The 57671-nt window shown below is 71.3% G+C and carries 49 protein-coding genes (1 of these 49 cut by a window edge); 21 read left to right on the forward strand and 28 right to left on the reverse strand.

From position 1 onward, the window contains the following. Positions 1-678: 678 nt before the first annotated feature. Positions 679-2085, forward strand: coding sequence for a glycosyltransferase (locus O0S08_RS47395; RefSeq protein WP_269036167.1), 1407 nt, complete (start codon positions 679-681; stop codon positions 2083-2085). Between the two features lie 52 nt (positions 2086-2137). Here the strand turns inward: O0S08_RS47395 and O0S08_RS47400 are convergent, their stop codons facing one another. After that, complete coding sequence (locus O0S08_RS47400) at positions 2138-3484, reverse strand: ABC1 kinase family protein (RefSeq protein ID WP_269036168.1); 1347 nt, start codon at positions 3482-3484, stop codon at positions 2138-2140. A 466-nt stretch (positions 3485-3950) separates the two neighbouring features. On the opposite strand from O0S08_RS47400, the gene O0S08_RS47405 reads away from it, so the two are divergent. The 3 genes from O0S08_RS47405 to O0S08_RS47415 all read left to right on the forward strand — a co-directional run bounded on the left by O0S08_RS47405 (position 3951) and on the right by O0S08_RS47415 (position 6814). Continuing rightward, positions 3951-4967 carry a helix-turn-helix transcriptional regulator gene (locus O0S08_RS47405; RefSeq protein ID WP_269036169.1) on the forward strand — a complete coding sequence of 339 codons (1017 nt, stop codon included), beginning with the start codon at positions 3951-3953 and terminating at the stop codon, positions 4965-4967. Between the two features lie 209 nt (positions 4968-5176). Beyond that, on the forward strand, positions 5177-6235 hold the full coding sequence (gene ansA / locus O0S08_RS47410) for an asparaginase (protein ID WP_269036170.1): 1059 nt from the start codon (positions 5177-5179) through the stop codon (positions 6233-6235). A 9-nt stretch (positions 6236-6244) separates the two neighbouring features. After that, the gene (locus O0S08_RS47415; RefSeq protein ID WP_269036171.1) at positions 6245-6814 is read left to right on the forward strand and encodes a TlpA family protein disulfide reductase; all 570 of its coding nucleotides are present in this window, start codon (positions 6245-6247) and stop codon (positions 6812-6814) included. Between the two features lie 3 nt (positions 6815-6817). Here the strand turns inward: O0S08_RS47415 and O0S08_RS47420 are convergent, their stop codons facing one another. Continuing rightward, a complete protein-coding gene (locus tag O0S08_RS47420) occupies positions 6818-7189 on the reverse strand; it encodes a nuclear transport factor 2 family protein (RefSeq protein WP_269036172.1) in 372 nt (123 codons plus the stop codon). A gap of 128 nt (positions 7190-7317) precedes the next feature. Between O0S08_RS47420 and O0S08_RS47425 the strand changes: the two genes are divergently transcribed. Continuing rightward, on the forward strand, positions 7318-8268 hold the full coding sequence (locus O0S08_RS47425; protein WP_269036173.1) for an AraC family transcriptional regulator: 951 nt from the start codon (positions 7318-7320) through the stop codon (positions 8266-8268). Positions 8269-8485: 217 nt separating this feature from the next. On the opposite strand, the gene O0S08_RS47430 is transcribed toward O0S08_RS47425, so the two are convergent. The 3 genes from O0S08_RS47430 to O0S08_RS47440 all read right to left on the reverse strand — a co-directional run bounded on the left by O0S08_RS47430 (position 8486) and on the right by O0S08_RS47440 (position 10375). Then, on the reverse strand, positions 8486-9232 hold the full coding sequence (locus O0S08_RS47430; RefSeq protein WP_269036174.1) for an MYXO-CTERM sorting domain-containing protein: 747 nt from the start codon (positions 9230-9232) through the stop codon (positions 8486-8488). Between the two features lie 107 nt (positions 9233-9339). After that, positions 9340-9642: a glutaredoxin domain-containing protein gene (locus O0S08_RS47435; RefSeq protein WP_269036175.1), complete on the reverse strand. Its 303-nt coding sequence runs from the start codon at positions 9640-9642 to the stop codon at positions 9340-9342. 28 nt (positions 9643-9670) lie between these two features. Then, positions 9671-10375, reverse strand: coding sequence for a RomY N-terminal domain-containing regulatory protein (locus O0S08_RS47440; protein WP_269036176.1), 705 nt, complete (start codon positions 10373-10375; stop codon positions 9671-9673). Positions 10376-10540: 165 nt separating this feature from the next. Between O0S08_RS47440 and O0S08_RS47445 the strand changes: the two genes are divergently transcribed. Next, positions 10541-11488: an HDIG domain-containing metalloprotein gene (locus O0S08_RS47445; RefSeq protein WP_269036177.1), complete on the forward strand. Its 948-nt coding sequence runs from the start codon at positions 10541-10543 to the stop codon at positions 11486-11488. Positions 11489-12146: 658 nt separating this feature from the next. Here O0S08_RS47445 and O0S08_RS47450 read toward each other — a convergent pair. The 4 genes from O0S08_RS47450 to O0S08_RS47465 form a co-directional block, all read right to left on the reverse strand. Further along, on the reverse strand, positions 12147-12512 hold the full coding sequence (locus O0S08_RS47450; protein ID WP_269036178.1) for a hypothetical protein: 366 nt from the start codon (positions 12510-12512) through the stop codon (positions 12147-12149). A gap of 90 nt (positions 12513-12602) precedes the next feature. Next, positions 12603-13511 carry a pseudouridine synthase gene (locus O0S08_RS47455; RefSeq protein WP_269036179.1) on the reverse strand — a complete coding sequence of 303 codons (909 nt, stop codon included), beginning with the start codon at positions 13509-13511 and terminating at the stop codon, positions 12603-12605. 85 nt (positions 13512-13596) lie between these two features. Further along, positions 13597-14565 carry an Hsp33 family molecular chaperone HslO gene (locus O0S08_RS47460; RefSeq protein WP_269036180.1) on the reverse strand — a complete coding sequence of 323 codons (969 nt, stop codon included), beginning with the start codon at positions 14563-14565 and terminating at the stop codon, positions 13597-13599. A gap of 21 nt (positions 14566-14586) precedes the next feature. Beyond that, the gene (locus tag O0S08_RS47465) at positions 14587-15816 is read right to left on the reverse strand and encodes a S1C family serine protease (RefSeq protein ID WP_269036181.1); all 1230 of its coding nucleotides are present in this window, start codon (positions 15814-15816) and stop codon (positions 14587-14589) included. A 139-nt stretch (positions 15817-15955) separates the two neighbouring features. On the opposite strand from O0S08_RS47465, the gene O0S08_RS47470 reads away from it, so the two are divergent. The 3 genes from O0S08_RS47470 to ybaK are packed head-to-tail and all read left to right on the forward strand — an operon-like array spanning position 15956 to position 19891. After that, positions 15956-17872, forward strand: coding sequence for a serine/threonine protein kinase (locus O0S08_RS47470; protein ID WP_269036182.1), 1917 nt, complete (start codon positions 15956-15958; stop codon positions 17870-17872). Positions 17873-17916: 44 nt separating this feature from the next. Beyond that, on the forward strand, positions 17917-19410 hold the full coding sequence (locus O0S08_RS47475; RefSeq protein WP_269036183.1) for a PQQ-dependent sugar dehydrogenase: 1494 nt from the start codon (positions 17917-17919) through the stop codon (positions 19408-19410). A 7-nt stretch (positions 19411-19417) separates the two neighbouring features. Beyond that, positions 19418-19891, forward strand: a complete 474-nt coding sequence (gene ybaK, locus O0S08_RS47480) for a Cys-tRNA(Pro) deacylase (protein ID WP_269036184.1) — start codon at positions 19418-19420, stop codon at positions 19889-19891. Between the two features lie 49 nt (positions 19892-19940). Here the strand turns inward: ybaK and O0S08_RS47485 are convergent, their stop codons facing one another. From O0S08_RS47485 to O0S08_RS47495, 3 genes are all read right to left on the reverse strand, one after another. Beyond that, positions 19941-21530, reverse strand: a complete 1590-nt coding sequence (locus O0S08_RS47485; RefSeq protein ID WP_269036185.1) for a Rossmann-fold NAD(P)-binding domain-containing protein — start codon at positions 21528-21530, stop codon at positions 19941-19943. Between the two features lie 8 nt (positions 21531-21538). After that, on the reverse strand, positions 21539-23080 hold the full coding sequence (locus O0S08_RS47490) for a hypothetical protein (RefSeq protein ID WP_269036186.1): 1542 nt from the start codon (positions 23078-23080) through the stop codon (positions 21539-21541). Between the two features lie 61 nt (positions 23081-23141). Next, positions 23142-23570, reverse strand: a complete 429-nt coding sequence (locus O0S08_RS47495; RefSeq protein ID WP_269036187.1) for a ribonuclease III domain-containing protein — start codon at positions 23568-23570, stop codon at positions 23142-23144. A gap of 114 nt (positions 23571-23684) precedes the next feature. Between O0S08_RS47495 and O0S08_RS47500 the strand changes: the two genes are divergently transcribed. Continuing rightward, on the forward strand, positions 23685-24941 hold the full coding sequence (locus tag O0S08_RS47500) for a spinster family MFS transporter (RefSeq protein WP_269036188.1): 1257 nt from the start codon (positions 23685-23687) through the stop codon (positions 24939-24941). Between the two features lie 248 nt (positions 24942-25189). Here O0S08_RS47500 and O0S08_RS47505 read toward each other — a convergent pair whose 3' ends face one another. From O0S08_RS47505 to O0S08_RS47520, 4 genes are all read right to left on the reverse strand, one after another. Then, positions 25190-26497, reverse strand: coding sequence for an outer membrane protein assembly factor BamB family protein (locus tag O0S08_RS47505; RefSeq protein WP_269036189.1), 1308 nt, complete (start codon positions 26495-26497; stop codon positions 25190-25192). A gap of 16 nt (positions 26498-26513) precedes the next feature. Continuing rightward, positions 26514-28907 (reverse strand): excinuclease ABC subunit UvrC, encoded by a 2394-nt coding sequence (gene uvrC, locus O0S08_RS47510; RefSeq protein WP_269036190.1) that lies wholly within the window; start codon positions 28905-28907, stop codon positions 26514-26516. Between the two features lie 119 nt (positions 28908-29026). After that, entirely contained in the window at positions 29027-30115 is a 1089-nt protein-coding gene (locus O0S08_RS47515; RefSeq protein WP_269036191.1) for a M50 family metallopeptidase, read from the reverse strand. A 25-nt stretch (positions 30116-30140) separates the two neighbouring features. Further along, on the reverse strand, positions 30141-30728 hold the full coding sequence (locus tag O0S08_RS47520) for a glycosyltransferase family protein (protein WP_269036192.1): 588 nt from the start codon (positions 30726-30728) through the stop codon (positions 30141-30143). A gap of 412 nt (positions 30729-31140) precedes the next feature. On the opposite strand from O0S08_RS47520, the gene ssb reads away from it, so the two are divergent. After that, positions 31141-31785: a single-stranded DNA-binding protein gene (gene ssb / locus O0S08_RS47525; RefSeq protein ID WP_269036193.1), complete on the forward strand. Its 645-nt coding sequence runs from the start codon at positions 31141-31143 to the stop codon at positions 31783-31785. A 372-nt stretch (positions 31786-32157) separates the two neighbouring features. Here ssb and ttcA read toward each other — a convergent pair whose 3' ends face one another. The 8 genes from ttcA to O0S08_RS47565 all read right to left on the reverse strand — a co-directional run bounded on the left by ttcA (position 32158) and on the right by O0S08_RS47565 (position 37779). Next, the gene (ttcA, locus tag O0S08_RS47530; protein WP_269036194.1) at positions 32158-33054 is read right to left on the reverse strand and encodes a tRNA 2-thiocytidine(32) synthetase TtcA; all 897 of its coding nucleotides are present in this window, start codon (positions 33052-33054) and stop codon (positions 32158-32160) included. Beyond that, entirely contained in the window at positions 33051-33476 is a 426-nt protein-coding gene (locus O0S08_RS47535) for a secondary thiamine-phosphate synthase enzyme YjbQ (protein WP_269036195.1), read from the reverse strand. Before O0S08_RS47535 ends, ttcA begins: the two co-directional genes overlap by 4 nt. Continuing rightward, positions 33473-33733: a DUF1244 domain-containing protein gene (locus O0S08_RS47540; protein WP_269036196.1), complete on the reverse strand. Its 261-nt coding sequence runs from the start codon at positions 33731-33733 to the stop codon at positions 33473-33475. Before O0S08_RS47540 ends, O0S08_RS47535 begins: the two co-directional genes overlap by 4 nt. Before the next feature lie 89 nt (positions 33734-33822). Then, positions 33823-34410: a hypothetical protein gene (locus tag O0S08_RS47545; RefSeq protein ID WP_269036197.1), complete on the reverse strand. Its 588-nt coding sequence runs from the start codon at positions 34408-34410 to the stop codon at positions 33823-33825. Positions 34411-34529: 119 nt separating this feature from the next. Next, positions 34530-35213, reverse strand: coding sequence for a M14 family metallopeptidase (locus tag O0S08_RS47550; RefSeq protein ID WP_269036198.1), 684 nt, complete (start codon positions 35211-35213; stop codon positions 34530-34532). 67 nt (positions 35214-35280) lie between these two features. Next, the gene (locus tag O0S08_RS47555) at positions 35281-35979 is read right to left on the reverse strand and encodes a sterol desaturase family protein (protein WP_269036199.1); all 699 of its coding nucleotides are present in this window, start codon (positions 35977-35979) and stop codon (positions 35281-35283) included. Beyond that, positions 35966-36748: a FadR/GntR family transcriptional regulator gene (locus tag O0S08_RS47560; protein ID WP_269036200.1), complete on the reverse strand. Its 783-nt coding sequence runs from the start codon at positions 36746-36748 to the stop codon at positions 35966-35968. Before O0S08_RS47560 ends, O0S08_RS47555 begins: the two co-directional genes overlap by 14 nt. 260 nt (positions 36749-37008) lie before the next feature. Next, positions 37009-37779, reverse strand: a complete 771-nt coding sequence (locus O0S08_RS47565) for an arginyltransferase (protein ID WP_269036201.1) — start codon at positions 37777-37779, stop codon at positions 37009-37011. Between the two features lie 83 nt (positions 37780-37862). Here O0S08_RS47565 and O0S08_RS47570 point away from each other — a divergent pair, with 83 nt between their 5' ends. From O0S08_RS47570 to O0S08_RS47585, 4 genes are all read left to right on the forward strand, one after another. Further along, positions 37863-38693 carry an MBL fold metallo-hydrolase gene (locus O0S08_RS47570; RefSeq protein ID WP_269036202.1) on the forward strand — a complete coding sequence of 277 codons (831 nt, stop codon included), beginning with the start codon at positions 37863-37865 and terminating at the stop codon, positions 38691-38693. Between the two features lie 113 nt (positions 38694-38806). Further along, positions 38807-39214, forward strand: coding sequence for a response regulator (locus O0S08_RS47575; protein WP_269036203.1), 408 nt, complete (start codon positions 38807-38809; stop codon positions 39212-39214). 436 nt (positions 39215-39650) lie between these two features. After that, on the forward strand, positions 39651-42326 hold the full coding sequence (locus tag O0S08_RS47580; RefSeq protein ID WP_269036204.1) for a putative bifunctional diguanylate cyclase/phosphodiesterase: 2676 nt from the start codon (positions 39651-39653) through the stop codon (positions 42324-42326). 51 nt (positions 42327-42377) lie between these two features. Continuing rightward, on the forward strand, positions 42378-42788 hold the full coding sequence (locus tag O0S08_RS47585) for a hypothetical protein (protein ID WP_269036205.1): 411 nt from the start codon (positions 42378-42380) through the stop codon (positions 42786-42788). A gap of 6 nt (positions 42789-42794) precedes the next feature. Here the strand turns inward: O0S08_RS47585 and O0S08_RS47590 are convergent, their stop codons facing one another. Further along, a complete protein-coding gene (locus O0S08_RS47590; RefSeq protein ID WP_269036206.1) occupies positions 42795-43268 on the reverse strand; it encodes a VOC family protein in 474 nt (157 codons plus the stop codon). 8 nt (positions 43269-43276) lie between these two features. After that, positions 43277-43879, reverse strand: coding sequence for a MiaE family protein (locus O0S08_RS47595; RefSeq protein ID WP_269036207.1), 603 nt, complete (start codon positions 43877-43879; stop codon positions 43277-43279). A 29-nt stretch (positions 43880-43908) separates the two neighbouring features. Here O0S08_RS47595 and O0S08_RS47600 point away from each other — a divergent pair, with 29 nt between their 5' ends. The 4 genes from O0S08_RS47600 to O0S08_RS47615 all read left to right on the forward strand — a co-directional run bounded on the left by O0S08_RS47600 (position 43909) and on the right by O0S08_RS47615 (position 47569). After that, positions 43909-44757, forward strand: a complete 849-nt coding sequence (locus tag O0S08_RS47600) for a hypothetical protein (RefSeq protein WP_269036208.1) — start codon at positions 43909-43911, stop codon at positions 44755-44757. A 10-nt stretch (positions 44758-44767) separates the two neighbouring features. Then, positions 44768-45727, forward strand: coding sequence for a sensor histidine kinase (locus O0S08_RS47605; protein ID WP_269036209.1), 960 nt, complete (start codon positions 44768-44770; stop codon positions 45725-45727). A gap of 79 nt (positions 45728-45806) precedes the next feature. Next, complete coding sequence (locus tag O0S08_RS47610; protein ID WP_269036210.1) at positions 45807-46556, forward strand: response regulator transcription factor; 750 nt, start codon at positions 45807-45809, stop codon at positions 46554-46556. A 62-nt stretch (positions 46557-46618) separates the two neighbouring features. Next, complete coding sequence (locus tag O0S08_RS47615) at positions 46619-47569, forward strand: acyl-CoA desaturase (protein ID WP_269036211.1); 951 nt, start codon at positions 46619-46621, stop codon at positions 47567-47569. Positions 47570-47682: 113 nt separating this feature from the next. On the opposite strand, the gene O0S08_RS47620 is transcribed toward O0S08_RS47615, so the two are convergent. Then, on the reverse strand, positions 47683-50604 hold the full coding sequence (locus tag O0S08_RS47620) for a carboxypeptidase regulatory-like domain-containing protein (protein WP_269036212.1): 2922 nt from the start codon (positions 50602-50604) through the stop codon (positions 47683-47685). A gap of 129 nt (positions 50605-50733) precedes the next feature. Continuing rightward, a complete protein-coding gene (locus O0S08_RS47625; protein ID WP_269036213.1) occupies positions 50734-53712 on the reverse strand; it encodes a carboxypeptidase regulatory-like domain-containing protein in 2979 nt (992 codons plus the stop codon). 813 nt (positions 53713-54525) lie between these two features. Between O0S08_RS47625 and O0S08_RS47630 the strand changes: the two genes are divergently transcribed. After that, positions 54526-55833 (forward strand): metallophosphoesterase family protein, encoded by a 1308-nt coding sequence (locus O0S08_RS47630; protein ID WP_269036214.1) that lies wholly within the window; start codon positions 54526-54528, stop codon positions 55831-55833. Positions 55834-56436: 603 nt separating this feature from the next. Continuing rightward, positions 56437-57671, forward strand: partial view of an AAA family ATPase gene (locus tag O0S08_RS47635; RefSeq protein ID WP_269036215.1) — the 5' portion only. It continues 2317 nt past the right edge of the window; the window shows 1235 of its 3552 coding nt (coding positions 1-1235); the start codon lies at positions 56437-56439; its stop codon lies beyond the right edge, outside the window.

Consider the following 57671-nt stretch of genomic DNA (forward strand, 5'->3'; position numbering starts at 1 on the left):
ACTGCGCACCGGGCCGAGCCGTCGCGGAGGACGGCATCGTCTCACGAGCGAGATGTCCCGCGGGACAGGCGCATTCGGCGGGCGCGGAACGTGCGAGATGTCTCGAGGGACAGGCGACTTGGCGGGCGCGGAAATCAGATGTTCTCGAGCGAGATGTCCCACGGGACAGGCGACTCGGCGAGCGCGGAAATCAGATGTCTCTCGAGCGAGATGCCCCGCGGGACAGGCGACTCGGCGGGCACGAAAATTCGGTTGGCTCTCGCGCGAGACGTCCTGCGGGACCGGTGCATTCGTGGAACATTGACGTCAGATGTCTCTCGAGACAGCCGGCCCGCGAGGCTCTCGCCAAGCTCCTCGAGCTCCGCCGCGAAGATCTTCGTCTGCCGCACGCCCGACCTCGGGCCGATGGATGTCTCGAGACAACCGGCCCGCGAGGGCCACCGGCGAAGCTCCACGTCCGCCGCGCGCCCGACCTCGGGCCGATGCATCAGGTCGCTCGTCGTCGCCGTCGCTGCGAGCTTCGACCTCGGCACCGGTCACCCGGGTGCTCTCGGCTCGCAGCTTCGTCGAAGCAGTCGCCGGCCCACGCGCGCGGTCCCCGGCCTTTGCCGCCCCGCGCGAGGCCTCGCACACCGGCGCGCCTGGGCCCGCCGCGGCGCTTCGTTATACTCGGCGCACGTGACGAGCACCGAGGCAAGCACTCGCGCCACGCCGCCGCAGTGGCTGCGGCGCGTCGCCATTCTCAACGACTACGCGCGGGTCCCCTACGCCAACGGCTCCTCGTTCGCCTCGCAGATGTTGCGGCGGGAATTCGCCGCGCGCGGGCAGGAGGTCACGGTCATCGGCCCCAACGACCCGCACGCGCGGCCCGACCAGTTGCCGCCGCGGCGGATCTTGCTGCCCTCGTTGCCGCTGCGCAATCACCCGGGGGTGTACATGCCGTTCCCCTCGGCGCGCAGCTTTCGCGAGGCGGCGGCGCAGAAGTTCGACTTCGTGCTCAGCCAGAGCAACCACGACCTGTGCGACCTCGGCGTGTGGCTGCGCTTCAAGCACGACGTACCGCTGCTGTGCGTCAACACGCTGCACCTGCCGAGCGTCTACGGCGTGGTCCTGAGCGACCGCATGCGCAAGAACCGGACCATCAACGGCCTGTTCGAGGACCGGCTGATGCCCTGGCTCGAGCACCACTGCGCCGAGGTCTACAACCTCGGCGACGGCCTCATCGTCCTCGCCGAGGGCCTCGTCGACTACTGGCGCGAGCGCGGCGTGACCGTGCCGATCCACGTGATCCCGCGGGCCGTCGCCCCGCACATCTTCGACGCCCCCGCCGGCCCCGATCCCTTCCCGGCCGGCGCCGTCGCGGGCCAGCGCCTGCTCGTCGTCTGCCGTCACTCGCGCGAGAAGGGCATCGAGCGGCTCTTGCGGCTGTTCGCCCGCCACATCGCGCCCGCGCGCCCGCAGGCGTCGCTCACCCTCGTCGGCGACGGCCCCGACCACGACCACTTCCGCGCGCTCGCCGACCGCCTCGGCTTGCAGGAGCGGGTCCACTTCGTCGGCGAGGTGCCCGTCACCGAGGTGCCCAACTACTACCGGCACGCCGACCTGTTCGTCTACACCTCCCTGTCCGAGACCTACGGCCAGGTCGTCAGCGAGGCGATGTGGTGCGGCCTCGCGGCCGTCGCCTTCGCCGACGGCATGGGCGTGTCGCAGCAGATCCGCGACGGCCGCGACGGCTTCCTCGTCGACCCTGGCCCCGACCACGACGCCGCCGACGCCGAGTTCGGCGCCCGTGTGGTCGAGCTGCTCGGCGACGAGGCTGCTCTCGAGAACATGTCCGAAGAGGCATCTCGCCACGCCCGCGACCGCGCCGACCCGGGGCGCAGCATCGCCCGCTACTACGCCGCCTTCGAGGCCGCGCGCGAGCACTGCCGCAGCACCGCCGCCGAGCGCCGCGCCCAGGGCCTGAACACGCCCAGGCTGATCTCCCGCTGGCTCGCGGTCCACGGCGCCGTGGTCGGCCTCAGCGCCCTGCGGCCCCCCGCCCTGCTCAACCGCAACGGCGGCGAGCAACCCGCCTGGAGCTAGCTCGCTGTGTTCTAAAGGGCATGTCCCAACAGACATGACCCTCAGAACAGGCTCATCCCGACGCGTTGGCCAGGGCGATGTCGAGGAAGGGCTGGACCATGTCGAGCACGCGCCCGCGGGCGCGGACGCGGCGCAGGTTGCCGAAGTGGCCGGCGATCGCGCGGTCGATGAAGATGATCTGCTGCGACGGCTGGAACGAGGCCAGGCGCTTGATGGCCGCGGGGAGCAGCCGGATCACGTCGTCGTGCAGGGTCGCGCTCGCGTAGTCGAACGGCTCGCCGGTGAGGAACGGCAGCGCCAGCACGTCGCGCCACTGCTTGTAAAAGGCCGGCTCGACCGGCGGCCCGTCGGGGTTGCGCACGCCGAGCCCGCGCAGGCCCTCGTCGACGCCGCCCCAGTCCTCGGCGATCCCGCAGCGGATCGTCTTCGCGTAGGCCGCCGCGATCTCCGGCGGCACCTGCTTCACGCAGCCGAAGTCGTACAGGACGACGTCGCCGTTCGGGCGGAACGCCAGGTTGCCGGGGTTCGGGTCGGCGTGCAGAAGCCGGTGCTGGAACAGCTGGGCCGACAGCGCGCGGAACAGGTTGTCGCCGATCCGGTCGCGCAGCTGCTGCGAGTAGCCGCGGGCGTCGAGCTCGTCGATGCGGTCACCTGGCTCATAAGTCAGGGTGAGCACGCGCTGCGACGAGCGCTCGCCGACGACCTCGGGGACGATGACGTGGTCGTCGCCGCGGTGGATCTCGCGGAAGCGGCGGACGTTGTCGGCCTCGTTGCAGTAGTCGAGCTCCTCGACCAGGCGGGCGCGGATCTCCGCGAACACCTCGTCGAGGCTCTGCTGCTTGACGTCGACCAGGCCCGTCGCGCGCTTGACGAAGCCGCCGGCCTTGAGGGCGAACTTCAGCTGCGCCAGGTCGGAGTCGACGGCGCCGTCGACGCCCGGGTACTGCACCTTGACCACGACCTCGCGGCCGTCGTCGGTGGTCGCGCGGTGGACCTGGCCGATCGACGCCGCCGCGAACGGCTCGACCTCGAAGCGTTTGAACAGCACCTCCGGCGGGGCGCCGAGCTCGGCCTCGAGCTGGCGGGCGATCACCGCGAAGTCGACCGGCGGCGCCTGCCGCTGCAGCGAGCGCAGCGCCTCCGACAGCTCCTTCGGCAGCAGGTCGCTGGCGATCGACGCCATCTGCCCGACCTTCATCACCGCGCCCTTGAGCTCGCCGAGCGTCCGCGCGATGCGCCCGCCGTTGAGCTCGTGGGCCGCGTTGCGCTCGCGCTCGGCGTCCTCCTCCGACTGGAACAGCCCCTTGATCCGCGTCTTCGCGTAGCTGCCCGCGACCTGCGCGGTCATGCCGGCGAGCTTGAAGAAGCGCCTCCCCTTCGTGACCGGGCCCTCGTTCATCGCCGCTCGCCCCGGCTCTTACTCTGCCCGCCCGCAACGGCCCGCGCAAGCCCGCGCGCTCGCGCGTCGCAGGCCCGCGCTCGCGGGCCGGGCCGTCGCCGGAACGTGACCCGACCGACGTCGGCGGATCCTCCGCAAGCTGTCCTTCGGGACAGTTCCTCCGCCGCGGAATAAATGTCCTCACGGACATGTTCCAACGGGCAACTTCGGCCCGTCCCCGCCGCCGCGGTCGAGGGGAGTGATTACCTCCGTCCCGGTGTGCGCTGGCTCGCGGGCGGGGTCCCGCGGGCGCCCCCTCGCCGGCGCCCGCAACGCCGCAGATCGACCGCCTGCGCCGGAGCCGGGCGGAACGGCCGCCGGGGCCGGGGAGCGGGCGCTCGCGGGGGCTGTGCCCCGCCGGACCCGCCGGGCGAGGAGCCCGCGCCGCCGGCCCCGCGAGCCTGTAGGATGAGCCACGGAGCCGACCGTGACCCGCGAAGCGAAGCCAGACTCGTCGAGGACCGTCCAGGAGACCGCGCGCTTCATCCTCCGCTACTTGCGAGAGAACGCCGACGGCGCGACCAAGGAGACGCTCTCCACCAAGGCCGGCGTCGCCGGCGTGACGGTGCAGCGGGCGCTCAAGTACATGCGCGAGGAGTGGGACGCGCCGCTCGAGTTCGTGCACGCGAGCAAGGTGTGGAAGCTGCTCGACGACAAGTTCACGCTGCCGCTGACCGACCCGGACCCGGAGGACCTCGCGGCGGTGGTGTTCGCGTCGGCGCTGCTGCAGCCGGTCGCCGACGCCGAGCTCAACGCCCGCGTCAAGCGGTTGGTCGAGCAGATGGACGCCGCCGTCGAGGAGACGCAGAAGAACGCGGCCAAGGTGCGGCCGAAGAGCGTGACCGCGACGCTGACCACCGGCACGCGGGTCGACTCGCGGCTGGTGTCGAAGCTGTTGCAGGCGGTCGGCTCGGGCGTGGTGCGCATCGAGTACGACAGCCCGTGGTCGGGCTCGCGCAAGACCCACGACGTCGAGCCGTGGCAGCTGCGGCTGCACGACGGCGTGATGTACATGCGCGCGTTCTCGCGGACGACCGGCGACGCGCGCAGCTTCCGGGTCGCGCAGATCGTCCACGCGCGCGTGCTGCCGGGCCAGACCCCGCGCGAGGCCGTGCCGACCAAGAACAACCTGTGGGGCGGTTCGGAGCCGGGCTACGGCATCGACAGCGACCGCCCCGGCGTCGCCACCCTGCGCGTGCGCGGCGGCGTGGCCCGGTGGATCGCCAACCTCGTGTGGGACCCCGGCCAGGAGGACAGGTGGATCGAGCCGGGCGAGCTGCTCGAGCGCAAGGTGCCGTACCACTCGTGTCGCGAGTTCGCGCGGCGGCTGTTCACGATCGTCGACGGCCTCGAGTCGATCGAGCCGACCGAGCTGCGCGAGGAGGTCGTCAGCGACGCGCGCGCCTTCCTCGACCGCCTCGATCGCCACGCCGCGCAGGCGTGAGCGCCGCGTTGTCTCCCGCGGATCAAGCGCCCGTGGCAAGCTCCCGTTCGAGGTCGACGGGGGATTGACTTAGGGCGGGTGACTCCATCGCCCCGGGGCCCATGGTGGCCTTTCGGGCTTGGAGTCGTGGTGACCTCAGGCCCCGGCGGGGGACCCACGCGACGCAGGTCGTAGCGTGGGCTCCCGCCTCCTTTTGCTATCATCCGCGCGTGAGCACGCGCCCGCGAGTCTGCGTCCTTCACGTCGGCGGCACCATCGGCATGGTCCGCACCGAGACGGGCTACGCGCCGCAGCCGGGATTCCTCGGCGAGTACATGGCCGCCATGCCCGAGCTGCGCCGCTCCGAGCTGCCGGCCTTCGACGTCGTCTCGCTCGAGCCGCTGCTCGACTCGGCCGACATGGCGCCCGAGGACTGGGTGCGGATCGCCGAGGCCATCGCCGCCCGCTACGCCGACTACACCGGCTTCGTCGTCGTCCACGGCACCGACACGATGGCCTACACCGCCTCGGCCCTGAGCTTCCTGCTGCCCGGCCTGGCCAAGCCCGTCATCCTCACCGGCTCGCAGCTCAGCCTCACCCACGTCCGCAGCGACGGCCGCGAGCACATCATCACCGCCTTGCTGCTCGCCGGGACCTGCGAGATCCCCGAAGTCTGCATCTACTTCGCCTCTCGCCTCCTGCGCGGCAACCGGGCCCAGAAGGTCCACAACCTCGACTTCGTCGCCTTCGACAGCGGCAACCTCCCGCCGCTCGCCCACGTCGGGGTCGGCATCGAGGTCGCGCGCCACCTGGTCCGAAAGCCAGGTCAGGCCGGGCGAGCCGGCCTCACCATGATCCCGCTGGTGCGCCGGCCCGAGGTCGCCTCGGTCCGCCTGTTCCCCGGCATCGGCGCGGCGATGATGTCGAAGCTGCTCGAGCCGCCGCTCGAGGCCCTCGTGCTCGAGACCTACGGCGTCGGCAACGCGCCCAGCCGCGACCAGGCGCTGCTGTCGGCGATCGCCCGCAGCGCCGCGCCCCCGCGTGAGGTCGTGATCGTCAACTGCTCGCAGTGCCACGGCGGTTCGGTCCGCCAGACCACCTACAGCACCGGCGCCGCGCTCGCCCGCGCCGGCGTCCTGTCCGGCTTCGACATGACCCCCGAGGCCGCCCTCACCAAGCTCTACTGCCTGCTCGCCTCCGGCCTGTCGCCGGCCGAGGTCCGCTCGCGCATGCAGCAGGACCTCGCCGGCGAGCTGACGCCGGACCCCGCGAGCGCCACCGTCTCCTGAGGTGCGACGATGCGTGACCTCCTCGTGAGCCTGTCTTTTGGTGCATGTCTTTGTGCACATGTCTCCGGGTGCAGCTCGCCCCCGCCCGCCCCGGCTCCCGCCGCCGCCCCGCCCAAGCCCGCCGCCAAGCCCGCCGGCGAGGCGCTGGTCGGCTACGACCTGCGGCGCCTGCGGCCGCGCGACGAGGAGACCCTGGCCGCGATGTTCGACCGGCTGCGGGCGCAGGCCCTGGCCGACGGCAAGCGCGTGGCGGTGCTGTTCAGCGCCGACTGGTGCGAGCCCTGCCGCGAGCTCGAAGAGGAGCTCGGCAACCGCCACCCGGCGGCGGAGATCGGCGACGTCCGGTTCCTCGAGCTCAAGGAAGAGGACTGGAGCGCCGCCGCCCGCATGGACGAGTTCAACGAGCTGCGCCAGCGCTGGGTCGGCCAGACCGGCTCGTACCCGCTGCTGATGTTGCTCGACGCCGACGGCAAGGTCCGCGAAGAGATGAAGCAGGCGATCGAGCGCCTCGAGGCGGCGAAGATCCAGCCGACCCTCGCGCACTGGCTGGCCGACACGCGGCCGAACAGCGCGACCTAGGCTTCACGAGCGAACGCCGGGCGACGGTGCGGCGATGGCCGCGAAGGGCCGCGCGTCGAACACGACCCTGGCCTGGCGGATCTTCCCGCCCTCGACGGTGTACCAGCGGGCGACGAAGGAGGTCGGCAGCGGCGCCTTCATCGCCAGGTCGCAGAAGACGGCCACGTCGTCGCCGTCGGCGAAGATCTTTCTGATCTCCATCCGCTCCAGCCGCTCTCCGGCCCGCGCCAGCGAGGCGACGTAGGCGTCGGCGGTGCGGAGCGTCTCGAACGGGCCGGTGAAGATCACGTCGTCGGCCAGCCATCGCCGCACCGTCGCGTAGTCACCGCGCTGCCACGCGGCCTCGAATTCGATCACGATCTCTCGAGCGTCCATCGGTTCCTCCTGGTCGTCTTCGACCGGGCGAAAGAGTGCCGCCGCCGCCGTCCCCGGGCCATGCCCGAACGTCCGCGATCCCTGTCCGTTTGTCGCCCGTCTCGGGCAAGATCGCAGCGCGAGCGCTCATGACGAACGATCCCCTCAGCGACGTCTTGAAGACAGTGCGCCTGCGCAGCCGCGTCTTCTGTCAGTCGACGATGCGCGCGCCGTGGGGCTTCCGCGTCGAGGGTCGCAGCCCTGCGAGCTTCAATCTCGTGATCGACGGCAGCCTGCTGCTCGAGGTGAAGGGCCTCGCGGCCCCGCTGGCGCTGGGCCCCGGCGATCTGGCGATCGTCCCCGGCGGCAACGTCTACTCCGTGCGCGACGCCCCGGACTCGCCGACGCCGACGCTCGAGGAGCTGCTCGCGGTGTCGCCGGTGGACGCCGAGGGTCGGCTGTCGCACGGCGGCGACGGGCCGGTCACGACGCTCCTGTGCGGGGCGTTCTTCTTCGACGACGAGAGCGCGCGGGCCCTCCTCGACGCGCTGCCGCCGGTGCTGCTGGTGCGGGCCGACGACGCAGAGCTCGCCGACACCCACGCGGCCTGGCTGCGCTCGACGCTGGCGCTGCTCGACCACGAGGTCCGCACCACGGGCCCCGGTCGCAAGCTGCTGCTCGATCGCCTGCTCGACATCCTGTTCGTGCAGGCGGTCCGCGCCCACTTCGAGGTGCCGACGAACGCCCCGCCCGGCTGGCTCGACGCCCTCCGCGACCCGCAGATCGGCGCCGCGGTCGCGCTCCTCCACCGCGACTTCGCGGCTCCGTGGACCGTGACGAGCGTCGCCGCCCGCGTCGGCCTGTCGCGCACCGCGTTCACCGAGCGCTTCGGCGTGCTGGTCGGCGAGTCACCCGCGCGCTACCTGACCCGCCGCCGCGTCGCCCGGGCGATGACGCTGCTCCACGGCGCGGAGCTGTCGCTGGCGCAGATCGCCGAGCAGGTCGGCTACACCTCGGAGGCCGCCTTCAGCAAGGCCTTCAAGCGCCACGTCGGCGTCGGCCCCGGCGCGTTCCGGCGCGCCGGCGAATCGGGGCCGTGAGGCCCGCACCTGTCCTCCGAGCCATGTCATCCTGCACTTCAGGACATGGCGCAACGTACATGTCCTGAAGCACGAGCGATGGCCCTGGCCCCGATGACCAGAGTGCCGCCTCGAACCTGGCCCGGAGGCCAGGTTCACTCTTCACATCGCGCCGGCGTGGAGCCGCGACCTGTCCCGAGGGCCAGGGTGCCCTCGGACCGGCCTGCGGTCGCGCTGCTCAGCGGCGGCGGCGGAGGATGAAGCCGGCGCCGAGGGCGAGGAGGACCATCGCGCCGTTCCAGGCCTGGCCGTCGGCGTCGACGGAGCAGCCCTTCTTCTTCTCGACCGGGGGCGGGCCCTCCTTGCCGGCGTCGGGGTTGGCCGCGCCGCTGTCGCCGCCGCCGTCGTTGCCGTCACCGCCGCCGAGGGAGTCGTGCGCGTCCTGCTCGGCCGCGGCCTTGTCCTCAGTGTCCGACTCCTCTTCCTTCGGCGCCTCGGGCTTCTTGCCGCTCTTGATCAGCTTGATCTTGCCGCTGGCGAGGGTGAGCTCCTTGCCCTTGGCGTTGACCTGCGTGACCTTGATGTCGTAGGTGCGGTTCTTGTTGAAGCCCTTGCGACCGTCGAGCTCGAGCTCGCCGTAGAACCACTTGTCACCGGCGAAGTCGTTTTCGTCGTGGCGCCAGACCGACGACTTGTTGCCGTCGAGCTCCTGGAAGAACTCGATGTAGAGCGGGCCGGGCGCCGGGTTCTCGAGCTTGGCGTGGACGTAGGCGATCCAGCGGTCTTCGCCGGGCACTTCGTCGAGCGTGTCGACGACGGCCGACTTACCCTTGGCGGTGATCTTGCCGGCGTCGTCGATCTCGATCGGAGTGGCGCCGACCTTCACCTCGCCCGCGTAAGCCGCGGCGCTGCTGAGCGCGGCCAGCGCGAACGCCGAGGAGAGCGTCAAGCGTCGAAGGAGGTTGTTGCGCGGTGTGATAGTCATGGCGGTCGGGCCGGAGGGTAGCACAGCCCGCGCCGGGGACTGTGAACCCCAGGAAACCTGTCGCTGCACCGCGCAGCGGAGCGAAGGCACGTGCAAACCGCGCGGGCTCAGCCCGCGAGGGCTGCGGCGAGCGCTCCGTTGCGGTCCATCGCCGCCAGCTCCGTGAAGCCGCCGATGCTCTGATTCTTGACGAAGATCTGCGGCACCGTGCGGCGGCCGGTGCTCTCGATCAGCCAGCTGCGCGCCTCGGGCAAGTCCGTCACGTCGACGGCGACGAACGCGATTTCGCGCCGCCGCAGCAGCGACTCGGCCATGCGGCAGTACCCGCACGTATCGGTCACGTACAAGACGACGTCGGCGCCGACCTGGTCCGGCGTCTTGAATTCAGTGATGGCCCCGGCGACACCCATGGCTGCTCCGCCGAGGTGTAGCAGAGAATCAGTCCTCGGCGAGCAGGGCGAGGATCTCGTCGTCGAGCTTGTGCTGGTGCTCGCTGGCAAACTTGCCGACGATGACGTCGCGGCGCTGGGCGATGGGAGTGCCGGCGGTGACGCCCTGCCCGCCGATGCCGCCGATCGGGCGCCGACCGACGCGGCTCGGCCCGCGGCTCGGACGCGGCGGGCCCTGACCCGCGGCCGAGGCGGCCACCTGCGCCTGCGCCTCGGGGGCGGTGAACACGACGTGACCGAGCGTGGGATCGAGGGTCGGGCCGGGCTCACCCGCGGCCAGCGGCGGACCCTGCGGGACGACCTCGCGCGGCTCGGGCGGCGGCCGCCGATCGGGCCGCTTCGCCGGCGCCTTCTCCTGCACCACCGGCGCGGGGACCTCGGGCTTGTTCGAGGCCTCGGGGTGGGCGCCGATGTATTTGACGATCCGCTCGTCGAACGACCCGCTGCGCAGCTGGCGGATCATCGACTTGTGCGAGTCCTGCATCGCCGCGACGATCACCGCGTCGAGGTTCTCGCTCTCCAACCGGTCGCGATAGTCGACCTTGTTGGTGGAGATGATCGTACCGTCGTAAAACACGTGCGTGAAGATGTGGGCCTTCTGGATGCCCGAATCCTCGGTTTGCACGTGATAGAGCCGCCCCCGGTGCGGGATGTTGTGGTTGTAGCCGAGCTGGGGGGACTGGTTGGCCGCCATGGTGCTGCTCGCGGGAGCGTGCCTGTCTAGGTTGCCGGCGTTTTACGCGCACCGCAAGCCCAACTGTACTTCGCAGGCGGTCTGTTCGCATAAATGTCTCGCAACTACGGCGGCGAGGGCTCCTGCTATGCTGCGGCACCCGACATCGTCGGGCCGCGAAGTCCCGTGTCCGCAGCCGTCGTCCAGCTCACCCCCTCCCCCGCCGATTTGCTCGCACCGGCCGTCCAGGCCGGTCAAACGGGGGAGATCCCCGATTCCGCGCTCACCGCGCAGGTCGCTGCGTGCGCCGAAAGGGTGGCGGCCATCGACCCACGCGAGGCCTTCGAACGGCTCAGCGAGGCGTTCTGCGGCCGTCACCCGGAGGTCGCGATGCAGTGGCTCCGCGACGCCGGCCTGCTGGTCCACCTCTTGCCCGAGCTCGACGCGACCGTGGCGTTCTCGCAGGAGGGCGGGCGGCGGCACAAGGACGTCTGGGAGCACACGAAGGCGGTGGTGCGCCAGTCGGTCCCCCGCCCGGCCGTCCGCTGGGCGGCGGTGCTGCACGACATCGGCAAGGTCACGACGCGCCGCTTCGTCGGCCCGGGCAAGGTGACTTTCCACGGCCACGCGGAGGAGGGCGTTCGCATGTACCGGCGCGGCCCGGCCCGCCGGATCGGCTTCCCGCTCGAGCTGCGCGAGCAGGTCGAGCTGCTCATCCTCCATCACCTGCGGCCGGGGCAGTACGACGGCACCTGGACCGACTCTGCAGTGCGGCGCTTCGCCCACGAGATGGGCCCGCTGCTCACCGACCTGCTCGACCTCTCGCGCGCCGACGTCACCAGCAAGCGGCCGGGCAAGCGCCAGCGCTGCCTGTTCATGATCAGCGAGCTGGGCCGGCGGATCCGCGAGATCGCGACGCTCGACGCCCGCGTGCCGCCGCTGCCCTCGGGCATCGGCGACGTGCTGATCCGCGAGCTCGGCCTGGCCCCCGGCAAGATCATCGGCCTCCTCCGCAACCGCCTGACCGCCATGTGCGAGGCCGGCGAGATCGAGGCCGGACAGCCGGCGGAGTACTACGTCGAGGTCGTGCGCGAGCGCGGGATCTTGAACGAGCTCGCCGGGCCCGCGGCATGAGCTGGCTTTCGGGACAGGCAACATATCCGGCTGTCCTTCGAGACAGCCGCGAAATTCGGGCCGCCAGCGAGCCTGGCGCTTGAGCCTACCCGAGCCGCCTGCGCGGGGCCGACCTCGTCGAGTGGCTCCCGCTGGCGGCACTCGACCTGCTGATGGCGGGCGCGCTCGGTTGCCGAAGCTGCGCTTCCGGTCGCGCGACCTGCCCTCGCTCGGACCGATCGCGCCGCCCGAAGGCCCTCCCTCGATTCGCGCTCCGCTGCCGCGCCCGGCCAGGCCGCGTCCGCCTCGCGGGAGCCATCGTGCCCGCGGTCCTTCGCGCACCCGAACGCGACAGGATTCGCGATCCCTCGCACACCGACCTCGACGGGATGGCCGACGCTCGAAATGAGCTGCCCCGAAGGACACCTCTCTCCGCGACCGCTCAGGTCTTCGTGCTCGCGTCCTCCTGCGCGAGTCCCCGTGCCCGCGGTCCGTCACACCGACCGCGACGGAGTACCCGGCACTTGAAGCGAGCTGTCCTGAAAGACAGATCGCAAGCGAGGCCCACCGCAGCATGATCGCCAGAGGCTGTCCTGAAGGACAGCTCGCAAGTCGAAGCACCGCGCGGCCTGCTCGCATTGAACAGAGCTGTCCCGAAGGACAGCTCTCCGCGACGACCTCAGGTCTTCTTGCCGTCGGCCGGCTTCGCGTCGGCCGGGGCGGTGCCGCCTGCCGCAGGCGCGCCGTCGACCGGGATCGCCTTGCCGTCGGCCGCCTTGTCGCCGCCGTGCTTGGCGCCGCCGCAGCTGCCCTCGCCGCACTTGCCCTCACCGCACTTCATCTCGCCGGACTTGGCGTCCGCGGGCTTGGCGTCGACCGGCTTGGCATCAGCGGGCTTCGCGTCGGCCGGCTTCGCGTCGGCCGGCTTCGCGTCGGCGGCCTTGGCGGGGGCGGCTTCCTTGGCGTCCTTCTTGGCCTCGCCGCCGCACGCGCCCGCGCCGAGTCCGAGAAGAGCGAGGGTGGCGGTGATCGTCTTGAGATCCATCAGTCTTTTCGTCCTTGCGCCCGAGAGTACCAGCGCGCCCGCGCGAAGGCGACGGCGCCGGGTGGCGACGCCGAGCGCGCGCTCGCGGGATCAATTCGCGCCCGGCTCGGCCCACTCGGGCAGTGCGGCGCGCACGTCGACGGCCGCGCCGGTGATCGGGTGGGTGAAGGCGAGGCGCACGCAGGCCAGCTCGAGCAGTTCGCCCGCGCCGGTGCGGCCGCAGATGGGCCGCTGCAGCGCCTCCGCGTGCAGCGAGATCTGCTCGGTCGGCCCCCGGCGCAGCTCGACCTCGACCAACGACCCGCCGTCGCCCACCGCCAGCGGCCGGAACTCGGTGCGCGCCGCCACGACCTCGCTCTCGCCGGGGCGCGCCAGACGGACCCCTGCGGGGGTCTTGACCAGGGGTGTCTCGCAGGACATGTCCAAATCGACATGTCCCGAGAGCCTGGCCCGGTAGACGCGGAGGATGTCGAGCTCGCTGAACCTGGCCAGGAAGCTCGAGGTGTCCTGGCCGCGGATGGTGAACAGCGCCAGGCCGGCGGCCGCCGGGTCGAGCGCGTGGACGAGGCCGACGTAGGGCCGCAGGACGCCCTCGCGCGCTAGCATCTGGACCAGCGCGTGGCTGACGGCCCCGCGGCTGCCCTCGCGGGTGGCCGCCGCCGGGACCCCGTGCGGCTTGTCGACGACGACGCAGTGGGCGTCGCGGTGGACGACGACCAGGCTGCCCGGGTCGATGGGCGGGACGCTGGCGGCGCTGCAGTAGATGGTGACCCGCTCGCCCTCGCGCACGCGCAGGGTCGGGATGCAGGTGCGGACGCTGCCGATGTACACGCCGCCGGCGCGGATCAGGTCGGACGCCGGCCCGACCGCCATCCCGAGGCGGCGGCCCAGCAGCTGGCGCAGGGTCATGCCGTCCTCCATCGAGATCACCCGCACCCGCACCCGCCCCGCCGCGTGCACGGCCGGGCCTGGTTGCGTCGGTTCGTCGGACCTGTTCATGTGGACCTGCTCGTCAAGGCATGCTCATCCGGACATGAGCGTATGGACCTGGCGTAAAAGACATGACTCGTGGGACATGGCCGACCTAGGATCGGCGGAGGCGCAGCTCGGCGGCCAGCTCGCGCAGGTCGGCCGCGGTGAGCGGGTAGCCCTCGCCGCAGTACGAGCAGCGGACCTCGGTGACGTCGCGCTCGCCGGCGAGGGCGTCGACGTCGTCGGCACCGAGCATGGCGACGATGTCGCGGGCCACTGAGGGGCCGCAGTTGCAGCGGAACGCCAGCGGGGTCTCGCCCACGGCCTCGAACGGGCCGCCGCCGAGGGCGAAGCGGAGCAGGTCGGCCGGCTCGCGCGGGAGCAGCAGCAGCGAGGCCAGCGCCTCGCCGGCCAGCCGCTCGCGCAGCGGCGCCAGCAGCTCGCCCTCGCCACCCGGCAGCGTCTGGCACAGGAGGCCCGCCGCTCGCAGCACCCCGCCGCCGGCGTCGAGCAGCACCTCGCAGCGCAAGAGCGACGGCACCTGCTCGCTGGCGTTGAGGTAGTGCTCGAGGTCGAGGTCGACCTCGCCGGCGACCAGCTCGACCGTGCCCTGATAGCGCGAGTCTGTCCCCGAGGACAGGTCGAAGTCGCGAGTGACCGTGAGCGCGCCGCGCCGGCCGAGGAACGGCGACAGCGGCAGGCGGCCCGACGCGTGCTCGAGCGTGGCTCGCAGCGGCGAGTCGCCGAAGCCGCGGCGGAGGCAGCCGCGCACGGTGCCGTCGCCGTGAGCGTCGAGCAGGAAGCCGCCGGGCTCGCCGTCGGCGCCGGCGACACCGGGCAGGTCGGAGAAGCTGCGCGCGTCGACCCGCAGGCGCTCGGCCGGCGACTTCGTCAACGTGGTCAGCAGGCAGCCGGCCGTCAGCGCCCGGCCGAGCGCGATCGCCTCGAGCCCGTGCAGGCGGTGGCGTCGGCACGACTCCTGGACCAGAGCGGTGGTGACTGCCGCGAGCGCGCGCATCGCCGGAAGCTCGGGCGAGGCGGAGTCGGGCGCAGCGGCGATCGCGCGGAGGAGCACGTCCACGGCGAGAGGGTAGCGCGCCGCTCAGGGCAGGTCGATCAAGTTGAGGCGCACGCTGGCGGCCGCGCCCTCGCGGAGCAGCTTGACCTCGACCTCGTCGCCGACCTTGTAGCGGTCGAGGGCGTTGTACAGGTCGTCGTAGTTGCGGACCTTGTGCTCGTTGATGCCGACGATGATGTCGCCGAGCAAGATCTCGCCGGTGCGGTCCTGCGACAGCCCGCGGATGCCCGCCTTGGCGGCGGGGCCGCCGGCGACCGTGCGGGTGATGACGACGCCCTTGACGCCGACGCGCGCGGCGTAGGCGTCGGGCAGCGGCTCGATGCCGAGGCCGGGGTGCTCGACGCGGCCCTTGTCGATGATCTGCGGGACCACGCGCCGCACCGTGGCCACCGGCACCGCGAAGCCGATGCCGGCGCTGCTGCCGGTCTTGCTGAAGATCATCGTGTTCATGCCGATGAGGTGGGCGCCGCTGTCGAGCAGCGGACCGCCGGAGTTGCCGGGGTTGATCGAGGCGTCGGTCTGGATCATGTCGCGGATCGTCACGCCGCCGTAGCCCTGGACCTCGCGGCCGATCGCCGACACCACGCCGGTGGTGAGCGTGTGGTCGAGGCCGAACGGGTTGCCGATGGCGATCGCGGTCTGACCGACCTCGAGCGGGCCGCCCTGCGGGAGCACGCGGATCGGCGTCAGCGGCTCGTCGCAGTCGATCAGCTTGAGCACGGCGATGTCCTTGTTGGGGTCGCCGCCGAGCAGCTGCGCGTCGTAGGTCTTCTGGCTGTAGAGCGTGACGCTGTACGTGCCGCGCGAGCGGCCGGCGTCGACGACGTGGTAGTTGGTGACGATGTGGCCCTGCGTGTCCCAGACGAAGCCGGTGCCCGAACCGGCGGGGACCTCGAGCGCGCGCATCGAGTAGTCGCGGACCACCCGCTTCTGCGTGACGAACACGGTGGCGGGCGCGGCGGCGCGGAACACGTCGATGACGTTTTGTTCAGCTTCGAGGCGCGCGGCCGGCGACGGGGCCTTGACCTCCGGCGTCGCGTGCGGCTGCGCCGGTGCGGCCGCGAGCCCCGTCAGCGTGGCGTGCGCGCCCACGTCCGGGGCGATCTCTCGCGGCGCGGTGGCGGTCACGGTCTCGGTCTGGACCCGGGGCGACGACGGCGCTGCGGCCTGGCATTCGGTCATGCCGGGCAACACCGTGAGGCAGGCGAGGAGGACCAGGGACGACGACAGCAAAGTACGGCGTGAGGCGGCCATGGATGGGCTCTGTTTTAGGCGCCCGTCCGCCGTCCGCAAGGGCCCGCTGCACCGGCTGACGGCCGCGAGGCTGCATTTATGTGCAGGCCGAAGCCGCGCAGGCGGGGTTTCGCCCGCTCCGTGATATACCTTGCCGACCATGAACGGTGCCGCCGCGCCAGCCCCATGCCCCTTCTGCCAGCAGTCGCACCCGGAAGACGTGTTCGTGTGCCCGACCGCCGGGAAGGTCCTGCCGCTCGAGGGGAGGCTTTTGGACGGCAAATTCAGGTTCACCAAGCTGCTGGGGGCCGGCGGCATGGGGGCCGTGTGGCGGGCGCAGAACATCCGCGTGCGCAAGGCGGTCGCCATCAAGCTGATGCACCCCGAGTTCGCCGGCAACCCGGGCATCCTCGACCGCTTCAAGAACGAGGCCACCGCGGCCGGGCAGATCGGCAACCCGCACATCTGCGACATCTATGACTTCGGCCAGAGCGTCCTCGGGCCCTACATCGTGCTCGAGATGCTCAACGGGCGCTCGCTCGGTGAGCTGGTCCAACAGACAGGTCAAGTCGACCCCGGCCTCGCGGTGCTCATCCTCCGCCAGGCGCTCATCGGCCTCGACGCCGCGCACGCGGTCGGCATCGTCCACCGCGACCTCAAGCCCGAGAACATCTTCCTCCACGAGCCCTCGCCCGGGCACCTGCTGGTCAAGCTCATGGACTTCGGCATCTCGAAGTTCTCGCAGGGCGGGACCGAGGGCGGCGGGCGCACCAGCGCCGGGGTGCTCATGGGCACGCCCGAGTACATGTCGCCCGAGCAGACCGAGGGCGCGGCCGGGGTCGACCACCGCACCGACATCTGGGCGATGGGCGCCATCCTGTACAAGGCGCTGACCGGCGCCGACGCCTTCGGCGGCGCGACGATGGCGGCGATCCTCGTCGCGGTCTCGACCAAGCAGCCGGCGCCGATCGCCCAGCTCGCGCCGCACGTGCCGCCCGGCCTCATCGCCGTGGTCGAGCGCTGCCTCGCCAAGGACGCGGGCGACCGCTTCGCCTCGTGCTCCGAGCTGTCGGCCGCGCTCGCGCCGTTCGAGCAGCTCGGCGCGCCGCTGCCGGTGATGGCCTCGCACACCCACGCGCCGCCGATGACCTCCGCGCCGATGACGGGCGCGCCGTCGTCCGTGCCGCCGCCGCAGGTCTCGACCGTGATCACCGGCGGCCCGCCGCCGACGTCGAACCCCGGCTTCCCGCCGGTAGCGACTGTCATTACCGGCGGCCCGCCGATCTCCCAGCCGCCGTTCCCCCAGCCCACGAGCAACAAACCGACGTGGAGCGGCGAGCTCGGCAAGTCGCATCCCGCCGAGGAGTCGTGGTCGCTCGGCCGCGCCGAGGCGACCAGCACCCAGCCGCCGATGCCGACCAACAGCGGCGGTGGCAAGGGCGTCCTCATCCTCGTCGTGTTGCTCGTCCTCGGCGGCGCCGGGGTCGGGGCGTACTTCATGATGAAGCCGAAGGAGAGCGTCACCCCGCCGCCTCCGCCCGAGGTCGTCAGCGCCGCCACGGCCGGCTCCGAGACCAAGACCACGCCGCCGCCCGACACCAAGGTCGACACGCCGCCGCAGCCCGACACCAAGGTCGACGCGCCGCCCGATACCAAGGTCGATACACCGCCCGATACCAAGGTCGACACGCCGCCCGACACCAAGGTCGACACGCCGCCCGACACGAAAGAAGACAAGGAAGACAAGAAAGAGGACACCAAGAAGCCGACGCCCAAGCCGAAGGAGCTGATCAGCGACGCCGACATCCCCGGCCTGCGTCTGCCCGGCAAGATGCTGTGGGAGAAGGCCAAGGAGCACTGCGACAGCTCGACCGAGGCCGGCCTCAAGACCTGGCGTCTGCCCAAGAGCGGCGAGGTGCTGAAGTTCCGCAAGAACCCCAAGCTCGCCAATCGCAAGGTGTGGACCAGCGAGATGAGCGCGGGTCGAGTCAAGGTCGTCGACACCAACACCGGCGCAGTCGAGGAGGTCGCTCCCAACACGCCGAAGATCGACGTCACCTGCGTCGCGCTGAAGTGAGAGCGGCGCGCAGGCGCGCGTAGGCGTGTGTTAGGCTGCCCGCCATGTCTTGGCAGAACTTCGCCCGCCTCACCCTTCTCCCTTGCGTCACGCTGCTCGCGTGCGGTGACGACGGCAACGCCACCGACGCCAACACCTCGACCGGCGGTCCCACCACCGACAGCACGATGGGGACCACCGACAACCCGCCGCCCACGGGGACCAGCACCGACGGCACCTCGACCACCACCGTCGACCCGACCACCGCCGGGCCCACCACCGAGACGCCGCCCACGGGTACCACCACCGTCGACCCGACCACCGACGGCACCTCGACCACCACCGGCGAGCCCGCGTGCCCCTACACCCCGGTGCCCGGCAGCCCCGGCTTCGCCCTCGAGGTCCTCGCCACCGGCTTCGACCGCCCGGTCCTGGTGCGCGCCGATCCCAGCGACCCCGAGCGCCTCTTCGTCGTCGAGCAGGGCGGGCGGATCAAGATCCTCGAGCCCGGCCAGAACACCGCGCCGGACGAGAACTTCCTCGACATCGACGTCAAGAACAAGGTGCCGATGCAGATCGGCCCCGAGCAGGGTCTGCTCGGCTTCGACTTCCACCCCAACTTCCCCGACGACCCGCGGATCTTCGTCAACTACAACCCGGGCATGTGGCAGGGCCCCGGGCCGACCTACGTGGCCGAGTTCAAGCTCGACCCCAACGACCCCAACAAGGTCGACCCGACGTCCGAGCGGCTCGTCATCGCCATCTCGCAGCCGGCCAGCAACCACAACGGCGGCATGATCGAGTTCGGGCCCGACGGCATGCTTTACATCGGCATGGGCGACGGCGGCGGCGCCGACGACCAGTTCGACACCGGCCGCGACAAGCAGTCGCTGCACGCCAAGATCCTTCGCATCGACGTCGAGCCCGACGGCACGCCCGACATGAACGAGCCGTGCAATCAGTGCGAGCTGCTGGACGGCTTCGACTACACGGTCCCGGCCGACAACCCGTTCGTAGACGACCCCGAGTTCGCGCCGGAGATCTACGCGTGGGGCTTCCGCAACCCGTGGCGCTTCACCTTCGACCAGGACGGCACGCTGTACGCCGCCGACGTCGGCCAGAACCAGTGGGAGGAGGTCAGCGTGGTCGTGGGCGGCGCCGACTACGGCTGGAGCCTGATGGAGGGCAACCACTGCTTCAACGGCGGCTGCGACGACACCAAAGGCGTCAACGAGGTCAACGACCAGGGCATCACCACCCCGATCGCCGAGTACGACCACGGTGAGGGCTGCTCGATCACCGGCGGCACCGTCTATCGCAGCTGCGAGGTGCCCGAGTGGAACGGCACCTACTTCTACGGCGACTACTGCTCCGGCGGCGTCTTCGCCCTCAGCTGGGACGGCAGCGCCGTCGAGCTGCTCGGCACCGTCGCCACCCAGGAGGACCGCATCATGGGCTCCGGCAGCAACGGCTTCGGCGACGTCCTGTTCACCGTCGTCCAGCTCGACGCCTTCAACGCCCCCGTCGACGGCAAGATCCTGCGGGTCGTCCCGCAGTGACGCGAACGTGAAGACCAACGCCGCCAGGATCCTCGACAACCTCGGCATCGACTACGAGCTGCGGCCCTACCCCGTCGACGCCGAGCACCTCAAGGCGGCGGAGGTCGCAGCCCTGGTCGGCCTGCCGCCCGAGCAGGTGTTTAAAACGCTCATCGCCCGCGGCGACCGCAACGGGGTGTGCCTCGCCGTCGTCCCGGGCGACGGCCACCTCGACCTCAAGGCCCTCGCGCGCGCCAGCGGCGACCGCCGCGTCGAGCTGGTCGCCCTGCGCGAGGTGACGCCGCTGACCGGCTACGTCCGCGGCGGCGTCACGGCCCTGGCCGGCAAGAAGGATTATCCCGTGTACCTCGACGAGACCGCGATCCTCTATGAGCAGATCGCGGTGTCGGCGGGCACGCGCGGGCTGCAGATCGTCCTGCACCCCGACGACTACGTGCGCGCGAGCCGGGCGGCCCTCTGTCCGCTCGTACAGGTCGCTTGAGACATGCTCGAAAGGACATGGCCTCTCGGGCATGTCCATCTCGAGAAACTCAGTCGTCGAGCGCGCCGGCCTCGATCCACGCGCGCAGCTTGGCGACCAGCGGGTCGGGCAGCAGGGTCGGGGCGTTGAAGGGCATGTGGCGGACGACCGCGCCGTTGCCGTTCTGCGGCTCGCACTCGGCCACCAGCCGGTACAGCCAGCTGGCCTGCGGGTCGCCGGGGGTGACGAGCGGGTCGGGCGTATCGGCGACGACCTCGTGGTCGAGCAGGCGCGCGCCGAGGCCGGCGGCGGTCTGCAGGTCGAGGCCGGCCGCGGGGGCCGAGGAGTCGTGGCACGACGAGAAGGTGCAGCTCGGGGTGAAGATCGAGTCGCGCACGCTGGTGAGGGTGGTCGGCGTGTCGGGCGCGGCCGTCGCAGCGCTGTCGACACAGCTCTTGGTCGGCTCGAGGTCGACGTCGCCCGGGTCGGCCGGCGGCACGTAGAGCGGCCGACCGAGCTCCTCGGGCGTCGGCGGGCCCTGGGCCGGGTTCTTGAACACGGCATAGTTGGCGCACTCGCCCTCGAGCAGCACTACCTCGCCGTCGACGCCGACCAGCTGCGAGCCCTGGCTGACGCGCGACTCGATCATCACCCGCGCGTCGACGAGGCCCAGCATCATGCACATCTCCTGGTCGCCGATGCCGTAGCCGATGTCCTTGTTGAGCCAATTATTGAAACCGCAGGCGAAGCGCAGGCCGTCGGCGTCGGACAGGTCGACCGGCGGGTCGAACGCGGCCCCGTTGGCGCCGCCGTTGAAGCCGTCGAGCTTGAACAGCTGCTCGCCGTCGCGCGGACCCCCGAGGATCTCCAGGCCGAAGTACTCCCCGAGGTAGTGGTAGTGCGGGAGCACGTAGTAGAGCTTCATGTCGAACGGGTGACCGGTCGACTCCTCGAAGGTCGACTTGAACGAGCAGTTGCCGGTGAAGCGGCTGTGCTTGTTCGCGGGGATCGCCAGGTCGCGGTAGTCGAGGTGCATCGCCGCCAGCACCGCGCCGATGTCGCGCGGATGGAGGATGTCGAGCGCCATCCGCAGCTCGGAGTCGAGGTCGGTGCTGCCGAGGTTGAGCAGGTGGACGCCGGCGATGATCTTGTGCCGCGGGGGGATCTTGATGACCGCGCCCGCGGGCAGCTGCATGACCTCCTGGCGCGACTGGGTCGACTGGGCGAACAGCACCGTGCCCTCGACCGCGGCGGTGATCTCGTTGTACTCGCGCGAGGCGCAGTCCCAGAAGCCGTCCTCGCCCGCGAACACCTCCTCGGGCACCGCGAACCAGTTGCTGTGGTGAAACCCGCCGTCGTTGACCAGCGTCACCGCGTTGACGTAGATCGCCTCCTCGTTGTGCAGCGTCCACTGCACGCACGGCTCGATCTCGAGGTACGGCGTCATCAAGTAGTTGCCGAAGCTGTGCACCACAGTGGCAGTCTCGGGCTCGCTGGGCTCGCCGGTGGTCGGCGGGGCGGTCGTCGTCGGGCCGCCGGTCGTGCCGGTCGTGGGCTCGGCGGTGGTTCCGCTGCCGGCGCCCTCGCTGTCCGAAGAGCCAGGTGCGGGCGGACAGGCGCACGCGAGGACGAGGACGACGGCGAGCGGGCGGCGGGTCATGGCGATACTCAATTATTCTCGGCGCCGGCGTTGATCCACGCGCGGATCAGCGCGACGGCGCCGTCGGTGAGGAGGGTGGGCGCGTTGTAGGGCATGTGCCGGACGACCTGGCCCTCGCTGTCGGTCGGGTCACAGCGCGAGACGATCCGGTACAGCCAGCTGCCCTCGGCGTCGCCGGGAGCGACCAGCGGGACGTCGACCCGGGCTGCGACCTTGTGGGCCAGCAGGCGCTCGTGAAGGCCCGGCGACTGCAAGTCGAGGCCGGCGGCCGGCTGCTTGGCGTCGTGGCACGACGAGAACACGCAGCCCGGTGCGAAGATGGCGCCGTAGATCCCCTGCAGGCTCGGCGCGCCCTTGGACGGCACCGTCGCGTCGGCGTCGACGCACTGCTTCAGCGGCTCGAGGTCGACGTCGCCGGGGTCGCCGGGCGGGACGTACAGCGGCGCGGCCTTCTCCTCCTCGGTCGGCTCGGTCTGGGAGCCGTTCTCGGGGAAGGCGAGCACCTGGCACGGGCCCTCGTTGAGCAGCACGTCGCCCTCGACGCCGGTCGGCTTGGAGTTGACGAGGACGCTGACGTCCATGATCGCGCGGCTGTCGGCGAGGCCGAGCATGACGCACATCTCCTGGTCGCCGATGCCCCAGCCGATCGACACGTCGCGCCAGTTGTCGAAGCCGCACGAGAAGCGCAGGCCCTCGCGGCCCCTCAGGTCGAGCGGCGGGTCGAAGGCCCTGCCGCCGGCGTCGGCGTTGAAGCCGGTCTTCTCGAACACGACCTCGCTGTTGCCCTCGGCGTCGAGCGTCTCGAGGCGGAAGAAGTCGCCGAGGTAGTGCGTGTGCGGGAGGACGTGGTAGAGCTTGAGGTCGAACTCGCCGCCGACGGCGCCGACGTAGGGCCCGCGGATCTTGCAGGTGCCGGTGAAGCGGCTGCGCCGCTCGGGCGGGATGTCGAGGTCGTAGTAGGTCAGGCGGAACGGGGCGACCAGGACCTCGACGTCGCGCGGGTGGATGATGTCGAGCGCCATCCGCAGCTCGGTCTCGATGGCGACGCTGGCGAGGTTGAGCAGGTGGACGCCGGCGATGATCTTGTGCCGCGGGGGGATCTTGATGACCACGCCCGGGGGGAGCTGCTGGACCTCGCTGCGCGACTGGGTCGACTGGGCGAACACCACGGTGCCCGAGAGCGCGGCGTCGAGCTCGCTGTAGCCGCGGTCGGAGCAGCGGAAGAAGCCGTCCTCGCCGGTGAACTTGTCCTCCGGGACAGTCAGCCAATTGCTGTGATGGAAGCCGCCGTCGTTGACCAGAGTGACCGCGTTGACGTACAGCGGCTCCTCGTTGTGCAGCGTCCACTGCACGCACGGCTCGGTCTCCTCGAAGGCCGCGAGCGTGGTGAGGCCGTAGGTGTGGACCAGCGTCGCCCGCGAGCCGTCGTCGGGCTGGCCGGTGCTCTCGGCCGCGCCAGTGGTCTCGGTCGCGGCCGGGTTCTCGGATGTCCGACAGGACAGGCTCACCGCGACGAGGCTCGCCGCGGCGGTGCGCGCCAGCGCGTGCATGTACATGCCTCCGGGACGAAGAACCGTCCCGAATCAAGTTATCATCCCACCCCCCCGCTCGCTACGACGACCTGCGAGCCGGCGCCTGCGTGGCCGCCAGGACCGCGTCGATCGCTGCCTCCAGGCGCGGGACCACCAGCGCCTCGAAGCGGGACCGGGCCGCCGGGTCGCCGAAGCACCAATAAGCCACCAGCGCCTCGAGGCCAGTCGCCGCGCGGTAAGCCCGCACGTCCCGTACGCCGCGACCCGAGGCCTTGAGATTGACGTTGCGGCCGCGCCGCACGACCCCGGCCTCGTCCTCGTCGAGCTCGGGCTCGATGGCGGCGAGCAGCTCGGCCTGCGCCTCGGCGCAGACGATCCGGGCCTTCATGCCGTGAAGCCGGTCGGTCGGGTAGTCGCCCCGCCGCGCGAGCCGAAGCCGGACCTCGCGCTCGAACTCGGCGTCGCCGAGCCAGGCGAGGGTGCGGATCGATCTCCCTTTCAGGTCCATGGGCGCGGCGCAGGATAGTCCAGCAGCGCGCACGCCCGCGCGTGAGCCCTTGCACGTGCGAACGGCGAGTCGGCGTCGGTGACGCTGCCGACCAGCGCTATGCTCCGGCCGCTTATGGCCGAGCGCCCCCGCTTTTCCTCCCGGTATCTCGCGTACGCGCTCGCGGTCGTGTTCTTCGCCAACTTCCTCAACTACGCCGACCGGCAGGTGGTGAGCGCGCTCGAGGTCGAGATCAAGGGCGCCTTCGCCATGAACAAGGCGGAGTTCGGCATGCTGTGGTCGGCGTTCACGCTCGGCTACATGGTGTTCGCGCCGCTGATCGGCTACTGGGCCGGCCGCTACCGGCGCACCATGATCTTCGCCGTCTGCGTGTTCATCTGGTCGCTGGCGACGATCGGCTCCGGCCTGGCGACCGGCAAGACCGGGCTGTTCATGTCGCGCTTCCTGATCGGCGTCGGCGAGGCCGGCTGCCTGGTCATCGGCCCGACGCTGGTGGCCGACTACTTCTCCGACCGGGTCCGCGGCCGCGCGCTGGCGCTGTTCTTCCTCGGCATGCCGCTCGGCGGCACCGCCGGCTACCTGATCGGCGGCCTCGTCACCCACTACTCCGGCAGCTGGCAGAACGCGTTCTACGTCGCCGGCGCGCCCGGCCTCCTGATCGCGGTCCTGATCGCCATGCTGGCCGAGCCGGCGCGCGCCGGGTCCTCGGGGACAGGTTCTCACGAACATGTCCATGGGGTCAGGTCGTACCTCGAGCTGCTGCGCAACAAGACGCTGATGCTGATCATCCTCGCGCAGGCGTTCGCGGTGATGATCCTGGTGCCGATCCTCCACTACAGCATCGAGTTCTTCCAGAAGGAGCGCGGCATGACCAAGGTCGAGGCGTCGCTGGCGCTCGGGGTCATCGGCCTGGTCGGCGGCCTCATCGGCTCGGGCCTGGCCGGCCTGCTGGGCGACCGCCTGGCCCGCCGCACCCGCGGCGCCTACGCGCTGCTGGCGGGCATCGCCTACGCGCTGGCGCTGCCGGCCTTCTTCATCGGCTTCTCGGCCGAGAGCCGGGCGATCTTCCTGCCCGCGCTCGGCGTCGGCGCGACCTGCCTGTTCCTGTGCATGCCGGCGGTCAACACCCAGATCGCCAACGTCGTGCCCGGCGCCCAGCGAGCGATGGCCTACGCGCTCGCGGTGTTCATCCTCCACTTCCTCGGCGACATGGCCGCCCCGCCGCTGTTCGGTCAGGTCGCCGAGGTCTACGGCTCGCAGCAGACGTTCCTCGTGACGTCGTCGACGCTGATCCTCGCGGCGACCTGCTGCTTCATCGCGGTGCGCACGGCCGAAAAAGACATCAAGAAGTTCGTCGAGGGCCAGCCCTAGCGAGCGCCGCGCCACGGCGGGACCCAAGCTTCGCTGCCCACAAGGACATGTCCTTATGTCCTTGTGGGCCGCAGGCCGGGCGCGACCGACTGACTTTCGTCCGGCGCCCGCGCGGGCCCTCGCAGTGTCCGTCCCTCAGCTATCTACTTTGCGCTCTGCTGCGCGACCTCGAGGCTAGCAACCGCGCGCGGCAGCGACAAGGTGCGCGCGGGCCTCACGTGTCCTTTGCGACAGGCGTCCCACCTGCGTCAACCATCGTAGCTCTCGTCGCCGATGGTGGCCTTGAGCGCACCGGTTGCGGCGTCGTACACCTCGACGGAGCTCATGCGCACCAGGAAGACATGGTTCGCGGTGGCCTCGATGCCGCGCAACCAGTCGACCGCGAAAATGCTGCGCAGCTTGTCGTCCCACAGGCGATCGCCGGTCTTCGCGTCGAGGGCCACGAGGTGCCAGTGTTCCGAGCCCTCGCCGTAGGTGGCGAAGTAGCGACCGCCGGCCAGAATGTCCTGTTCGTTGTCGCGCTCGCGCACGGAGGCGAGGTCGACCGCGGGCACCGGGCTCTTCCAGCGGACCTCGCGCGACGCGGGGTCGAAGCCGAAGGCCATCGGGTACGCGGTGCCCGGCGCCTTCACGCCGCGCGCCACCGCCAGGTCGCCGTCGAGGTGGACCCCCGAGACCTCGATGCCCTCGACCTTCGGCGCGCGACGCAGCCGCTCGCTCGTCGACAGCGCCGGGTCGCCGCCGCGCGGGCTCCACACGTTCTGCGCCTCGCAGGCGCGCGGCAGCTTCTCTTCCTTGAGCGCCGGGCCGGCGGCGTCGACCAGGAACTGCCGCCGGTCGACCAGCGCGAGGTACAGGCGCGGGTTGTCACCTGTCCCATCGAGCAGGCAGAAGCGCTCGGCGCGATCGGTGAGGGCGATGTCCTGCACCGGCTTGCCGTCGGCCAGCCCGAACACCTTGAGCTTGCCGCGGAAGTCGGTCACGAACAGGCGCTCGCCGACCACGCTGAAGTACGTCGAGCGGTAGGCCTCGCCGTAGCTGCCGAACGGGCCGACGCGGTAGCGCTCGGCGCCGTCGTCGGCCGCGAACACTGCGACGTGGAGCTGGTCGTCCGGGCGCACGCGCAGGCGGCCGAGCACGTGCTCCTTGCCGTCGATGGTGACGATGAGCGGCGGGCCGCCGACCTCGTCCCACATGAAGTTGGCCTCGTTGCGCATCGGGTCGGCCTTGACCGGCGGGCCGCCGATCGTCGACGCCTGCGCGGGAGCACCCGGGGTCGTCGGCACCAGCGCCGGCGGGATCGAGGTCGAGGTGGCCGGCGACATCGCGAGGAACGCGGTCAAGGCCCCGATCACGCCCATCGCCACCACGCCGCCGAGCACGATGAAGAGGGCCTTGGGAGCCGCGCTCGTGCCGGGGACGTGCTGCGGCTGCACCGCGGTGGTGCGCGGCAGGTCGAAGTTGGCGCCGCAGTACTGACAGCGCGCGCGTCGCTTGCTGTCGTCGGGCTGGAGCTTGGCGCCGCAGTTGGGGCAGTCGAAGCTGATGACGGCCATCGCGGCGACGACGGTACTACGACTCGCCGCGCGGGGGCGCACTCGCGTCGGCCCCGCCCTCGCGCAGGGCCTCGTGGATCCGCTGCGCCAGCGCTGCGCCCACGCCTTTCACCTCTGTCAGCCGCGCCGGTTCCGCGTTGCGGATCTCCGCGACCGTGCCGAAGTGGTGGATCAGCGCCTTCTTCAGCGCCGGGCCGACGCCGGGGATGTCGTCGAGGGCGCTGTGGAGGGCCCGCTTGCCGCGGCGCTTGCGGTGGTGGGTGATGGCGAAGCGGTGCGCCTCGTCGCGGATCTGCGTCATCAGGTACAGCTCGGAGCTGCCGGGTCGCAGGCGGATCGCATCCTTGGCGCCGGGCACGAACACGCGTTCGGGCTTGACCTCCCACTCCTCCGGGCCGTCGTCGGGCGTGCGCACGACGTAGTCCTGGTAGCTCTGGCCCGGGCGCTGCGGCGCGTCGGGGTCGGGCTCGACGGGCGCGGGCGCGTCCTCCGCCTTGAGCGAGCTGGCGGCCTCGAGCGCCTCCGCGGCGTCGGCGTAGGTCTTGAAGGTGCGCAGCCGCTGCAGCGCCGCCTTGCCGCGGCCGAGGCCCTGGCGCCGCTCCTTGGCCAGCGAGACGACGTCGACCCCGCCCTCGCCGATCGGCACCCCGAGGTCGCGCAGCGCGGCGATCACCCGCCCGAGCTGGCCCTTGCCGCCGTCGATGACCATCAGGTCGGGCAGCGCCCAGGTGTTCTCGAGCACCTCGTCGACGGCGTCGAGCGTCGCCTCGACCTCGGCCTCGGCCTCGGCGGACTCATCTGTCTCTTCGGACACGTCCTCGCCGACGTTCGCGCGCTTGAGCCGGCGGCCGAGCACCTCGTACATGCTGCGGAAGTCGTCGTTCTGGCGGTCGCCCTGGGCCAGGCCGCCGAGGCCCTTGATCTTGAAGCTGCGGTAGCGCTTCTTGGCCGGGGCGCCGTCGACGAACACGACCATCGAGGCGACCGTGTCCTGGCCCTGGATGTGGCTGATGTCGTAGCACTCGATCACCCGCGGCAGGCGGGTGAGGCCCAGGCGCTGCTGCAGGGTGCGCAGCGCCTGCTCGCTGTCCTCGGCGCGGTTGCGGCGCGAGGTGAAGTTGGACGCGGCGTTGCGCTGGGCCAGGAGCAGCAGCTTCTTGCGGTCGCCGCGCTCGGGCACCAGGAGCGCGACCTTGCGGCCGCTGTGCTCGCGCAGCCACGCCTTGAGCGGCGCTTCGTCGTCGTCGAGCAGCTCGGAGGGCAGGAGGACCTCGTCGGGGATCGTCGGCGCGTCGTCGTAGTAGGCGACGAGGAAGCTGCCGAGCACGTCGGGGTCGGGCAGCTCCATGCCGCGGGCCGAAAAGGTGCGCGTGCCGAGCAGCTTGCCCTGGCGCACGTGCATGACCACGAACTCGACCTGGCCGCCCTCGCGGTACATGCCGACGACGTCCTGGTCGAGCGTGGCCGAGCCGACCACCTGCTGGCGCTCGAGGCTGGTGCTGATCGCCGAGAGTTGGTCGCGCAGGCGCGCGGCCGTCTCGAACTCGAGCGCGCCGGCGGCGTCCTCCATCTGCGTGGTGAGGCCGGCGACCAGCTCCTTGTGCCGGCCCTCGAGGAACAGGCCGACGCCCTTGACCTGCTGGGCGTACGCCTCGGTGTTCACCGGGTAGACGCAGGGCGCCGGGCAACGGCCGATCTGGTGCTGCAGGCACGGGCGCTTGCGGTGCGTCAGGGTGTAGTCGGTGCAGGTGCGCAGCTTGAAGTAGCGGTTGACGACGCGAAGGGTGTGGCGCGCGCTCTGGGCCGAGTGGTACGGGCCGAAGTAGCGGGCGCCGTCCTGGCGCATGCGCCGGACCAGCTCGAGCCGCGGCCACTTGGCCTTGGGGTCGAGGCGGAGGACCAGGAACTGCTTGTCATCGCGCAGCTTGACGTTGAAGCGCGGCTTGTACTTCTTGATCAGGTTGTTCTCGAGCAGCAGCGCCTCCTTGTCGTTGGAGGTGACCACCGTCTCGATGTCGCCGAGCGTGTGTGCCAGGTAGGGCACGAACAACCGCGGGTCGGTGCCGTTGAAGTACTGCCGCACGCGCGCGCGCAGCCGCTTGGCCTTGCCGACGTAGACGACGTCGCCCTTGCGGTCGCGCATGATGTAGACGCCGGGCAGGTCGGGCAGGCGCTCGACGATCTCCGCCAGCTCCTCGGCCGTGCTCGCGCGCGGCTGCCACTCCGCGTCGGCCTGGATCGCCGCCAGCGCCTCCGTCCGCGCCGAGCCGCCGAACCGCCCCGGCGCGTCGAGGTCGCCCGCGCCGCCGTCGGCGACCTCGAAGCTCTCGAGCACGTCCTCGGTCTCCGGCGTGAACGCCTCCGAGGACGGCGGCTTCGGGGCGTCGTCAGGGTATGGCTTTTGGGCCATGCCCGAAGGGCCCTGTCCTGAAGGACCGGTCACCGGAGGAGCAGCGGGCGTCGGTTCGTCGGCGGGGGGTGAGGCGGGGTTGTGCGGGGGTCGTCCTTGACGCGCGGCCATGGGCCATCTCAGCCGAAGAGGTGCGAGAACAGGTCGTTGCGGATGGTGACCCAGAGGATGAGGCCGAGCAGGGCCAGCATGCCGATGCCGTGGACGGTCTCCTCGATGCGGGGGGTCACGCGCCGGCGGGTGACTGCCTCCCACAGGAGGAAGACGAAGCGGCCGCCGTCGAGGGCGGGCAGCGGGAGCAGGTTGAACAGGCCGAGCAGGGTGCTCATCTTGATGGCGATCTCCAGGAAGGCCTCGACGCCGCGCTCGGCCGACTTGGCGATCTCGCGGACGATGCCGACGGGGCCGCTCATCTTGCCCTCGATGCGGCCGGTGACCCACTTGCCGAGCGCGTCGAGCTGGAAGGCGCTGAACTTGATCGGGAACAGGACGGCGGTCTTGGCGGCGATGCCGACCGGATGGGTCTCGCGCGTGACGTCGCCGGGCGACATCTGGATGCCGATCTTGCCCTCGGCGGTCAGCGGCAGCTGGAGCTCGACCTCCTGGCCCTCGCGGCGGACCACCATCGCCACGGTCTCGCCCTTGTGGGCGCCGGTGGTGGCGAGGATCTTGTCCTGCGTGCCGCGGCCGGTGACGTCGTCGCCGGCGATCTTCACCAGCTCGTCGCCGGGCAGAAGACCCGCGGTCTGGGCCGCCGGCTCGATCACGTTGTCGACGCGCATCGACAGCGGGACCTCGTTACCGACAATAGTGAGGGCGACGAAGCCGAGCACCATCGCGGTGAGGTAGTTGGCCAGCGGACCGCCGAGGATGGCCAGCATGCGGGCCCAGATCGGGCGGTTGCGATAGAGAGTGGGGTCGTTGGGGTCGTGCTGGGGGACCTCGCCGGGCCGCCCGCCCTCGGCCACCGCGAGCGAGGGCGCGTCGTCGGCCTCCATGCCGACGATGTGGACGTAGGCGCCGAAGGGGATGGCGCTGATGACGAACTCGGTGCCGCGCCACACCCCCAGCCGCGCGATCACCGGACCGATGCCGAACACGCTGAAGCGGTCGACCTTCATGCCGGTGGCGACCGCGCAGATGTAGTGCCCGAACTCGTGAACGATGATTAAAAGCGAGAGCGCGACGATGGCGAGGAGAGTGGCCACCGCGGGACTATAGCAGCGAGCGAGCTCAGGTCCCGAGCGGGCGGTCGAGCTGACTCAAACCGACCCAACCCAGGCGCTGGCGGAGGAACAGCGCGGCGCGTTCGGCGACGCCGCGGTCGGGCGCGGGGCTCCACGCCGGCCTCTGGCCCCGCGCGGCGAGCTCGTGTTCGACGGCCTGCTGGGCTGAAACGAGCCCGCCGGTGAGGTTGCCGAGCACCTGCGCGCCGAGCTTGGCCTCGACCGCGAGGATCTCCCCCGGCACGATCGCGGCTCGCTTGCCGTTCTCGAGCTGATTCAAACCCCAGGTCATGAGCTGGGGGTCGACGAGGCGGTCGACCAGCAACCAGCGTTCGCCGCGGGCCGCCCGCGCCGCCTCGATGACCGCCATGCCTTGACGCACGTCTTGCAGGATCCGCAGCTCGGGGAGCCGCGCGTGCAGGACGCTCAGCAAGCTGAGCGTGTTGTCGACCGAGGTCTGGTCGACGGCCAGCAGCTCGAACGGCCGCCCCTTGGCCCCGACGCTCCGCACCACGTCGACGGCCCGCCGCACCATCCGGGTCACGGCCGGTTCACGATTCCGCAGCAAGAGGATGACGCTGAGCGACAATTGCATGGCGGCGTGCGTGGGGGAGTACTCCCTCACTATGCCCGGTAATAGTTCCGAACGCCGCTCATCGTCAACAAATCACCGATTGGCGGCCAGGTAGACGCGGATGAATCAGGCAACACCTGGGTCTTCACTTGCAGCGTGCGGCCCATCTCGGACCTCGGTCACGTCCTGGTCGCGACGATCTCGGCAGCCTCGAGCGACGCACTGGGCAGTGCGCAAACGCAAGGACCCGGGTCCCTCGCCCGGCGGCCGCGCCTGACGGGCACGGCGGGCTCGACTTTTTTCGTCGGGCCTGCAAACAGACAGCCGCACGGAGCGACCTCCCCGCAGGGGCAGTTTCGCGTATCATCCGCGCGCCGCTCGTGATTGCCCCTCAGGGGCCCCGCGCGACCACAGGAAGAACCAGAGCAATCTCATGGCTGGCGTCAACAAAGCCATCGTCCTCGGCCGCCTCGGCCGCGACCCGGAGCTTCGGTACATGCAGAACGGGCAGCCGGTCTGCAAGCTCAACGTCGCGACCTCGCGCAAGTACCAGAACAAGAACAACGAGATGGTCGAGGAGACCGAGTGGCACCGGATCACGGTGTGGGGCAAGCAGGCCGAGCACTGCAACAACTTCCTCACCAAGGGCCGCGAGGTCTACGTCGAGGGCCGCCTGCGCACCTCTTCGTACGAGAAAGAGGGCCAGAAGCACTACACGACCGAGATCGTGGCCGACACGGTGCAGTTCCTCGGCGGCCGCGGTGAAGGCGGCGGCGGTGGTGGCGAGGGTGGCGGCGGCGGTGGTGGTGGTTTCGGCGGCGGCGGCGGTGGCGGTGGTAGCCGCGGCGGCGGCGGCGGCGGGAACTACGGCAACCGCGGCGGCGGCGGTGGTGGCAACCGCGGCGGCGGCGGTGGTGGGTACAACCGCGGCGGCGGCGGCGGTGGTGGCGGCGGCGGCTTCGGTGGTGGTGGCGGCGGCGGCTTCGAGGACGACGGCGGCGGCGCCGGACCGGGCAACGAGCCGTACGACAACAACTACATGCCGTCCGACCCGGGCGACGACGACATCCCGTTCTGAGCCGCGGCGGGCCTGCCGGGCCCAGAATGAGGATCTGGCCGCGGGGCCTGGCGCGAGGGGCATGTCTCGGGTGCCAGGTCTCCGAGGACATGTCTACAAAGACCGCTGGTGCCCGACGGGCACGGCTCCCGCGAGGCGGCTGGCGCGGTCGATCGGAGCTCCAGCTCGAGGTCCCCGCGGATGCCTCGCGGGGCTCTCATGCAGCCGCGGGTAGCGGGCACTCCGCGACCTGTCCCGAGGGACATCTCGAAGTGAGACCAGCGCGGTTCCGCGCGTCTCGTGACCGCGTGCCCGGAGGGACGCCCTATCCGCGCGCCTCCGCGCCCAGGCTCGCGCGAAGATCAGGTCGGGGGAGACATCACTCGGGTCGGCTCAGGGCAGCACGGTGAGGCGGCGCGGGCCTGGCTTCGCGGGCTGGGGCAGGTCGGGCACTGCGACCTCGTCGGCCTCGGCGCGCGCGAGCAGGCGGGGGTCGAGCAGGTGCGAGGGCGCGACGTTCTTGAGCGCGCTGAGCATCACGGAGCGGACGTCGGGGTTGTCCTGCTCGAGCTGGGCGATGAGGGCGGACATCTTGTCGCGGCGGAGGTTGTCCTGCGAACCGCACAGGTTGCACGGGAGGATCGGGTAGCGAGCCTCGGCGGCGTGGGCGGCGATGTCGGCCTCGGCGCACTCGATGAGCGGGCGGATCACGCGGAAGCGGCCGTCGTCGGTGGTGTAACCGGCGGGCATCGCCTGCAGGCGGCCGGCGTAGAACAGGTTGAGCAGCAGCGTCTCGAGGCTGTCGTCGCGGTGGTGGCCGAGGGCGATCTTGTTGCAGCCGAGCCGCTCCGCCGCGGTGTAGAGGATCCCCCGCCGCAGCCGCGAGCACATCGAGCAGTACGCCTTGCCCGCGGGCGTGTGGGCCACCACCGGCGTGTACGTGTCCTCGCGCAAGATCTCGAACGGCGCCCCGAAGCGCTCGAGCCAGCGGCGCAGCGGCGCCCCGTCGTAGCCGGGCTGGACCTGGTCGAGGTGCACCGCCACCAGCTCGAAGCGGAACGGCGCGCGCGCCTTCGCCTCCCACAGCAGGTCGAGCAGCGTGTAGCTGTCCTTGCCGCCGGAGACGGCCACCATCACGCGATCGCCGGCGCCGACCAGGTCGTACGCGGCGATCGTCTTGACCATCGCGCGCGCGAGCAGGCGCCGCTGCGCGGACCGGCCGCTCGGCGGTGGTTCATGGGATTCGGGCGCGCGCGGGGCGGCGGCGGTGGGGTCGATCGAGTCGGTCACGAGCCGATGAGGGTGAGGGTGAGGCGGCGGCGGTGGGCGGCGTGGCGGTGCTCCCACAAGTAGACGCCCTGCCAGGTGCCGAGGGCGCAGCGACCGGCCTGCACGGGGATCGACAGCGACGTCTGGGTGAGGGCGCTGCGGACGTGGGCGGGCATGTCGTCGGGGCCCTCGGCGTCGTGGCGGAACAGCGGGTCGCCGTCGGGCGCGATTCGGTGGAACAGGCGCTCGAGGTCGCGGTGGACCTCGGGGTCGGCGTTCTCGGTGATCAGCAGCGAGGCGCTGGTGTGGTGGATGAAGACGGTGCAGAGGCCGTGGCGCAGCTTGGTGTCGCGCACGAACGCTTGCACCTCGGAGGTGACGTCGACGAGGCCGCGGCCGCGCGTGGCGACCTCGAGCTCGCGTGATTCGAGCGACAGGGTCATTTCTGGTGCTTCGCCTTCCACTCGCTGTACGGCATGCCGTAGACGAGCTCTCGCGCCTCGTCCTGGGTCAGCGGGATGTCCCGCGCCGTCGCGGCCTCCTGGTACCAGCGCGACAGGCAGTTGCGGCAGAAGCCCGCCAGGTTCATCAGGTCGATGTTCTGCACGTCCGTCCGCTCGCGCAGGTGCGCCACCAGGCTGCGGAACGCGGCCGCCTCGAGTTGCTCGGTCTGCTCCGGGGTCAAGCGCTCGCTCGTCATGACATGTCCTCTCGCACAGGGTACTTCGTGCATGTCCCGCAGGCCATGTCGCCCGAAACATGGCGCAACGGCCAGGCGTTCGGGAGGGCTCAGAAGAAGATGCCGTTGACGAGGGTCAGCGGCTCGTGGCGCAGGGTCCGCCAGGTGAAGTCGAGCAGCACGCGGTCGAAGTTGTCGCGCGGGTAGGCGGCGAACACGGCCGCGACCGGGGCCTTCGGCAGGCCGAAGCGGAGCAGCCCGTGGGTGTGCTCGATCTGGACCGCGCGGCGGAACGCGTCGGCCTGCGGCGACAGGTTCGGCACCGGCAGCAGGCGGTGGTTGTAGACGAGGCACTCGTCGACCACGTCCTGCGCGGCCTTGAGCTCGAAGCCGGCCATCTCGCGGGCGAACAGGCTGCGGCTGCGCTCGAGGTAGGTGCGGCCGGTGTCGCCGCGGCTGACGATCCCGAGGTCGTGGCACATGGCGATCGCGTACGCGAGGTCGCGCGCGAGCGGGGTGCCGCCCTGCGCCAGCAGCATCTCGGTGAACAGGAACAGCCGGCGACAGTGGTTGCGGAAGCCGTCGCCGTCGTAGGGGCTCGTCGCCTCGAAGACCTCGTCCGCGTGGGCGGCGAGCGGGCTCGTCGGCAACGAGGGGGCGGCCGGGGCGGTGAAGGTCTCGGTGGCGGACTCGAGCACTGGCCAAAATCTACCGCAGACCCGCGCGGGGCACGACAAAACCGGCGTGAGGCACCCCCGCGCAAGGCCCGTGGCAGCGGGGCGCACGCCTGCGGCAGAACGCGCGCGGAGCGGTCGCTTCAGGCCATCGGACGCACACCGAGGTCGTCGAGCAACAGCTCGACGACGAGGCGCTGCATCTCGATCCGCCGCGCCTCCGGCAGGCCCATCCACGTCTCGACGCAGATCCCCACGCAGCCGGTCGCCTCGACGATGACCTCGGTGGATGACGTTGCGACAGGATAATACTGCGGCGCCCAGCGCTCCGCTTCGCCGGCGAGGCGCGCGTTGAGGCGGTCGATCGTGCGGCCGAGGATCGCCGGCATCGGCTCCACGCCGTAGACCAGAGTCTGACCGAACGACGGCTTCACGTCGGGGTGGTAGCGCTTGTGGCTCTCGTGCAAGGTGGCCATCAGCGCCGGCCGCTCGGCGAGCACGAGGTCCATGAATCGGCGTGCGAGCCGGCGCTCGCGCTCGGGCGCGTCGGCGTCGCCGGGGAAGCAGCGGTTGAGGTCGAGGCCGCCGGGGGCGCAGCGCTGGCGGGCGCGATAGGCGGGCGGGTTCATCACCGGCACGACGATCAGGCGCCCACGCCGGGGCCGGATCTCCTCCTCCAACAGCTCTTGCAGCGCGTGCACGCCGGCGACCTCGTCGCCGTGGATCCCGGCCTGGATCAGCGCGACCGGGCCCGATTCCTCGGCGTCGAAGACGTGGATCGGCAGCGTGGGCGAGAACCAGTGGACCCCGGGCGACAGACGCGACACCCCCGGAGGGTGCCTCACAGGCGCGCCCGGGGGCAAGAGGATGAAGATGTCCCGAAGGACAGACCGATCACGGCGGGCCGGGCAGGTCGATCGGCGCCTCGACACCGAGGGTGCGGCACGTGGGCGAGTTGGGCACCGCCGTGTGGTCGGGCATGGTGCCGAGGATCCGGTCGCCGAGGTGGGTGGTGACGCCCTGCCAGTAGTGCTCGTTCTTGAAGTGATGCAGGCGGTGGTAGCGCCAGATCCGGCGATAGAACTCGCCCTGGGGCTTGTAACCGGTGTGCGTGAGGTAGTGCGTCCACTCGTAGAGGAAGGCCATGGTCACGCTGCCGACCACGCCGGTGAGGGCCATCTGCGGCGTGGGCGCGAGCAGGAACCACAACGCGGAGAACATCGCCAGGCCGATCCAGCCGGCGCGCCGAGGGATGAACACCAGCTCGAGCCGCCACGGGTCGCGGTGATGGGCGCGGTGGAACTTGGCGATCTGCAGGTCGAACTTGCGGCCGAACACCGTGGTCGGCTTGAAGTGGAGGATGTAGACGTGGATCAGCCACTCCACGAACGGCTGCATCGCCAGGAGAATCGGGACGACCAATAAGTCGGCCCAGCCGAAGTCGCCGATCGCGAGGCGGGTGGCGACCAGGAGCGGCCACATGACGCCGAAGATCCGCGGGCTGTGAAAGGTGAAGAAGGCGCGCGCGGCCTGGCCCAGCGTGGGGTTCTTGCCGTCGCGGCCGCCCAGGGGTTCGTGCTCATTGCTCGTCATCGTCGTCCTCCTCTCTCTCTGCCTGCTCTGCCTGTCCGTCTTCGTTCGAGCTCTCGAGCGCCGCGAGTAGCTGCAAGATCCCGCGCGAGCCGTGCTGCATGAGCGCCTGGGCGCTCTGCCCGGCCCCCTCGCCGTCGCGGCGGCGCACCGCGTCGGCGATCCGGCGATAGGCCACGAGGTCGCGCAGCTCCTCGCCCATCACTTCGACCAGCGCCTCTCGCATGCCTTCGTAGCTGTGACGCAGGCCGTTGAAGGCGAGCTGGTAGGCGATGTTCTCGCTGCACACCGTCAGCAGGTCCCAGAACTGCAGCGCCAGGACCTGCAGGGCCAGGAGGTCGTGCTCCTGGGCGGCCATCGCCGCGACCATCTCGTCGAGCTGCAACACCTGGCCGGGGCTGCGGCGCATGGCCGCGAGCCGGGCGATGTCGGGGGCCATCGCGGCCCGCATCTCCATCACGCTGCGAGCGACGCGGAGGTCGACCGTACCGTCGTGATGAAAGAGGAGGCGATTGAGGAGGTCGAGGCTCGCGGTCTGCTTGAAATCGAGCACCCGCGTGCCACCGCCGTGCTGAATCGAGATCAGCCCGGCCTGGGACAAGCGCTTGAGGGCCTCGCGCACCGCGCCGCGGTTGACCCGCAGCACGTCGCAAAGGGCGCGCTCGCTCGGCAAGGGCGCGCCGGGGCGCATCCGGCCGTGCACGATCTCCTGGGATAGCTGCTCGAAGACAGCATCGGACAGGGACTTTCGGGCGACTGGCTTGAGGCGCATGGTCGAGCCTGATGCGCTCAGCATGTCATGCCGAGATTTGATGGTCAACTGGTCATACCAGTTTAATTCTGCGCATCCTTCGCGCCGATGCCGCCGGACGGCCGGAAGCGGCCGAGCGAGCCGGCCGCGCTCGGCAAAGCGCCCTCGCGGCTCGCTGGCCTGTCCGAGCCGCGACGAACGGCGCTCGTCTCCTCCAAAGAGGTGCGGCGTTCAGTGGTCGCGGAAGCGAGGCGAGCGCGGCGCCTCGCCTGTCCCATGCGTCATGTCTCTTCGGACATGGGATCGACGGTCGCGCCGGCGCGCTCGAAGCGGCGCCAGCGGCCGGCGATGCGGCGCTCGTGGGGCAGGTAGCGGGCCTTGTAGGCCATCGAGGGGCACTCGCGGATGTACAGGCCGAGGTAGAGGTAGCGGAGGCCCCAGGCGCGGCACAGCTCGAGCTGTTTCATGATGGAGAACACGCCGGGGGACAGCGGCTCGAAGTCGGGGTCGAAGTAGAAGTAGACGGCGGACAGGGCGTCTTCGGCGCGGTCGACGACGGCGACGCCGATCAGGCGGCCGTCGACGCGGTAGCGGAGCTCGAACGACTCGCAGCAGGTGTCGACGAGGAAGGCGCGGTAGCCGACCTCGTCGATGTCGTGGCCGTCGGCGTTGAGGTCGCGCTCGGCCTTGTGGCGGTTGTAGAGGGCGACCTTCTCGGGGGTGAGCTCGGGCGGACCGATCTCGACGTCGATGCGGTCCAGGCCGCGCCGGTAGACGCGGCGCTGGGTCTTGTCGGCCACGAAGCGGTCGACGTCGATGCGGATGGGCTCGCAGGCCTGGCAGCTCGGGCACGAGGTGCGGTAGAGCAGCACGCCCTGGCGGCGGTCGCCGACCCGCAGGCGCTCGGCGAACTCTTGCGCGGTGAGCATGCGGGTGGGTACGCGGAGCGGCATTCGAGCGTCGCGCCCCTGGAGATAGGGGCAGACGGTCGCCTCGTCGTACACGAGCAGCTCGGGCGGGTCGGCCGCGAGCAAGCGAGGGCGCCAACGCATCATCGGTCAGTATACGGGTCCTCGCCGCCGCGAGGCGCGCCATCGTGTTGTACTGGGCCGACTGGGCACTACACTCGCGGCGCATGGCCGAGCCTGAAGTCCTGGACCCCGGCGTCTGGCGGGTCCCCTACGAGACGCCGACGCTGCCGCCGGCGACGGCGACCAACACTTTGATCGTCGGCACGCGCCGCGTCGCGGTCATCGAGCCGGCCACGCCGTATGCGACTGAGCGGGCCGCGCTCGATGCGTTGCTCACGGAGCGAGCCGCGGCCGGCGCGGAGATCGTCGCCGTGCTCGTCACACACCACCACGGCGATCACATCGGCTACGCGTTCGAGCTCGCGCAGCGACTGCGCGCGCCGATCTACGCCCATTCGCTCACGGCGGCCCGGCTCGATTTCCCCGTCGACGTGACTCTGGCCGACGGCGACCGGCTCGAGCTGGACGACGGATATGTCCTTCGGGCCCTGTTCACGCCGGGCCACGCGCCGGGCCACCTCGTCTACTGCGAGGAGCGCACGGGGATCGCCTACGCCGGCGACCTCGTCGCCGGCATCGGGACGATCCTCATCGACCCTGCCGACGGGGGAGACATGTCGGCGTACCTCGATTCGCTCGCCCGCCTGGGCGCCGCGCGACCGACGGCCCTCGTCCCCTCCCACGGCCCAGTGATTACTGCGCCGCAGGAATGCCTCGAGCGCTACATCACCCATCGCAGACAGCGCGAGGGCCGGGTGCTCGCCGCCCTGCACGCCGGCGCCACGAGGATGCCCGAGCTCCTCGCCGGCGCCTACAGCGACACCCCGCGGGAGATCTGGTGGCTCGCCGAGCGGTCCCTGGACGCCCACCTGCGCAAGCTCGAGGCCGAGGGCCGGGTCCGCCGCGAGCCCGACGGTCAGTTCGTCCTGACCTGAACGGGCGCGCCGCCGTACACGCGCTTACCAGACGCGAGCTTGGCAGCGCGCAGTCGCCCGGCGCGTCGCGCGGTCGCCCTTCGCCGGCCGCTGGTGTTAGGATGGACCCGGTTATGCCCAAGGTCTTGATCGTCGAGGACAACGAACTCAGCCGGGACATGCTCTCCAGGCGACTCCGTCGCAAAGGCTACGAGGTGCTCGTCGCCGTCGACGGCGGCGAGGGTGTCGCCATGGTGAAGAAGGAGAAGCCCGACATCGTGCTGATGGACTTGAGCCTCCCCGACATGGACGGCTGGTACGCCACGCGGGTGTTGAAGGAGCACGAGGCGACCGCGAATATCCCGGTCATCGCCCTCACCGCGCACGCCATGTCCGGCGACCGCGAGAAGGCGCTCGAGGCCGGCTGCGACGACTACGACACCAAGCCGATCGACCTGCGTCGACTGCTCTCGAAGATCAACCGCTTCGTGCCCGACCCCGAGGGCGGCGCCGGCGATCCCGGCGACAGCCGGGCCGGCTGATCACCGACTCCGCGGGCGCAGCAGCGTCGTCGCGTCGCCGTCTCGCCGGCTCTTCGTGAGGCCGGCTCGCAGGCCCGACCCGACGGCGCGTTCGCGTCTGTCCTTTCCGCCATGTCATCAGGCGGCCTGCGGTCACCCGTCCGCAGGCCCGCGCGTTCGTCCGCGCGCCGATCTCCCCGGAAATCGCGCCGGGCGGCTCTGTAAAAACGCCGCAGAACCACGTCCTGACCGCCTCCTCACGCGTCCTGCGATTGACACCCCTCGCGGCCCCCTGTAACGCTCTTTTGGCACGGTTTTCCCGGGGAGAACTGCGATCACGGACGCGCACCCACATGCCGGCTCGCCCGCCGAGAGCGGGCTCGAACCCCAGGGAGAGGCCGGGGCTGTCGGCCGCCTGGCCGTCCTGCGCGCGCAGATCGAGCAGCGTTTCGGCTACTTGCCGGCCTTCTTCGAGCCGGCCTTCGCCTGTCCGGACACCCTCGCCGACCTGTGGCACGCCGCCAGACACGCCTACCTCGATTGCCCGCTGCCCGCGGTCTTCAAGGAGCTCACCCTCCTTCTCACGCTCCGCCGCGCCGGCGCCGGCCTCGTCGAGCACGCGCTCGCGCTCACCCGCCTGGGCCTCGCGCCCGCGGCCGTGCTGGCCGCCCTCGACGACCCGCGCGCCTTCATCAACCAGCTGCCGGCCGCCCGCGACGCCCTGCGCGAGCAGAACCTGCACCTCGAGACATGGCCTGAAGACCCTGTCCTTCACGACATGCTCATGCGCTGCGGCCTGGCCTTCGCCGCCGACCCGCGCGACGGCGCCGACGGTCGCGCGGCGCTGGCGGTGGCGCTGACGCCGGCGCTGTACACCCGCTGGACCGCGCTGGTGGCCTACGCCCGCAGTCGAGCCGCGTGGTTCGAGCTCCACCCCGACCTGGCGCAGCGGGTCGACCCGCCGCTGATCGAGACGCACGCGTGGCTGCTGCGCGAGGCCCCGGGGCTCGCGCGTCACTTCGGCGACCCGGCCGTCGGCGCGCGCCCGCTGGTCGCCCCGGCGCTGCTGCGGCTCATCGACGCCGTCCCGACCGGCATCCTCCAGTTCGACGCTCGCGGCGCGATCGTCATGTCCAACACCACCGCGCAGCGGCTGCTCGGGCACGGCGCCGAGGCCCTCGCCGCGCTCACGATCGAAGACCTCGAGCGCGGCGCCCTGCGCGACGACGGTCACCCGCTCGCCCCCGGCTCGCCGCTGCGGCGCTGCCTCGAGCAGGGCAAGCCGCAGCCGCCGATCACCGTCGGCCTGCGCACCGCCAAGGGCGAGCTGCTGTGGACCAACCTCACCGCCGTCCCGCTCGAGGACGACGGCCAGGGCGCGGTCATGGTCACGCTGGTCGACATCAGCGAGCGCCGCAAGATCGAGCGCGCCCTGCAGGAGAGCGAGATCAAGTACCAGCTGCTGGTCGAGGCCAGCGACGTCTTCCTGCTCTGCTTCGACCGCGACGGCGTCATCTTCCACGCCAACGAGCTGATCGCCGACCTCTTCTCGTCGACCGTCGACAGCCTGATCGGCAAGAGCCTCGGCGACCTCGCGCCCGACATGCCCGAGCTGGCCGAGGCCTACCTGGCCCGCTTCGCCCAGGTCATGGAGAGCGGGATCGGCGTCTCGGTCGAGGAGATGATCGAGGTCCGCGGCAAGAACGGGTGGTTCGCGTCGACCGTCGTGCCGCTGCGCGACTTCGACGGCGCGGTCACCGGCGTCCAGGTCGTCGCCCGCGACATCACTCGCCGCCGCCGCGCCGAGATCGCCCTGCGCGCCCGCGAGGAGCGCTCGCGCCACGACTCGCTGCACGACCCGCTGACGCGCCTGCCCAACCGCCAGGCCTTCATGGAGAAGCTCGAGGCGGCGCTGCAGGGCGTGCGTCAGGGCCGGGCCGCGTTCGCGGTGCTGTGCCTCGACCTCGACCGCTTCAAGAACATCAACGACAGCCTCGGCCACTCGATCGGCGACCGCCTGCTGATCTCGTTCGCTCGCCTGCTGCAGGACTGCGTCGGCCCCGACGACCTGCTCGCGCGCCTGTCGGGTGACGAGTTCGGGGTCCTCTTGCCCAACGTCCAGGACGCCAGCGACGCCATCCGCGTCGCCGACCGGATCCTCGGTCAGCTCAAGCAGCCGCTGTCGTTGCGCGACCAGGAGGTCTACACCTCGATCAGCGTCGGCATCACCTGGAGCGCCCTCGGCTACGAGCGCACCGAGGACATCCTGCGCGACGCCGATACCGCGATGCACCGGGCCAAGCGGCGCGGCAAGAGCCGCTACGAGCTGTTCGACGCCGACATGCACGCCGAGGCGGTCGCCCAGCTCACGCTCGAGAGCGACCTGCGGCGGGCCATCGAGCGCGGCGAGTTCGAGGTCTACTACCAGCCCGTCATCGACCTCGTCAGCGGCCAGATCAGCGGCTTCGAGGCGCTCCTGCGCTGGAACCACCCGACCCGCGGCCTGGTCCTGCCGGGCGAGTTCATCGGCTGCGCCGAGGAGACCGGCCTCATCATCCCGATCGGCGAGTGGGTCCTGCGCGAGGCCTGCGGCCAGATGCAGCGCTGGCACGCCAAGTACCCGCACCGCGAGGCGCTGTCGATCAGCGTCAACCTCTCGGGCAAGCAGTTCGCCCAGCCGGCGCTGATCGCCAAGGCCCTGCACGAGAGCATGCTCGTCCCGTCGAGCCTCAAGCTCGAGATCACCGAGAGCGTGATCATGGAAGATCCGAAGACGGCCTCCGAGCTGATCGAGCAGCTCCGGCTCGAGCAGGTCCACTCCTACGTCGACGACTTCGGCACCGGCTACTCCTCGCTCAGCTACCTGCACCGCTTCCCGATGTCGGCGCTGAAGATCGACCGCTCGTTCATCAGCAACATCGGCCCCGACGGCGAGAACGCGGAGATCGTGCGCACCATCGTCACTCTGGCGCACAACCTCGGGATGAGCGTGATCGCGGAGGGCGTCGAGACCCGGGCCCAGCTCGACCTGCTGGCCGAGATGGGCTGCGAGTTCGGCCAGGGCTACTACTTCTCGCGCCCGGTCTCGAGCGGCGTCGCCGAGTCGATGATCTCGCGCGACTGCAAGCCCTGAGGCCTCGCGCCCTCGCGAGCGCGGCTGCCGGGTCTCTGATATCGTGGTCGGATGCAGGACCTCGTCGACTGCCCGCGCTGCGAGTGCCTGGTCCGTCCGGGCGAGCCCGTCTGTCCGTTTTGTCGGGCCAACCTGCGCAGCACCGCGGCGTCGCCCTGGTGGGCGTGGACCTTCGCGCTGACTCTGGGGATGGGCCTCGTCGCCTGTGACGACAAGAACGACAAGGCGACCGCGTCCGCCAGCATGCCGTACCCCGACGGCGTCACCTACGCCGGTCCGCCGTCCGATCCGTACTACACGCCCACCACCGGCGAGTCGACCGGCACCACCACCCAGGACTCGTCGTCGGCCGGCTCGACCTCACCTGTCCCCGAGGACAGCACCACGACGACCGGCACCACCACCGACGACTCGAGCTCGTCCGCGGGCACCACCGCGACCGACGGCTCGTCGACGGGCTGAGGTTGCTCAGCGCCCGGCCGCGATCAGCTCCGGCGGCGCCTGCACCAATTCGATGAGCACCCCCTCGCCGCCGAGCGGCGCGCTGGCCTCGTCGCCGCGGGGGTGGATGAAGCACACGTCGTGGCCGGACGCGCCGCGGCGGATCCCCCCGGGGGCGAAGCGGACCCCCTGTCCCGAGAGCCAGGTAACTGCCGCGTCGAGGTCGTCGACCCACAGGCCGACGTGATTGAGCGCCGGCTCGTGCACGCGCGGCCGCTTGTCCGGGTCGATGGGCTGCATCAGGTCGACCTCGACCTGCCACGGCCCCGAGCCGGCGACGGCGATGTCCTCGTCGACGTTCTCGCGCTCGCTGCGGAAGCTGCCGACGATCGGCAGGCCGAGCAGGTCGGACCACAAGCGGCGCAGCGCCGCCTTGTCGCGGCCGCCGACTGCGATCTGCTGGATCCCGAGGACGCGGAACGGGCGGTGTTCGCTGGTCATGGCGGGCCTCAATGTAGCGCAGGCGCGACCGCGCTGTGCAGCCGCGGCTCGCCCGGATCGCCGCGCAGCACCTGCGCCTCATGAACGGCCAGCACATCGAGCCGCGCCGACAGCTCCGCCTCCGGGACCAGCTCCAGCTCTCGCGCCAGCTCGAAGTAGCTGTGGAAGTGGCGGGCCTCACACGCCAGGAGACCGCGGTACAGCTTCACCAGCCCCGGGTCCTCGAGCGTCTCCGCCAGCAGGCGCATCCGTTCGCAGCTGCGGGCCTCGATCAGCGCGCAGCACAGCAGCGTGTCGAGCAGCCGCATCGGCTCGTGCGTGCGGGCTGCGGCCATCAGCTGCGCCGCGTAGGGGCTGGGCGTCTGGCGGCGGAACTCGAGCCCGCGCGCGCGCATCACCGCCACCACCTCCTCGAAGTGGGCCAGCTCCTCGCGCGCCAGCCGCGACAGCGGCACCACCATCGCCGGCCGCTCCGGGTAGCGGAAGATCAGCGACAACGCCGTCGACGCCGCCTTCTTCTCGCAGTGGGCGTGGTCGAGGAGGATCTCCGGCAGGTGCTCGCGCGCTCGCGCGGCCCAGCGCTCATCGGTCGGCGCGGCCAGGTGCAGCATCGGCGGCGGCAGTGTACCCTGGCGCTCGCGTGCCTGCCCTGTTCCGCGTCGCGGCCGCCCTCGCGTTCGCCGCCTGCGCCGTCGCCCCCACCAATCCGCCGCCGCAGCCGCCTGGCGGCGCGCCCGCGGCCCCGCGCCTGCTCGGCACGCCCACGCGGATCCTCTCCGCCCACGCCCAGCCGCCGCCCACCGGCGACGAGCGCGAGTACTTCGGCGTCCCGGTCGGCACCCTCGTCTACCTCGTCTTCACCCGCCCGCTCGACCCCGCCGCCCTGATCCCCAGCCGCTTCGTCGTCCTCGGGCGCGACGGCACCCGGCGCGTCCCGATCGCCGCCAGCCTCGCCCCGGCCAGCGAGCGCGACGAGCTCCGCGCCCTCGAGCTCGTCATCCCCGCCCCGCAGCGCGAGCTCGTCAGCGTCACCGTCGCCGGCCAGCTGTTCGACGCCGACGGCCGCGACATCGACGGTCAGTCCGCCGACGTCGTCCCCGCCGACGCCCCGCCCTTCCCCGTCGCCGCCGAGCTCGTGTCCCGCGGGACAGATTGCCCCGCCACCTCCGGCGTCGAGGCGCCCGCCGCCGTGCGCGTGTGGTGGAGCGCCCCGGTGGCCGCGGGGGCGGCCGGCGTCCGCCTCTTGCTCGCCGACGGCCGCGCCCTCCCGCCGCTCGCGGTGGCCGACGTCACCTGCACTGCGGAGCAGCGGCTGGCCGAGCCCGCGGCGGCCTGCGACCCCGAGGACGACAGCGTCCTCGACTACTGCACCCCTGTCGGCGCCGCGATCGAGCGGGTCGAGCTCGACATCGGGGCCGCGCGCGGCCGCGGCGGCAGCCCCAGCGCCGCCGGCTCGTTGCAACTTTCGCACATGTCTTCGGGAACATGAGCTTTTCGCCATGACCCGAAGGACACGCACCATGGCGATCGCCCGCATGACGCGGTCGATCAGCGTGCCGATCATCCTCGCCTCCGGGGCCGTCGCGCTGTGCCTGGCGCTGCTGGCCGGCTGGAGCTACCTCGTGCTGCAGAACCCCGAGCTGGTGGCCGACCTCCGCGGCAACCGCTGGCTGCTGGCCGCGGGCATCGGCTCGCTGGTCGTCATCATGTTCGTGATCGTCCTCTTCACGGTCTTCCTGGTGCGGGAGATCCGCGAGGTGCGGCGGCAGACCAGCTTCATCGACTCGGTCACGCACGAGCTCAAGAGCCCGCTCGCCGCGCTCAAGCTGTGCCTGGAGACGCTGGCGCGGCCCGACCTGCCGGGCCCTCAGCACGAGCGGCTGCGGCGGATGATGCACGACGACGTCGAGCGGCTGACCGCCTTCATCGACCGCGTGCTCACGGCCACGCGCCTGGCCGGCGAGGTCCGGCCGGCGCAGCACCTCACCGACATCTCGCTGGCCGAGCTGGCGCGTCGCTGCGCCGGCGGAGTCACTCGTCGGGCCCACCTGGCCGACGACGTCGTGCGCGTCGACATCGCCCCCGAGCTGCGGATCGTCACCGACGAGGTCGCGCTGGCCGCGGTGCTCGAGAACCTCATCGACAACGCGATCAAGTACAGCGGCGACGACGTCGAGGTCATCGTCAGCGCCAGCCCCGTCGAGGCGCGCGGCCAGGTCGCGCTCGAGGTCCGCGACCGCGGGATCGGCATCCCGCGCACCCACCTGCGCCGCGTCTTCGAGCGCTTCTACCGCGTCCCCGACGAGGCCGTCCGCGAGCGCCGCGGCACCGGCCTCGGCCTCTACGTCGTCTCCGCCCTCGTCCGCTCTCTCGGCGGCCGCGCCGAGGCCCTCTCTCCCGGCCCCGGCCAGGGCACCACCCTCCGCGTCACCCTCCCCATGCGTCTCCGCTCGGCGTGAACAGCATGTCTTCCCACGACCCTGAAGATCTTCGCAGCATCGACCGCGGGCACGAACTCTTCCTGGCGGAGCAAGCGGCTTGACCGCTTCTCCCCGCCTCCTCCTCGTCGAGGACGAGCAACACCTGGCCGCCGGGCTCAAGTTGAACTTCGAGCTCGAGGGTTACGCGGTCGACCTCGCCAGCACCGCGCGACGGGCCGCGGAGCTGCTGCTCGGCGCGCGCTACGACGTCATCGTCCTCGACGTCATGCTCCCCGACACCGACGGCTTCGAGCTGTGCAAGAAGTTGCGCGAGGGCGGCAACTTCAGCCCTGTCCTCATGCTCACCGCGCGGGACGCCACCGACGACCGCGTGCGCGGCCTCGAGGTCGGCGCCGACGACTACCTCGTCAAGCCGTTCGAGCTCAGCGAGCTGCTCGCGCGGGTGCGCTCGCTGTTGCGCAGGCGCTCGTGGGAGCGCGAGCAACGCCCGCCGCAGGAGCGACCTGCGCAGGACACGACCTCCGTCGCGCCGATTCGCTTCGGCGACGCGGTCATCGACGTCGAGCGCGGCGAGGCGCGTAAGGGCGACCAGGAGGTCAAGCTCACCCGCCTCGAGTTCGACCTCGTGCGTTACTTCGCGGCCAACCCCGGGCGGGTGCTCTCGCGACAGGAGCTGCAGGAGCAGGTGTGGAAGCTGGCGAACTACCCCAACACGCGGATGGTCGACAACTTCATCATGCGCCTCCGGCGCCACTTCGAACCCGACCCGGTGAACCCCGTATATTTCGTCTCCGTACGGGGAACGGGCTACAAATTCGTCGTCCCGAGTCCGGTGACCAAACCGTGACACGAAGTGACCACTCGAGGACAGGCGCCGTTCGGCCATCTCCGGCAACTTGACCGGTGCGCATGCAGATCGACTCGCCGATCCCGATCCCCGAGAAGTACCGCGACCTCCCGCCGAAGGAGCGCCCCGGATACGACTGGGCCGGCATCGTGCCGACGGCGATCGTCCATCTGGCCCCGCTCGGCGCCCTGTGGACCGGCACCCGCTGGCAGGACTGGGCCGTGTGCTTCGCCCTCTACTTCGGGCGCATGTTCTTCGTCACCGGCTGGTACCACCGCTACTTCTCGCACCGCACCTTCAAGACCAGCCGGATCGTCCAGTTCATCGCCGCCTTCCTGACCCAGACCGCCTCGCAGCGCGGCGTGCTGTGGTGGGCCGCGCATCACCGGCATCACCACAAGTTCAGCGATCTGCCGTGGGACACCCACTCGCCGATCCAGCGCGGCTTCTGGTACTCGCACATCGGCTGGATCTACGAGAAGAACGCCGGCGACACCGACTACAACAAGATCCGCGACCTCGCCAAGTACCCCGAGCTCCGCTGGCTCGACAAGTACTGGTACGTCCCCCCGACCGCCCTCGGCGTCCTCATCTTCTTCACCATGGGCTTGTCGGGCCTGCTCATCGCCTTCGCGCTCAGCACCACCCTGCTGTGGCACGGCACCTTCACCATCAACTCGCTCTCCCACGTGTTCGGCAAGCGCCGCTTCGAGACCGGCGACACCAGCCGTAACAACTGGCTGCTGGCGCTCGTCACCCTCGGCGAGGGCTGGCACAACAACCACCACCACTACATGGGCTCGACCCGCCAGGGCTTCTACTGGTGGGAGATCGACATCACCTACTACATCCTCAAGGCCATGAGCTGGGTCGGCCTCGTGTGGGACCTGCGACCTGTCCCCGAGACTATCCTCGCCGAGGGCCGCCGCAAGGGCCCCCCGGCCCCTGCCGCCGCGGACGCGACCACCGACCTCCGCGACGCCCTCGACGCCGCGCTCCCCGACCAGGCCTGAGCACCTGCCCCGAGAGCCAGGCTACTTCGCCGCCTCTCGGGCGACCTCGGAACCTGCCCCGAGGGCCAGGCCGCTCGGCCACTGCCTCGGGCCTGCTCGCCGCTCCAAGAACCTCAGGGCCGCGCCCCGATCGTCACCTGCACGTGGGCGCCGCGCGCCAGCCCGAGCGTCACCGTCGTCTTCGCCGGCGCGTGCGTCAGCGCCGGGAACAAGTAGCTGTTCGGACCCTGCACGTCCTGCCCGTCGACGCTGACGATCTCGTCGCCGACCGCCACGCCCGCCAGCGCTGCCGGCCCTCTGGGCCGCACGTGGGCCACGATCCACCGCCGCTTCGTCGGATCTTCGCCGGAAGCCGGCTCGCGGGTCGTGAGGCCGAGGTCGCCCGGCGGCTCGCCGGTGGCGATCCGCTTGCGCGCCAGGCGGATCGGCGGCAGCTCGACCGTCGACGCCTCGGCCGACAGCATGGTCGGCATCGACGACCAGCCGAACTCTCCGGTCGCGCTCTGGGGTGACACGCTCACCTGTACCAGGCCGGTCGGTGCGTTGCGGAACTCGAAGCGACCTGACTCATCGGTCAGGTTGTGCTTGCCGTCCTGCGGGCTCGACCCCGAGCCGCCGCCCGACACCATGACAGTCAGCCCCGGCACCGGCTTGCCCTCGAGGTCGACCACAGTCCCACGCACCGTCACTCTCGGCGCCAGCTCGATGCGAACCCCCGACAGCTCCTCCCCGGCCGTCACCTTCACCATCGTCTCCGCGTTGCCGGCCCCCGAGCTGACCTGCACCTTGAACTCGCCCGCCGGCACCTCGGGGAAGCTCCACGCCCCGTTCGTGCGGTAGAACTGATCGTTGCGGCGGTACCCGCTCGCCGCATCGTGGATCACCACCTGAAACTCCTCCGGCGCCCCGCCGCCCGGTAGCGCCACCATGCCCGCCAGCCGAGCCGCGGGCGGCAGCGTCAGAGTCACCTCGCTCCCGATCGCCACGTGCTCGAGGATCGCCTCGGCGCCGTAGCGACGGTGCGCCCGCAGCGTGTGCTTCCCGTCGCTCAGGTCGGTCAGGGTGAACCGCCCCTCGGCGTCGGTGAGGTTGGGCCGCTTGCCGAAGGTCCACCGCGCCTCGCGCGAGCCGCTGCCCTTCGCCGCCCCCGCGCTGTCCGACTCGCGCCCCACGTCGACGAACGCGTCCGCCACCGGCGCGCCGTGTTCATCGCGCACCACCCCCGAGATCTTCCCGGACGCGCTCGCCACCACCAGGTTCACCGTCGTCACCGCGTCCGCGCGCACCTCGATCTTCTCGCCCTGGACGTCGTCGTCGCTCGTCCCCGGCGCCCGCAGCTTCTCCCAGCCCTTCTGCACCTCGGCCCGGTACTCGCCCGCGCCCACGTGCTCGATGCGAAACGCCCCGTCGTCCGCCACCGTCCTCGAGAACCGGTTCGCCCCGCCGCTCAGCGACACCGACGCCCCGCGCACCGGCTTGCCGTTCGCGTCGCGCACCGTCCCCCGCACCTCGCCGACCGCCGGCAGCTCGATCCGCACCCCCTCGACGTCCTGTCCCTTGGGCAAGGCCACCTCCAGCGGCCTCGGCGCCGCGCGCGGGGGCTCCCACGCCGAGACCACCACCTCGTACAGGCCCGGCAGCAGCCCCGCCACCTCGAAGCGCCCGCTCGCATCGGTGCTTCCGCCGAACGACACGATCCGCTGCGCGTGCGGTCGGCCGGGGTCCGGCTTCGAGCCCGCGTTCACGGTCATTTTTTCCACCGGCCGCCCCCGCGCGTCGACCACCACGCCCCGGATCGACCGCCCGCGCGTCACCTTCCACTGGACCCCGGACAGGCTGCGGTCCACGACCTTCACGGCTTCGTACATGTCCTCCGGGACATGTCCTTCGCACCTCACGTCGACCTTGTACTCGCCTGGTCGTAGCCCTTTCAGGCGCACCACTCCGTCCCCCTCGAGCCCCGCGTACGTCGAGCGACCGCTCGCCCCGTCGCGCAACATCACCGACCCGAAGTCGCAATCACCGCCGCCCTCGATCACCACCCGACCCTCGACGAAGAACGCCGGGTGCGCCGGGATCACCAGCGGCTCCGAGGTCTCCCCCAGCCCCAGCATCACCAGCTCGTCCGCCTGCCCGAACACCTCGTCGGACGCCGCGCTCGGCTTGTACGCCCCCGGCTGCAGCGCATCGAGCCGGAACACCCCCTGGGCGTCGGTCATCGTCGACGCCCAGCTCGCTCCGCCGCTCGAGACGCGCACGTCCGCGAGCGGCTCGTTGCTGCCCGCGCGCACCACCTTGCCGACCAGCACCGCCTCGGGCGTCATGAAGATCTCGTAGAAGTGCCCCGGCGCCACCCCGTTGTCGCGAGCCGGCGCATAGCCCTCGGCCACGGCCTGCAGCCCGACCTCCCCCGGCCTCACCCACATCGAGAACTCGCCCTCGGGCCCGGTGACGCCGGCCGATTGACGATGCCCCATGAGCCGGGCGCCCTCGATGGGCCCGCCGCTCAGATCTTTCACCACGCCCCGGACCTCGACGCCGCCGTCCGCGAGCTCGATGTCGACGCCGAGCAGCTCCATCCCCGCCCGCAGATCGATCCACTCGCGCCGGCCCGGTCCCTCTCCGCGCGTGTGCAGCGTCGGCATGAAGCCCGGCGCCGAGCCGATCACCTCGTGACGCACCCCGAACAGCCCCGCGATCCGGTAGTGCCCGTCGCGTTCACTCGTCACGCAGGCCGGCCGTCGCCGCTCTTCCGCGGTCAGCCGCTCGGAAGTCGTCACCGCGCACACCTGCGCCCCCGCGACCGGCCGCCCTTTCGCGTCCTTCACGAACCCCGAGACCGACGCCCGCGCGCCCAGCCGCGGCTCGAGCACCAGCGCCGGCACCTCCGCCCGTCCGCCCCCCGCCGTCGCCTGCACCGGCGCGTCGACGACCTCGTTCGCCGCGGACAGAGCCCCATCGTCCCCTTCGCGCAACCACCACAGCACCCCTCCGATCACCACCACCAGCGCCGCACCGACGACTCTCCCCCGCATCTCGTCACTCCTTCGACCTGGTCTTCGGGACATCTTCATCCTCGACCGCGGGGCGAGACTCGCCCCGCGAACCCCCTATTCCCGGCCCGCCCGCGCCCTTGCCGACACATGTCCCGGGGGACATATGATTCACGGCGCCTTGCCGGCCGTCACCGACGCGCTCTTCCCGTTCGCCAGCCCGAGCGTCAGCGTCGTGCCCTCGAGCACCTCCGTCAGCGTCTCGTACAGATAGAAGTTCGCCCCCGTCACGTCCTGGCCGTCGACGCTGGTGATCTGGTCGCCGAGCTGCACCCCGGCCGTCGCCGCCGGGCTGCCGGGGCGCACGTGCGCCACGATCAGCTGCCGCGTCAACGGATCGGCCCCCGGCTCCGGCTCCTTGAGCTTGATCCCCAGGTAACCGGTGGCCTCTCCTCCTTTCACCCGCTTGCGCGCCACCTTGATCGGCGCCAGCTCCGTCACCGCCGCGTCGGCCGACAGCGTCACCGGCACCGTCGTCCACGAGAACTCGTCGCTGGCCCACGAGCGCGGGGTCACGTTCACCTCGACCTTGCCGGTCGGCGAGTTCAACAATTCGAAGCGACCTTGTTCGTCGGTCACGTAGCGCTTGTCCTCGTCGCCGCCGCTGCCCGACCACGTGCCCGGCGCCGCGACGTAGACGTTCAGCCCCGCGATCGGCTTGCCCTCGGTGTCCACCACCGTCCCACGCACGGTCACCTTCGGCGCCAGCTCGATGCGGACCCCGGTGGTGTCCTTGCCCGCGCTCATCGACGCCTGCACCTCCGCCGTGCCCGGGCCCGCCGACACGCTCACCTTGTACTGCCCGGGCGGCAGCTCCGGCAGGCTCCACGCTCCCCCCGTGCGGTAGAACTGGTCGCTGCGATGAAAGCCCGTCGTCTCGTCGGTCGCCACGATCGTGAACTCGTCGGGCACCGCCCCGCCGCGCACGTTCACCGTGCCGGACATCCGCCCCGCCGACGCGATCGTCACCACCACGTCGCTGCCGAGCTCCACGTGCTCGACGATCCCCTCACCGCCGCCCTTGCGGTGCGCGCGGAGCGTGTGCTTCCCCGTCGGCAACCGCTCGAGCGTGAACTTCCCGTCCTGGTCGGTCAGGTTCGGCTTCTCGAGGAAGTCACCCCAGCGGCCTTGACGGATCCCCGACCCCGCCGACTTCGCCGCGCTGTCCGACTCGCGCGTCGCCTCGATGAACGCGTCCGCCACCGGCCCACCGTCCTCGTCGCGCACCACCCCGCTGATCCGCCCCGACGCGCTCTCGACCACCAGCTTCACCGTCGCTACCTTGCCCTCGCGCACCTCGGCCCGTTCGCCCTGCACGTCGTCGTCGCTGGTCCCCGGCGCGCGCATCGTCTCACCCCACCAGCCGAGCCGCGCGGTGATGCGGTAGTCCCCGCCGGCCAGGCTGGGGAAGTGAAAGGTCCCGTCGTCCTTCGAGTTCTCGAACTGCCAGTGCACCCCGTCGCTGGCGGCGATCTTCGCGGCCGAGATCGGGTTCCCCTTCGGATCGCGCACCGACCCGCGCACCTCGCCGGTCGCCGGCAGCTCGATCCGCACCCCCGTCGCGTCCTTGCCCTTCGGCACCTCCACGATCGTCGGCTTGGCCGGCGTCGCTTGCCGTCCCCACGAGTCGACCGACAGCTCGTACGTCCCCGGCAACAGCCCTGCCAGCTCGAAGCGGCCCTGCGCGTCGGTCTCGGGGCCCCACACGTTCGCCGTCTGGTGCGCGCGCGGCTGGCTCGGGTCCGGCTTGAGCGACGCCTCGAGGTGCATCTTGGGCGCCGGCTTGCCGCTCGCGAGGACCACCACTCCGCGGATCGACTGCCCCTTCGACACGTCCCAGCGGAGGCCCGTCACGCTCTTGTCGACGACCTTCACTCGCTCGTAGCGCTCGGCCGACACGAACCCGCGGCAGCGCGCCTCGACCTGATAATCACCGGGTAACACCCCGCGCTTGCGCACCACCCCGTCGCTCTGGACCGACATCCACGCCTCGCGCCCCTGCGCCGAGTCTCGGATGACCACCGTGCCGTCGTCGCAGCTCCCGCCGCCCTCGGTCACGATCTTGCCCTCGACGGTGAAGGCCGGGTGCGCCTCGATCACGATCGAAGCCGACGTCTCGCCGAGCCCGAGGATCACCTGCTCCTTCGCCAGCCCGAGCGCGTCATCGGCCTCGGCCCGCGGCTTGTAGGCGCCGGGCTCGAGCCCCTCGATGCGGAACTCGCCGTTCGCGTCGGTGTACGCCGACTTCGGCATGAAGCCCCAGTTGCCCGCCACCGCCGTCACCTGCGCGCCCTCGACCGGCTCGCCGCCCTCGCCCGCGCGCACGACCTTGCCGATCAGCACCGCCTCGGGCGTCAGGAACAGCTCGAACTCGTGGCCCGGCGCCCCGCCCTCCTCGTTGCCCATCGCATAACCTTCGGCGCTCGCCGAGACCCAGACGGACCCCTCCTTCACCCACGCCGAGAACGACCCGTCGGCCGCGGTCCACGTGAAGGTCGCGTCGGCCGCGACCTGAGCGCCCTCGACCGGTCCGCCGCTCAGGTCCTTGACGAACCCGTGGATCTCCACGCCACCGTCCTGAAGCGCGATGTCGATGCCCTGCGCCTCCATCTTCGGCCGCAGGTCGATCCAGTCGCGCCGGCTCGCCCCCTCGCCATGGAAGTACTTCCCCGGCGCGAAGCCTGCCGCGCTCGCCAGCACCGCGTAGCGCACCGGGAACAGCCCCTCGATCCGGTAGTGCCCGTCGCGCTCGGTCTTCGCGCAGCTCGGTCGCTCCTTGTCCTTCGTCGCCAGCTCGTTCGCGTGGGTGGTCGCGCACACCTGCGCTCCGGCCACCGGCTGACCTTGAGGATCTCGCACCGTCCCCGCGATCGCCGCCCGGTCGGCGAAGCGCGGGTTCAGCACCAGCTCCGGCCGCACCTCCGGCAAGCTGGCCGCGATCGCCTGCGCCGGCCCCTCGCCACGCTCCTCCGCCGCCGGCACCGCCGCGCCCCCGGCTCCGCTCTGCCACCACCATAACGCGGCCCCGGCCAGACCCGCGACCACCAGCAATACCGGCCCTGTCCCTCGCGCTTTCTCTTCCTGTCTCACGCAATACCTGGCCTTTCAGACATGCCCATATCTGCATGTCTCGAGACACATGTCATCCGTGCGCCCCCGTCGCCACCGCTCGCATCGGCGGCGAAAAACTCCGCTCGGCATCGGTGGTCGCGAGCCCACGCCGCCCACTCATCGACGTCCCTCCGAGCGATCCTCCGGCCGAGAGCGCGATGTCGATCACCACGCGGACCTCGCAATCGCAGATCCCCGGCACGCTCACCGTCGCCGTCTCCGACCCCACGTCGCAGCCGAGCTCGCCTCTCGCTCGAGACCTGGGCCGAGGTCGCGCGGACGCGCCCATCTGCGCCCGTCCCCGTCCGTCTCGCCGTGTCCCCGGAAAGCCCGCTCGATCGCCCGCGCCGCCATGCCGGGCGGCCGTTGCCTCGAACTGTCGCACTCGTGAATTCAGGGCCGTGGGCACGCGCGTCTCTCGTCTCGGCGACGTGTCATTCGGGACATGTGATTTTTCCGCTACGCACGAAGGCCCGCGGATGTTCCGGGTGACATACGCAGGAGCGGGGGTCCACGATCTCACTTCCGGTCGGATGCTATCGCCTCGTCGCGGCGGCTTCCTGCGGCTCGGCCCGAGCCTGAGCACGGCGTCCGCGCCGCGCCGTGGACGCTGGGGAATTCCGTCGCTGCGATGCGAAGAAAGATCTCGCCGGCGATCTGCGTGCGCTGCGAGATCGGCCCCCAGGGAGCTCTGGCCCCCAGTTCCGTCGACTTCGATCCATGACCGCGGCGGCGCCGCCCTGGCCCGGCCGTGCTGGCACCGGGCGATCAAAGGTGCCACCGTCACCGGGGATGAGGGTCATCCACGCCGCCGACCTGCACATCGACAGCCCGCTCCGCGGGCTCGGTCGCATCGAGGGCGCGCCCGTCGACGACATCCGTCTGGCCACCCGACGCGCCTTCAGCCGCCTCGTCGACACCTGTCTCGAAGACCAGGCCGCCCTCCTGATCCTCGCCGGCGACGTGTTCGACGGCGAGTGGCGCGACTTCAACACCGGCCTCTTCTTCGTCCGCGAGCTCGCCCGCCTGCGCGACGTCGGCACCCGCGTCGTCATGGTCCGCGGCAACCACGACGCCGAGTCCGTGCTCGCCCGCCACATCCCCCTGCCCGAGCACGTCCACACCTTCCCCGCCGAGGCCGCCGGCACCCTCGAGCTGCCCGCCCTCGGCCTCGCCGTCCACGGCCAGAGCTACGGCAACCGCAGCGTCGAGGACAACCTCGCCGAGTACTACCCCGACCGTCGGCGCGACCTCCTCAACATCGGCGTCCTCCACACCAACGCCATCGGCGCCGCCGAGCACAGCAACTACGCCCCCTGCACCGTCCAGCAGCTCGTGCGCCGCGGCTACGACTACTGGGCTTTGGGACATGTCCACAAGCGCAGCATCCTGCACACCGACCCGTGGGTCGTCTACCCCGGCAACCTGCAGGGCCGCCACGCCAACGAGGCCGGCGCGCGCGGCTGCACCGTCCTCGACATCGACAACCTGAAGATCCGCAGCGTCGCCCACCGCGACCTCGACGTCCTCCGCTGGGCCGAGATCTCGCTCGCCGCCGCCGCCGCCGCCGACACCGACGACCTCCTCGGCACCCTGCGCATGCGCCTGCAGCAGATCGTGTTCGAGGCCGGCGGTCGCCCCGTCCTCGCGCGCGTCCTCGTCGACGGCGCCACTCACTTGCACGCCCGCCTCGCCGCGCACCCCGAGCCGTTCGCCGCCCAGGCGCGGGCGATCGCCGCCGACCTCGGCGACGTGTGGATCGAGCAAGTCCGCTTCCGCACCCGCCCGCCCGCCGAGACCGAGCACGGCGAGCTGCTCGCCCTGCATCAAGCCCTGCGCGACGAGCTCCTGGCCCTCGCCGCCGACCCGCAGCGCCTCGCCGAATACGGCCCCGCCCTCGCCCCGCTCGGCGCCCTCGTCGCCCCCTACCTCGGCGTCCGCCCCGACGACCCCGAACACCTCGCCGCCCGCCTCCCCGAGGTCGAAGCCCTCCTCCTCGGCCTCCTCGCCCCCGACCTCCCGCCCTCGCGCCCCGCCGCGCACGTCCCCCCGCAAGACCCGGCCCCCCTCCGCGCCAGCGAACACCCCGAGGTCCAATGACCCGGCGCGGCCCAGGCCTCCGCTCGCCCGCACGACGGGCGAGCCCCGGCGCTCGCTCGTCCACGGTGCCATCCACACGCGCCGCTCACCCACATGTCTCTTCAGACATGTCCTACAAGCCATCCGCATCAAGTCGGCATTCCACTCCGCTCGCATCCATGGCCGAGGCCTTCGACGCTCACCGAGGGGCGGGCCGGGCGCGGCGCAATTGGGACGCAGAGAAGGATGAAGGGCCACCGGGCGGACCTTCGGACATGTCCCATGTGCCATCCGCATCAGTCTTGACGCGTCGGCACCCAAGTCCGCTCACACCGCTGAGCGGGGCCGGCGATCCTCGCCGAGGGGCGGGCCGGGCGCGGCGCAATTGGGACGCAGCGAGAGGCCCCATGCCTGACGCAGAGCCGCCGAGCCGATCGTCGGACAGGTCTCATGAATCCCATCGGCGGCGAGCATCTGGCATGGCAGGTCTCGCGTCGCGAGGGCCCCGTTCTCGCCGCGCCCGGCCCGCCCCCTCCCAGGTCTCCACGGCCCCGCGCTTCCGGATCGGGCACGGCCTTCGCCTCCTCGCGCGCTCTCCGAAGTCACGATGGCAGAAGAGACCCCATGCGCTTTGAACGCCTGACCGTCGAGCGCTTCGGCCACTTCGAGTCGCTCGACATCGACCTGCCCGGAGGGCCAGGTCTCGTCGTCCTCTACGGCCCCAACGAGGCCGGCAAGACCACGCTCCTGCGGGCCCTGCACGGCCTCCTCTTCGGCGTCGACGAGCGCACCCCGTACGCCTTCGAGTACGACTACCGCGCCATCGCCCTGCGAGCTGTCCTGCGGGACAGCGCCGGCCAGCGCCTCCACATCACTCGCCTCAAGAAGCGCAAGGACTCGCTCGCCGGCAGCCTTCACAGCGACGCCGGCGAGGTCCCCCTCGACGCCGCTCGCTTCGCCCGCTACTTCGGCGCCATCACCGAGGAGCTCTACCGGGCGATCTTCGGCTTCTCGCACGCCGACCTGCAGCAGGGCTCCGACGTCTTGCAGGTCGCGGGCCTCGCCGAGCTCCTGGGCGGCGGCGCTCTCGGCGGCAGCGCCGAGAAGATCCGCGGCGCCCTCGCCGGCCTCCAGGGCGAGAGCGAGGGCCTCTTCAAGGCCAAGGGCAAGAACCCCGCCATCAACCGCGGCCTCACCCAGCTGCGCGACGCCAAGCACGCCCTGCGCGACGCCATGTTCGCCCAGCCGCAGTACGCCGCGCTCACCACCAACCTCGCCGGCGCGCGCGACGAGGCCGACCTCGCCGAGCGAGAGCTCGCCCGCCTGCGCGAGCGCGAGGCCCGGCTGCGCACCCTGCTCGGCGTCTTCGAGGACTTCCACGAGCACCTCGGCCTCGTGCGCGCCCTCGCCGACCCCGCCCTGCACCTCGACCTCGACGAGCCCGCCGCCGAGCGGGCCCGCCTGCGCCACGCCGAGTTCGTGACCGCCGACGGCCAGCTGCGCGCCCTCGACGCCGAGCTCGCGCGCCTCCTCGCCCGCGCCGACCAGCCCGCCGCCGACCCTGCCCTGCTCGCCGAGGCCGGCGCCGTCGAGCGGCTCGTCCGCCGCGTCGAGGCCGTCGCCGAGCAGCGCCTCGTCATCCCGCGCGAGCGCGAGCGCCTGGCCCGCGAGACCGACGCCCTGCAGTCTGTCCTCGCCACCATGTCCCCGGGGACACGTCCTGAAGACCATGTCCGATGGGTCATCCAGCCGCACGAGCTCGACCGCCTGCGGGCCCTCGCCACCCGCTGGCAGCGCGCCCGCCAGGAGCTGATGCTGTCGGCCCGCGGCCTCGCCGACGACGAGGCCGAGCTGTCGGC

This window comes from Nannocystis punicea, assembly GCF_026965555.1.
In the GTDB taxonomy this organism is placed as follows: Bacteria; Myxococcota_A; Polyangia; order Nannocystales; family Nannocystaceae; genus Nannocystis; species Nannocystis punicea.

Coding starts and splice junctions, on each gene's coding strand:
- O0S08_RS47590 (WP_269036206.1), bottom strand. CDS start 43,268: ATGACCAGCGAACACCGCCCGTTCCGCGTCCTCGGGATCCAGCAGATC.
- O0S08_RS47440 (WP_269036176.1), bottom strand. CDS start 10,375: ATGGCGGCCAACCAGTCCCCCCAGCTCGGCTACAACCACAACATCCCG.
- O0S08_RS47570 (WP_269036202.1), top strand. CDS start 37,863: ATGGCCGAGCCTGAAGTCCTGGACCCCGGCGTCTGGCGGGTCCCCTAC.
- O0S08_RS47425 (WP_269036173.1), top strand. CDS start 7,318: ATGACGAACGATCCCCTCAGCGACGTCTTGAAGACAGTGCGCCTGCGC.
- O0S08_RS47465 (WP_269036181.1), bottom strand. CDS start 15,816: ATGGCCGCCTCACGCCGTACTTTGCTGTCGTCGTCCCTGGTCCTCCTC.
- O0S08_RS47555 (WP_269036199.1), bottom strand. CDS start 35,979: ATGACGAGCAATGAGCACGAACCCCTGGGCGGCCGCGACGGCAAGAAC.
- O0S08_RS47575 (WP_269036203.1), top strand. CDS start 38,807: ATGCCCAAGGTCTTGATCGTCGAGGACAACGAACTCAGCCGGGACATG.
- O0S08_RS47400 (WP_269036168.1), bottom strand. CDS start 3,484: ATGAACGAGGGCCCGGTCACGAAGGGGAGGCGCTTCTTCAAGCTCGCC.
- O0S08_RS47535 (WP_269036195.1), bottom strand. CDS start 33,476: ATGACCCTGTCGCTCGAATCACGCGAGCTCGAGGTCGCCACGCGCGGC.
- O0S08_RS47605 (WP_269036209.1), top strand. CDS start 44,768: ATGACCCGAAGGACACGCACCATGGCGATCGCCCGCATGACGCGGTCG.
- O0S08_RS47495 (WP_269036187.1), bottom strand. CDS start 23,570: ATGGACCTGAAAGGGAGATCGATCCGCACCCTCGCCTGGCTCGGCGAC.
- O0S08_RS47520 (WP_269036192.1), bottom strand. CDS start 30,728: ATGCAATTGTCGCTCAGCGTCATCCTCTTGCTGCGGAATCGTGAACCG.
- O0S08_RS47565 (WP_269036201.1), bottom strand. CDS start 37,779: ATGCGTTGGCGCCCTCGCTTGCTCGCGGCCGACCCGCCCGAGCTGCTC.
- uvrC (WP_269036190.1), bottom strand. CDS start 28,907: ATGGCCCAAAAGCCATACCCTGACGACGCCCCGAAGCCGCCGTCCTCG.
- O0S08_RS47615 (WP_269036211.1), top strand. CDS start 46,619: ATGCAGATCGACTCGCCGATCCCGATCCCCGAGAAGTACCGCGACCTC.
- O0S08_RS47595 (WP_269036207.1), bottom strand. CDS start 43,879: ATGCTGCACCTGGCCGCGCCGACCGATGAGCGCTGGGCCGCGCGAGCG.
- O0S08_RS47430 (WP_269036174.1), bottom strand. CDS start 9,232: ATGACTATCACACCGCGCAACAACCTCCTTCGACGCTTGACGCTCTCC.
- O0S08_RS47490 (WP_269036186.1), bottom strand. CDS start 23,080: ATGCACGCGCTGGCGCGCACCGCCGCGGCGAGCCTCGTCGCGGTGAGC.
- O0S08_RS47420 (WP_269036172.1), bottom strand. CDS start 7,189: ATGGACGCTCGAGAGATCGTGATCGAATTCGAGGCCGCGTGGCAGCGC.
- O0S08_RS47585 (WP_269036205.1), top strand. CDS start 42,378: ATGCAGGACCTCGTCGACTGCCCGCGCTGCGAGTGCCTGGTCCGTCCG.
- ssb (WP_269036193.1), top strand. CDS start 31,141: ATGGCTGGCGTCAACAAAGCCATCGTCCTCGGCCGCCTCGGCCGCGAC.
- O0S08_RS47485 (WP_269036185.1), bottom strand. CDS start 21,530: ATGACCCGCCGCCCGCTCGCCGTCGTCCTCGTCCTCGCGTGCGCCTGT.
- O0S08_RS47540 (WP_269036196.1), bottom strand. CDS start 33,733: ATGACGAGCGAGCGCTTGACCCCGGAGCAGACCGAGCAACTCGAGGCG.
- O0S08_RS47505 (WP_269036189.1), bottom strand. CDS start 26,497: ATGGCCGTCATCAGCTTCGACTGCCCCAACTGCGGCGCCAAGCTCCAG.
- O0S08_RS47475 (WP_269036183.1), top strand. CDS start 17,917: ATGTCTTGGCAGAACTTCGCCCGCCTCACCCTTCTCCCTTGCGTCACG.
- O0S08_RS47560 (WP_269036200.1), bottom strand. CDS start 36,748: ATGCGCCTCAAGCCAGTCGCCCGAAAGTCCCTGTCCGATGCTGTCTTC.
- O0S08_RS47630 (WP_269036214.1), top strand. CDS start 54,526: ATGAGGGTCATCCACGCCGCCGACCTGCACATCGACAGCCCGCTCCGC.
- O0S08_RS47620 (WP_269036212.1), bottom strand. CDS start 50,604: ATGCGGGGGAGAGTCGTCGGTGCGGCGCTGGTGGTGGTGATCGGAGGG.
- O0S08_RS47435 (WP_269036175.1), bottom strand. CDS start 9,642: ATGGGTGTCGCCGGGGCCATCACTGAATTCAAGACGCCGGACCAGGTC.
- O0S08_RS47470 (WP_269036182.1), top strand. CDS start 15,956: ATGAACGGTGCCGCCGCGCCAGCCCCATGCCCCTTCTGCCAGCAGTCG.
- O0S08_RS47450 (WP_269036178.1), bottom strand. CDS start 12,512: ATGGATCTCAAGACGATCACCGCCACCCTCGCTCTTCTCGGACTCGGC.
- O0S08_RS47455 (WP_269036179.1), bottom strand. CDS start 13,511: ATGAACAGGTCCGACGAACCGACGCAACCAGGCCCGGCCGTGCACGCG.
- O0S08_RS47500 (WP_269036188.1), top strand. CDS start 23,685: ATGGCCGAGCGCCCCCGCTTTTCCTCCCGGTATCTCGCGTACGCGCTC.
- O0S08_RS47415 (WP_269036171.1), top strand. CDS start 6,245: ATGCGTGACCTCCTCGTGAGCCTGTCTTTTGGTGCATGTCTTTGTGCA.